Annotated in this window: 57 protein-coding genes, 2 pseudogenes and 1 other annotated feature (1 of these 60 only partly in view); of the genes and pseudogenes, 19 read left to right on the forward strand and 40 right to left on the reverse strand. The window is 52.9% G+C overall.

The features are described 5' to 3' along the window. Positions 1-165: 165 nt before the first annotated feature. Entirely contained in the window at positions 166-1,581 is a 1,416-nt protein-coding gene (gene pyk, locus DFQ01_RS22555; protein WP_110046185.1) for a pyruvate kinase, read from the reverse strand. A 123-nt stretch (positions 1,582-1,704) separates the two neighbouring features. Between pyk and DFQ01_RS22560 the strand changes: the two genes are divergently transcribed. Next, a complete protein-coding gene (locus DFQ01_RS22560; RefSeq protein WP_110046186.1) occupies positions 1,705-2,475 on the forward strand; it encodes a helix-turn-helix domain-containing protein in 771 nt (256 codons plus the stop codon). Positions 2,476-2,496: 21 nt separating this feature from the next. On the opposite strand, the gene DFQ01_RS22565 is transcribed toward DFQ01_RS22560, so the two are convergent. Further along, entirely contained in the window at positions 2,497-3,411 is a 915-nt protein-coding gene (locus DFQ01_RS22565) for an NAD(P)/FAD-dependent oxidoreductase (RefSeq protein ID WP_110046187.1), read from the reverse strand. 514 nt (positions 3,412-3,925) lie between these two features. Here DFQ01_RS22565 and DFQ01_RS22570 point away from each other — a divergent pair. Next, on the forward strand, positions 3,926-4,843 hold the full coding sequence (locus tag DFQ01_RS22570) for an aminoglycoside phosphotransferase family protein (RefSeq protein ID WP_110046188.1): 918 nt from the start codon (positions 3,926-3,928) through the stop codon (positions 4,841-4,843). A gap of 17 nt (positions 4,844-4,860) precedes the next feature. On the opposite strand, the pseudogene DFQ01_RS22575 reads toward DFQ01_RS22570, so the two are convergent. The 3 genes and pseudogenes from DFQ01_RS22575 to DFQ01_RS22585 all read right to left on the reverse strand — a co-directional run. Further along, positions 4,861-4,995, reverse strand: a pseudogene (locus tag DFQ01_RS22575) (iron chelate uptake ABC transporter family permease subunit); the annotation flags it as partial. A 31-nt stretch (positions 4,996-5,026) separates the two neighbouring features. Beyond that, positions 5,027-5,818, reverse strand: coding sequence for a class I SAM-dependent methyltransferase (locus tag DFQ01_RS22580; protein ID WP_110046190.1), 792 nt, complete (start codon positions 5,816-5,818; stop codon positions 5,027-5,029). Between the two features lie 43 nt (positions 5,819-5,861). Further along, a complete protein-coding gene (locus DFQ01_RS22585; RefSeq protein WP_174812857.1) occupies positions 5,862-6,275 on the reverse strand; it encodes a VOC family protein in 414 nt (137 codons plus the stop codon). An 89-nt stretch (positions 6,276-6,364) separates the two neighbouring features. On the opposite strand from DFQ01_RS22585, the gene DFQ01_RS22590 reads away from it, so the two are divergent. Next, positions 6,365-7,357, forward strand: coding sequence for a DUF1835 domain-containing protein (locus DFQ01_RS22590; RefSeq protein ID WP_110046192.1), 993 nt, complete (start codon positions 6,365-6,367; stop codon positions 7,355-7,357). Positions 7,358-7,449: 92 nt separating this feature from the next. Here the strand turns inward: DFQ01_RS22590 and DFQ01_RS22595 are convergent, their stop codons facing one another. From DFQ01_RS22595 to DFQ01_RS22660, 14 genes are all read right to left on the reverse strand, one after another. Then, positions 7,450-8,343: a creatininase family protein gene (locus DFQ01_RS22595; RefSeq protein WP_110046193.1), complete on the reverse strand. Its 894-nt coding sequence runs from the start codon at positions 8,341-8,343 to the stop codon at positions 7,450-7,452. Further along, a complete protein-coding gene (locus tag DFQ01_RS22600) occupies positions 8,321-9,307 on the reverse strand; it encodes an aldo/keto reductase (protein ID WP_110046194.1) in 987 nt (328 codons plus the stop codon). Before DFQ01_RS22600 ends, DFQ01_RS22595 begins: the two co-directional genes overlap by 23 nt. A 16-nt stretch (positions 9,308-9,323) precedes the next feature. Beyond that, complete coding sequence (locus DFQ01_RS22605; RefSeq protein WP_110046195.1) at positions 9,324-10,571, reverse strand: NAD(P)/FAD-dependent oxidoreductase; 1,248 nt, start codon at positions 10,569-10,571, stop codon at positions 9,324-9,326. A gap of 61 nt (positions 10,572-10,632) precedes the next feature. After that, complete coding sequence (locus DFQ01_RS22610) at positions 10,633-10,950, reverse strand: MocE family 2Fe-2S type ferredoxin (protein ID WP_110046196.1); 318 nt, start codon at positions 10,948-10,950, stop codon at positions 10,633-10,635. A 76-nt stretch (positions 10,951-11,026) separates the two neighbouring features. Beyond that, positions 11,027-12,130 carry a fatty acid desaturase family protein gene (locus DFQ01_RS22615; RefSeq protein ID WP_110046197.1) on the reverse strand — a complete coding sequence of 368 codons (1,104 nt, stop codon included), beginning with the start codon at positions 12,128-12,130 and terminating at the stop codon, positions 11,027-11,029. Between the two features lie 20 nt (positions 12,131-12,150). Further along, a complete protein-coding gene (locus DFQ01_RS22620) occupies positions 12,151-13,146 on the reverse strand; it encodes an aldose 1-epimerase (RefSeq protein WP_110046198.1) in 996 nt (331 codons plus the stop codon). A 90-nt stretch (positions 13,147-13,236) separates the two neighbouring features. After that, positions 13,237-14,079 carry an amidohydrolase family protein gene (locus tag DFQ01_RS22625; RefSeq protein WP_245946830.1) on the reverse strand — a complete coding sequence of 281 codons (843 nt, stop codon included), beginning with the start codon at positions 14,077-14,079 and terminating at the stop codon, positions 13,237-13,239. 53 nt (positions 14,080-14,132) lie between these two features. Beyond that, a complete protein-coding gene (locus DFQ01_RS22630) occupies positions 14,133-15,152 on the reverse strand; it encodes a zinc-dependent alcohol dehydrogenase (RefSeq protein ID WP_110046200.1) in 1,020 nt (339 codons plus the stop codon). Positions 15,153-15,175: 23 nt separating this feature from the next. Continuing rightward, the gene (locus DFQ01_RS22635; RefSeq protein ID WP_110046201.1) at positions 15,176-16,252 is read right to left on the reverse strand and encodes an enolase C-terminal domain-like protein; all 1,077 of its coding nucleotides are present in this window, start codon (positions 16,250-16,252) and stop codon (positions 15,176-15,178) included. Between the two features lie 42 nt (positions 16,253-16,294). Continuing rightward, on the reverse strand, positions 16,295-17,065 hold the full coding sequence (locus tag DFQ01_RS22640) for an SDR family NAD(P)-dependent oxidoreductase (protein WP_110046202.1): 771 nt from the start codon (positions 17,063-17,065) through the stop codon (positions 16,295-16,297). 6 nt (positions 17,066-17,071) lie between these two features. Continuing rightward, positions 17,072-17,413, reverse strand: a complete 342-nt coding sequence (locus DFQ01_RS22645) for an L-rhamnose mutarotase (RefSeq protein ID WP_110046203.1) — start codon at positions 17,411-17,413, stop codon at positions 17,072-17,074. A 141-nt stretch (positions 17,414-17,554) separates the two neighbouring features. Continuing rightward, positions 17,555-18,922, reverse strand: a complete 1,368-nt coding sequence (locus tag DFQ01_RS22650) for an ABC transporter substrate-binding protein (protein ID WP_110046204.1) — start codon at positions 18,920-18,922, stop codon at positions 17,555-17,557. A gap of 109 nt (positions 18,923-19,031) precedes the next feature. Then, positions 19,032-19,865 carry a carbohydrate ABC transporter permease gene (locus DFQ01_RS22655; RefSeq protein WP_245946831.1) on the reverse strand — a complete coding sequence of 278 codons (834 nt, stop codon included), beginning with the start codon at positions 19,863-19,865 and terminating at the stop codon, positions 19,032-19,034. Next, on the reverse strand, positions 19,862-20,734 hold the full coding sequence (locus DFQ01_RS22660; RefSeq protein ID WP_219993708.1) for a carbohydrate ABC transporter permease: 873 nt from the start codon (positions 20,732-20,734) through the stop codon (positions 19,862-19,864). Before DFQ01_RS22660 ends, DFQ01_RS22655 begins: the two co-directional genes overlap by 4 nt. A 154-nt stretch (positions 20,735-20,888) precedes the next feature. Between DFQ01_RS22660 and DFQ01_RS22665 the strand changes: the two genes are divergently transcribed. The 3 genes from DFQ01_RS22665 to DFQ01_RS22675 are packed head-to-tail and all read left to right on the forward strand — an operon-like array spanning position 20,889 to position 24,292. After that, positions 20,889-22,703 carry a sensor histidine kinase gene (locus DFQ01_RS22665; protein WP_110046205.1) on the forward strand — a complete coding sequence of 605 codons (1,815 nt, stop codon included), beginning with the start codon at positions 20,889-20,891 and terminating at the stop codon, positions 22,701-22,703. Between the two features lie 3 nt (positions 22,704-22,706). Then, positions 22,707-23,465, forward strand: coding sequence for a response regulator transcription factor (locus DFQ01_RS22670; protein ID WP_110046206.1), 759 nt, complete (start codon positions 22,707-22,709; stop codon positions 23,463-23,465). Between the two features lie 29 nt (positions 23,466-23,494). Continuing rightward, a complete protein-coding gene (locus DFQ01_RS22675; RefSeq protein WP_110046207.1) occupies positions 23,495-24,292 on the forward strand; it encodes an AraC family transcriptional regulator in 798 nt (265 codons plus the stop codon). An 8-nt stretch (positions 24,293-24,300) separates the two neighbouring features. On the opposite strand, the gene DFQ01_RS22680 is transcribed toward DFQ01_RS22675, so the two are convergent. Next, on the reverse strand, positions 24,301-25,470 hold the full coding sequence (locus DFQ01_RS22680; RefSeq protein WP_245946832.1) for a glycoside hydrolase family 27 protein: 1,170 nt from the start codon (positions 25,468-25,470) through the stop codon (positions 24,301-24,303). 569 nt (positions 25,471-26,039) lie between these two features. Here DFQ01_RS22680 and DFQ01_RS22685 point away from each other — a divergent pair. The 3 genes from DFQ01_RS22685 (at position 26,040) to DFQ01_RS22695 (ending at position 28,844) form a co-directional block, all read left to right on the forward strand. Next, on the forward strand, positions 26,040-27,542 hold the full coding sequence (locus DFQ01_RS22685; protein ID WP_110046209.1) for a malate:quinone oxidoreductase: 1,503 nt from the start codon (positions 26,040-26,042) through the stop codon (positions 27,540-27,542). Between the two features lie 316 nt (positions 27,543-27,858). Continuing rightward, positions 27,859-28,320, forward strand: a complete 462-nt coding sequence (locus DFQ01_RS22690) for a VOC family protein (protein WP_110046210.1) — start codon at positions 27,859-27,861, stop codon at positions 28,318-28,320. A 41-nt stretch (positions 28,321-28,361) separates the two neighbouring features. Beyond that, on the forward strand, positions 28,362-28,844 hold the full coding sequence (locus DFQ01_RS22695) for a GyrI-like domain-containing protein (protein WP_110046270.1): 483 nt from the start codon (positions 28,362-28,364) through the stop codon (positions 28,842-28,844). Between the two features lie 166 nt (positions 28,845-29,010). Here DFQ01_RS22695 and DFQ01_RS22700 read toward each other — a convergent pair whose 3' ends face one another. Next, entirely contained in the window at positions 29,011-29,751 is a 741-nt protein-coding gene (locus tag DFQ01_RS22700; protein ID WP_110046211.1) for an SDR family NAD(P)-dependent oxidoreductase, read from the reverse strand. 193 nt (positions 29,752-29,944) lie between these two features. Between DFQ01_RS22700 and hisG the strand changes: the two genes are divergently transcribed. Beyond that, on the forward strand, positions 29,945-30,628 hold the full coding sequence (gene hisG / locus DFQ01_RS22705; RefSeq protein ID WP_110046212.1) for an ATP phosphoribosyltransferase: 684 nt from the start codon (positions 29,945-29,947) through the stop codon (positions 30,626-30,628). On the opposite strand, the gene DFQ01_RS22710 is transcribed toward hisG, so the two are convergent. The 4 genes from DFQ01_RS22710 to DFQ01_RS22725 all read right to left on the reverse strand — a co-directional run bounded on the left by DFQ01_RS22710 (position 30,560) and on the right by DFQ01_RS22725 (position 33,414). Continuing rightward, entirely contained in the window at positions 30,560-31,012 is a 453-nt protein-coding gene (locus DFQ01_RS22710) for an NUDIX hydrolase (RefSeq protein ID WP_110046213.1), read from the reverse strand. The genes hisG and DFQ01_RS22710 overlap by 69 nt on opposite strands. A 176-nt stretch (positions 31,013-31,188) precedes the next feature. Continuing rightward, complete coding sequence (locus DFQ01_RS22715) at positions 31,189-31,392, reverse strand: zinc ribbon domain-containing protein (protein ID WP_245946833.1); 204 nt, start codon at positions 31,390-31,392, stop codon at positions 31,189-31,191. Between the two features lie 208 nt (positions 31,393-31,600). Next, positions 31,601-32,377 (reverse strand): MerR family transcriptional regulator, encoded by a 777-nt coding sequence (locus tag DFQ01_RS22720; RefSeq protein ID WP_110046215.1) that lies wholly within the window; start codon positions 32,375-32,377, stop codon positions 31,601-31,603. A 266-nt stretch (positions 32,378-32,643) separates the two neighbouring features. Then, the gene (locus tag DFQ01_RS22725) at positions 32,644-33,414 is read right to left on the reverse strand and encodes a dioxygenase family protein (RefSeq protein WP_110046216.1); all 771 of its coding nucleotides are present in this window, start codon (positions 33,412-33,414) and stop codon (positions 32,644-32,646) included. Between the two features lie 179 nt (positions 33,415-33,593). On the opposite strand from DFQ01_RS22725, the gene catR reads away from it, so the two are divergent. Continuing rightward, entirely contained in the window at positions 33,594-33,902 is a 309-nt protein-coding gene (gene catR, locus DFQ01_RS22730; RefSeq protein WP_110046217.1) for a catDE operon transcriptional regulator CatR, read from the forward strand. A 94-nt stretch (positions 33,903-33,996) separates the two neighbouring features. Here catR and DFQ01_RS22735 read toward each other — a convergent pair whose 3' ends face one another. The 4 genes from DFQ01_RS22735 to DFQ01_RS22755 all read right to left on the reverse strand — a co-directional run bounded on the left by DFQ01_RS22735 (position 33,997) and on the right by DFQ01_RS22755 (position 38,839). Further along, on the reverse strand, positions 33,997-34,623 hold the full coding sequence (locus DFQ01_RS22735) for an FMN-dependent NADH-azoreductase (protein ID WP_110046218.1): 627 nt from the start codon (positions 34,621-34,623) through the stop codon (positions 33,997-33,999). 194 nt (positions 34,624-34,817) lie between these two features. Beyond that, positions 34,818-35,450 carry a fumarylacetoacetate hydrolase family protein gene (locus DFQ01_RS22740; RefSeq protein WP_110046219.1) on the reverse strand — a complete coding sequence of 211 codons (633 nt, stop codon included), beginning with the start codon at positions 35,448-35,450 and terminating at the stop codon, positions 34,818-34,820. A gap of 80 nt (positions 35,451-35,530) precedes the next feature. Next, entirely contained in the window at positions 35,531-36,658 is a 1,128-nt protein-coding gene (locus DFQ01_RS22745; protein WP_174812858.1) for a metallophosphoesterase, read from the reverse strand. A 948-nt stretch (positions 36,659-37,606) separates the two neighbouring features. Continuing rightward, complete coding sequence (locus DFQ01_RS22755; RefSeq protein WP_110046221.1) at positions 37,607-38,839, reverse strand: MFS transporter; 1,233 nt, start codon at positions 38,837-38,839, stop codon at positions 37,607-37,609. Positions 38,840-39,461: 622 nt separating this feature from the next. Here DFQ01_RS22755 and DFQ01_RS30885 point away from each other — a divergent pair. Next, positions 39,462-40,244, forward strand: a complete 783-nt coding sequence (locus DFQ01_RS30885) for a hypothetical protein (protein ID WP_146216915.1) — start codon at positions 39,462-39,464, stop codon at positions 40,242-40,244. Between the two features lie 495 nt (positions 40,245-40,739). Here DFQ01_RS30885 and DFQ01_RS22765 read toward each other — a convergent pair whose 3' ends face one another. After that, the gene (locus DFQ01_RS22765; protein WP_110046222.1) at positions 40,740-41,294 is read right to left on the reverse strand and encodes a hypothetical protein; all 555 of its coding nucleotides are present in this window, start codon (positions 41,292-41,294) and stop codon (positions 40,740-40,742) included. 110 nt (positions 41,295-41,404) lie between these two features. Further along, positions 41,405-41,620 carry a YwbE family protein gene (locus tag DFQ01_RS22770; protein ID WP_110046223.1) on the reverse strand — a complete coding sequence of 72 codons (216 nt, stop codon included), beginning with the start codon at positions 41,618-41,620 and terminating at the stop codon, positions 41,405-41,407. Between the two features lie 617 nt (positions 41,621-42,237). On the opposite strand from DFQ01_RS22770, the gene DFQ01_RS22780 reads away from it, so the two are divergent. Both DFQ01_RS22780 and DFQ01_RS22785 read left to right on the forward strand, forming a co-directional pair. Further along, positions 42,238-42,924, forward strand: a complete 687-nt coding sequence (locus tag DFQ01_RS22780) for a response regulator transcription factor (protein WP_110046225.1) — start codon at positions 42,238-42,240, stop codon at positions 42,922-42,924. Then, complete coding sequence (locus DFQ01_RS22785; RefSeq protein ID WP_110046226.1) at positions 42,921-44,543, forward strand: sensor histidine kinase; 1,623 nt, start codon at positions 42,921-42,923, stop codon at positions 44,541-44,543. The genes DFQ01_RS22780 and DFQ01_RS22785 overlap by 4 nt, the downstream gene beginning before the upstream one ends. Before the next feature lie 26 nt (positions 44,544-44,569). Here DFQ01_RS22785 and DFQ01_RS22790 read toward each other — a convergent pair whose 3' ends face one another. Then, positions 44,570-45,610 (reverse strand): DUF2332 domain-containing protein, encoded by a 1,041-nt coding sequence (locus tag DFQ01_RS22790; RefSeq protein WP_245946834.1) that lies wholly within the window; start codon positions 45,608-45,610, stop codon positions 44,570-44,572. A gap of 196 nt (positions 45,611-45,806) precedes the next feature. On the opposite strand from DFQ01_RS22790, the gene DFQ01_RS22795 reads away from it, so the two are divergent. Continuing rightward, complete coding sequence (locus DFQ01_RS22795; RefSeq protein WP_110046228.1) at positions 45,807-46,526, forward strand: MerR family transcriptional regulator; 720 nt, start codon at positions 45,807-45,809, stop codon at positions 46,524-46,526. Positions 46,527-46,562: 36 nt separating this feature from the next. On the opposite strand, the gene DFQ01_RS22800 is transcribed toward DFQ01_RS22795, so the two are convergent. From DFQ01_RS22800 to DFQ01_RS22810, 3 genes are all read right to left on the reverse strand, one after another. After that, the gene (locus DFQ01_RS22800) at positions 46,563-46,943 is read right to left on the reverse strand and encodes a MerR family transcriptional regulator (protein ID WP_110046229.1); all 381 of its coding nucleotides are present in this window, start codon (positions 46,941-46,943) and stop codon (positions 46,563-46,565) included. Between the two features lie 72 nt (positions 46,944-47,015). Continuing rightward, the gene (locus DFQ01_RS22805) at positions 47,016-48,002 is read right to left on the reverse strand and encodes an aldo/keto reductase (protein ID WP_110046230.1); all 987 of its coding nucleotides are present in this window, start codon (positions 48,000-48,002) and stop codon (positions 47,016-47,018) included. Positions 48,003-48,140: 138 nt separating this feature from the next. Next, a complete protein-coding gene (locus tag DFQ01_RS22810) occupies positions 48,141-48,929 on the reverse strand; it encodes a GNAT family N-acetyltransferase (protein WP_110046231.1) in 789 nt (262 codons plus the stop codon). 243 nt (positions 48,930-49,172) lie between these two features. On the opposite strand from DFQ01_RS22810, the gene DFQ01_RS22815 reads away from it, so the two are divergent. Further along, entirely contained in the window at positions 49,173-49,589 is a 417-nt protein-coding gene (locus tag DFQ01_RS22815; protein WP_110046232.1) for a VOC family protein, read from the forward strand. A 90-nt stretch (positions 49,590-49,679) separates the two neighbouring features. Here DFQ01_RS22815 and DFQ01_RS22820 read toward each other — a convergent pair. Both DFQ01_RS22820 and DFQ01_RS22825 read right to left on the reverse strand, forming a co-directional pair. Then, positions 49,680-49,952, reverse strand: a pseudogene (locus DFQ01_RS22820) (PhzF family phenazine biosynthesis protein); the annotation flags it as partial. Positions 49,953-50,012: 60 nt separating this feature from the next. Further along, entirely contained in the window at positions 50,013-50,384 is a 372-nt protein-coding gene (locus tag DFQ01_RS22825; protein ID WP_110046234.1) for a winged helix-turn-helix transcriptional regulator, read from the reverse strand. A 135-nt stretch (positions 50,385-50,519) separates the two neighbouring features. On the opposite strand from DFQ01_RS22825, the gene DFQ01_RS22830 reads away from it, so the two are divergent. Next, positions 50,520-51,701 (forward strand): MFS transporter, encoded by a 1,182-nt coding sequence (locus DFQ01_RS22830; protein WP_174812859.1) that lies wholly within the window; start codon positions 50,520-50,522, stop codon positions 51,699-51,701. A gap of 234 nt (positions 51,702-51,935) precedes the next feature. Next, complete coding sequence (locus tag DFQ01_RS32250) at positions 51,936-52,019, forward strand: putative holin-like toxin (RefSeq protein WP_219993710.1); 84 nt, start codon at positions 51,936-51,938, stop codon at positions 52,017-52,019. 201 nt (positions 52,020-52,220) lie between these two features. Here DFQ01_RS32250 and leuA read toward each other — a convergent pair whose 3' ends face one another. Together leuA and DFQ01_RS22840 are read right to left on the reverse strand one after the other, a co-directional pair. Continuing rightward, positions 52,221-53,885, reverse strand: coding sequence for a 2-isopropylmalate synthase (gene leuA / locus DFQ01_RS22835; RefSeq protein WP_110046236.1), 1,665 nt, complete (start codon positions 53,883-53,885; stop codon positions 52,221-52,223). A gap of 77 nt (positions 53,886-53,962) precedes the next feature. Beyond that, positions 53,963-54,227: a binding site (T-box leader), on the reverse strand. A 45-nt stretch (positions 54,228-54,272) separates the two neighbouring features. Beyond that, on the reverse strand, positions 54,273-55,088 hold the full coding sequence (locus DFQ01_RS22840) for an AraC family transcriptional regulator (RefSeq protein WP_110046237.1): 816 nt from the start codon (positions 55,086-55,088) through the stop codon (positions 54,273-54,275). A 114-nt stretch (positions 55,089-55,202) separates the two neighbouring features. Between DFQ01_RS22840 and DFQ01_RS22845 the strand changes: the two genes are divergently transcribed. Beyond that, complete coding sequence (locus DFQ01_RS22845; RefSeq protein WP_110046238.1) at positions 55,203-56,429, forward strand: MFS transporter; 1,227 nt, start codon at positions 55,203-55,205, stop codon at positions 56,427-56,429. A gap of 34 nt (positions 56,430-56,463) precedes the next feature. Here the strand turns inward: DFQ01_RS22845 and DFQ01_RS22850 are convergent, their stop codons facing one another. Further along, positions 56,464-56,475: the 3' portion of a YEATS-associated helix-containing protein gene (locus tag DFQ01_RS22850; protein WP_110046239.1), read on the reverse strand. It continues 813 nt past the right edge of the window; the window shows 12 of its 825 coding nt (coding positions 814-825); its start codon lies beyond the right edge, outside the window; its stop codon occupies positions 56,464-56,466.

Below are 56,475 nucleotides of genomic sequence, written 5' to 3' on the forward strand. Positions count from 1 at the left end.
TGATCCGTTGCACTTTCCCCAATCCGATCCACTCCTCTTCCCTTGATTAAAACACAAATGACCCGTAAGAGGGTCACTTTTTTAAAAGTGTCCTTTTTACGGGTCATAGTTCAATTCGACTTATGGGGCTGCTCTTATTTATCCCGGTCAGCCCGGGATGATCCATTAAATTTGTGCGATCTTGATCAGGTTCGTTGCACCGGATTTGCCGATTGGAACGCCTGCCGTGATGACAACCGTATCGCCAGCTTCCAGGCTGCCCGACGCTTTGCCCGCTTCGAGCGAAGCTGCGAACAGATCGTCCGTCGTCGACACTTTGTCGCCCTTCACAGCCGTAACGCCCCATACGAGCGCCAGACGGCGTTGAATACGCTCATCGGACGTAATCGCGATGATTGGCGATTTCGGACGGTATTTCGACACCATACGAGCGGTAAAGCCGCTCTCCGTTGGCGTCAGAATGGCTTTCGCATCCAGCTCCAGCGACGAGCTTACAACCGATTTACTGATAACTTCCGTCACGCTGGACGACTTGCCGAAGCCTTGTTTGTACAGGTTGCTGCCGTATTCCATAATCTCTTCCGATTTGACAGCGATTGTCGCCATCGTACGGATCGATTCGACTGGATATTTACCTGCAGCCGTCTCGCCCGACAGCATGACCGCGTCCGTACCTTGCAGAACGGCATTCGCAACGTCCGTTACTTCTGCGCGTGTAGGGCGTGGGTTTACTTGCATCGAGTCGAGCATTTGCGTTGCCACGATTACTGGCTTGCCGGCAGCATTACATTTGTCGATCATAACCTTCTGGATGAGCGGCACGTCTTCAACCGGAATTTCTACGCCAAGGTCGCCGCGTGCAACCATGATGCCGTCGGATGCTTCGATGATTGCGTCGAGATTCTCAACGCCTTCTTGGTTTTCAATTTTCGACACGATTTGAATATGACCAGCGCCTGCTTCTTCAAGCAGACGACGAATTTCGATAACATCCTCTGCACGACGAACGAACGACGCCGCCACGATATCGACATTTTCTTTAATACCGAATTCGATATGCATCACGTCGCGTTCCGTAACGCCCGGGAGTGTCGTCTTAACGCCTGGCAGGTTAACGCCTTTACGAGGCTTAATTACGCCGCCGTTCACGACTGTGCAATAAATGTTCTTCTCGTCAACCGAGTTCACGCGCAGTTCGATCAGACCGTCGTCGAGCAAAATAACGCCGCCTGGCTCCATTACCTTCGGCATGTCCGCATAGTTCACCCACAGCTTCGCGCCGTCGCCGAGCTGCTCTTCCGTTACGAACGTCAGGTCTTGTCCGGCTTTCAGCTCGTAGGAAGCTTCTTTCAGCTTACCGATACGAATTTCAGGACCTTTGATGTCCATCAGAATCGACACGTTCGAACCCGTCTCCGCTGCAGCTTGTCGAATCGAAGCGATACGTGCGCTGTGATCCTCCAGTTCGCCGTGCGCCATGTTCAGACGCGCAACGCTCATGCCTGCTTTCATCATTTCCTTCAATACGTCAACCGACTCACACGCCGGACCCATTGTACAAACAATTTTCGTTCTCCGCATAGTTCGTTAATCCTCCTGTTGAATGCTTTATGGTCATATTTTAACGCTGAAACTATCGTTCGCATATGAAATATAGTATTCTTAATAGATTATAGTACGATTCAGAGTAAAGGAAGATTTGCCATGTTGAAATTACTTGACGTCACGCTCGATCGAAGCATGAATTGGTACGGTCATTCCGAAGGTGCCGATACGGATCAGAAGCATACACTCGTGCTCGTCAGCTATGGCAAGTGCGTCTACTGGATCGGTGCGGACAAGCTTATTCTAGAAAAAGGCGATCTGCTCCTCATTCCGCCCGGCACTGACTATTATGGCAAAACGGTGCCGACTGTCTTCCACGAGAAGCTCGTCGTTCGTTTCCATGCCGAGCAGCTGGCGAGCGAGCTTCCGCTGCTGCAGCAGCCAGTCGAAGTCCACGCCAGGCTCGGACGGTTCGAATGGATGCTCGATCGGCTTCGCTCTCTGCATACAGAATGGACGGACGGAACGCCCTATGCCAATATTCGTGGCGCGGCCATCATTGCAGAAATTGTCGCGTTGTGGAACCGCGAATTCGACCAAGGACCAATCGCGTCGAATACGCAGAAGCTTGTCGAACGAATGAAGCAGTATATCCAGCAATACCATCGGGAGAAAGTGACAAAAGACGAGCTTGGCGCGTATATCAACCGGACGCCGAACTATGCTGCCACGCTGTTCCGTAGAGCGACAGGCCAGACGATCAGCGAAGCGGTGCATACAGCGCGCATGAAGACGGCTATCTACATGCTGACGGACTCGCTGCTGACGGTGAACGAAATTTCCGATTACCTCGGCTATCGCGATGTTTCGTACTTCCAGCGAGTGTTCAAACGGACGACGGGCCGGACGCCTTCGTCGTACTCCAAGTAACGCCCCGGCTTCTCGATCGTTTTACCAATCTTCAATCGCCAAAGCATGATTGATCGCAACGCCTGCTTCGTAGCCTTCGCTCACGGCGCCGGCCACTCCGGTGAAGGCATGTTTAGCGTCCCCGATAATGTAGAGACCCGGAATACGCGTCAGCCCGTGATTGCCCGTCTCATAGACGCCGCGCCGCTCAAGCCCAACACCCAGAAGCCGTGGAATATCGGTCGCCTCATGAGCGCCGGTATCCGCTATGAAAGCGCCGCTTCGAGCAATACACAGCCCATCCTCAAGCGCAATGTGCGCGAGCTGACCATCACTGGACGCAAGTGCGGCAATAGGCTGCTCATACAGCGCAATGCCGCGTTCACGCAGCTGCCCACGTTCTTCGTCATTTAACGAAGCAGGACCATCCGTGCACACAACAAGATCGCGGCTCCATGTGCGAATGAGCTGAATGTGCCCCAGCAGGTTGTTATCGCAGTTGCCCAATAACGCAAGCGGCGCATCGCGCAGCTCCCAGCCGTCGCAATAAGGACATGGAAAGACAGAACGGCCGTACACGTCAGCGAGCCCCGGCCAGTCCGGCAAACGTTCCTTCATCCCCGTCGCAAAGACGAGCATTCGGCTCGTAAGCTTTAGCCCTTCCTTCGTATACGAGCGAAAATAACCTTCCGCCACACGTTCCACGGACACGATCGTGTCATGCCGCAGATCAACTGTTCCGTAGCGACGCAGCTCCTCTCTTCCCAACATGCGCAGCTGCTCAGGCTCTGTTCCATCACGCGTCAAGAAGCCATGCGATCGACGCGTGACGGCATTGCGCGGCTTGCCCTCGTCGATCAGCATGACACTTCGCAGCGAACGGCCGAGCACAAGCGCGGCGCTTAAGCCTGCTGGTCCGCCTCCTGCAATGACGACATCTATGACCTGTCCAGTCATCGTCCCGCCCCTTTCCTTCACTCCCATAGGATGAACAAAAAGCTTCGAGAATAAAGGTAGGCGCACCGCACAGGTTTGACCAGACCGCATCATGCGGCGTCCCGCTGCTTGACTTATTGCGACTATGGTTTGTGGTTTGTGGGTTGTGGATTCCGGTGTGGTTGATGCCCGTACCGCCCCACCGCGCGCTGGGAGCTGCGCGCGGTGCAGAAGACGCTGACGGTTGCATTGGAGCTTATTAGGGCTGGAATGTACGATTTCAAAGCGTAAGGGTTGTTATGGCGCTTATCGGCTTCTTATTGCTTAGGAACGGTCCGTTTTCTCACAATAGCCCCTCTGGCAACCGTTCATACGCTCAAACGCTTCGGTTGGCATGATTAGTCGCAATGGCAACCGCTAGACGATACGTATTCGACACATATGAATAATAGAAAAGGTGTACGGATTCACTCACCAAATGAGGTACTATAGTAATCAAATGAGTAACATTTCCAATAATGGAGGTAAGACGGCGATGAGCAGCCATTATCTTTTTCAAACCGAAGAAATAATGAACATCGTGAACCGATTCGGCCAACCGTTCTATGACAAAGTCGTGAAAGATATGGAGACGTATGTGGAGAAATGGGCATTAACGTCATTGCAGTTGATTCCATCCTACTCCGTCAACCTCGTCTTCCGCTGTCACTCCGCACAATACGGCGCAGCCGTGCTGAAGATCAGCAAGGTTGAATTCGGCGGCATTGAGAAGGAATGGCAAACGCTCAATCATTATGCAGGACGGCGCATGTGCCGCGTGTTCGAGGCAGACCTCGAAGCCGGTGTGTTGCTGGAGCAGGGCATGCTGCCAGGCACACCGCTGCGTGCGGTAGAGGATCTCGATAAGCGCCTCGATGTGTTCTGTTCGCTTTATCGGGACATGCATCTCCCACCTGCAGCAGCTGATTCGTATCCGACCTATGCCGGTTGGGTTAACCGAATAACCGACTATATGAGCACCCGCAACGACTGCATCGAATTGTACGAGCATATGCGCCGTGCACAGGAAATGCTCGCTGTCGTAACAGCCACCTACGCACAGTCCATGCTGCTGCACGGCGACTTCCACCACGATAACATCCTGCTTGGCGAGGACGGCGAATATCGGATCATCGACCCGAAAGGCGTCATCGGCGACCCTGTGTTCGATACACCAAGGTTCATCTTGAATGAATTCGGCGACGATATGACCCCTGAGGTTGGGGATAAAATCAACCACATCATCGCTGTCTTCGCGGAGCAGCTTCAAATTCCAAGCCAAGTCTTACGACAATGCCTCTATATCGAGACAACGATGGGCGTCTGCTGGTGCGCCGAAGACGGCGCAACGCCGGAGGAATACGCGAAGCTGCTTGCAACTGCAGCCTTCGCCGAGAGCCTGCTGCATGAATAAACGAAACGCGGCTTTTGCTAGGCCGCGTTTCGATTTCGGTATAACATATAAATGAAGAATGGCGCGCCAACCCCTGCGGTGAATACGCCGACCGGCAGTTCGCTTGGCTGCACGACGAAACGAGCCGCGATGTCGGCTGCCAGTACGAGAATGAAGGTTCAATGAGACTAGCTCGTGGGAGCCTTACTTCTTTCTAAATCGAAAAATGACAGCTGGCGGCAGCTCGTACCAATCGAATCGTGCTGTGCTGTCCGCATCGAGCTGGAAGCTTGGCTCCTCCCACCCATCCATGACGAAACCGGCGCCTAAAAACAAATTGATATAGTACGACAACGGTCGGTGGAACAGCAGATGCGGGACAGGCTGACCCCTGATGCCGATCGTCTCGAACGATTCCGGGGTGAGGTATTTCGATATCTGCACACTGTTGCGCGTAACGATCTGTCCGTTGATCTCTTCGGACTCGTGGATTTTGCGCGCGCTCGGTGATTGGAAGCTAGGATGTGGAATGGAGAACACGAATACGCCGTCCCGCTTCAGCAGTTGGCCCAGCGCACTCGTCAGCGGTCCAATATCCGCAATATCCATCAGTGCCATATTCGCAACTGCACAATCGTAACGTTCGGCTCCAAATGCGAGCAGCGCATCGTAATCGGTGGCATCCGCCACCTGATAGTCGATACGACCCTCGTAGGACGTTGACCGCTGCTTGGCACGCTCGATCATGACGGCGCTATAGTCCAGCGCCACGACCTGTGCGCCGAGATCCGCAAGTCGGCGCGAAAAGTTGCCATTGCCGCAAGCGATATCGAGCACCATGTCGCCTTCCTTCACTTCAAGCAGCCGCTCCGTTGACGGTCGAACGATCTCCCGATGGAATCGATTGCTGTGCTCGCCCATGTAGTCGTCCCAGAACCCCGCGACCTGATCCCATCTTTCGCGTGACTGATCGGTCAATGCTTTCCACTGGCTCACTGGTGAAATCCTCCCTTGATGAATACTCGCTATCTAATAGAACTTAGCCGTCTACGACGATGCGATTGCCTGCCGGGTCTTTCATTTGAAAACTCCTGCCGCATACACCACGGTCGACGATCTCCGTTACTTCTACTCCCTGCTGAACCAAGAATGAGCGGTAGCGATCGATATCGGCCGATCCGACCATGAACACTGCATTGGAGTCGCCGCCTCGATTGAATTGAATCGGGTGGCTTGTGCTGCCGATTTCTACTAAAATAAGCTTCAAATACCTTTCGCGCTCCAGCGTGTATACATCGCCACGATGCGTTACCTGATATCCGACGTATCGTTCATACCATGCCGCAGACTCGTCCAGCTGATAGGCCGGAAGATAAGCCACAACGACACCTTGCAACTCACTTGGAGCGTTCACATCAAAAGCTTGATTCGAATCCGTAATGATCGCTGTCACAGCTGCCGCCTCCTTCACATTCAATCTTAATTATCGTTATATCACATTCCAGTATTTTCCGATATTCAAAAAAAACGAGAGGTGATCCCATGCTTCACATTGTGAATGGCGATTCTGTCGGGAATAAACTTCGTAAGAGCCGAATTAATGGAGACATTCTTGTCTGGCGGGAAATCTACTCGTTCGGACCTGTATTTCCGGAGATGGACGACCCCGAGCTATTGATGCGGGCACAGCACCTCGAACGGACGCTCGGCATCCCTGCAGAAGAGTTCATGGCAGGTTCCAGGCAGCAAGAAGAACAGCTTCGAGGCGTCCATCAACACGACGATGTCGTGCTCTGGTTCGAGCATGATCTGTTTGACCAGGCGATGCTCGGCTACTTGCTGCACCAGCTCAGTAAACAGCCGCTTGGCCAGACTCGGCTCCATCTGCTCTGCATCGGTGAATTTCCCGGCATCGAGCCCTTCCACGGTTTAGGCCAATTAAGCGTCGAGCAGTTGGAGACATTGGAAGGAACATGGCGGCGGATTGGAGAGGAAGAACTCGCGCTGGGCACTGCGATTTGGAGGGCATACGCCTCACAGGATATCAACGATCACATCGCTATTGTACAAAAGGATACCTCGGCACTCCCTTACGCCCATGCTGCATTCACCCGCCACCTCGACCGCTTCCCATCTGCCTACAACGGACTTGGCATCATGGAGCAAACCGCCTTGGAGCTTGTGAGAGACGGCGTCACCTCACCGATCGAACTGTTCAGACAAACCGGGGACCAGCTGCACGAGCTTGGCATGGGCGACGTAGAGTTCGGTTATTGGCTCAGACGAATGCTGCGTCAGCCGCATGCGCTGCTCGAGCTGCAAGGTGCCGCCTCTCTGCCTGAACCCTCACTAGAAGCACCGCTGCCTTCGAGTCAGAGCTCCATTGTCATTACGGAGTTAGGACATAAGGTTCTTGCCGGCGAACAGAACTGGGTCGCATTCGCAGGTATCGATGAATGGTATGGGGGCTTGCACCTGCAAGGACCGATCGATTGGCGATGGGATCGAAGCAAAGGACAGCTGCGCATGCTGTAACACCGCATAACAATTCGTAACAATGAGTACCAACGCGTAACAAAAAGGTTCTTCTCGCCGCAATAGCCGAGAAGAACCTTTTTTGTTGTCTATTAACTTTCATTGCGATCAGGCGCGTACCGCTCATACGGCTTCCACCTCGATTGCGACGACACTGCCGCCTGCCCTGGCCATGGCTGAGCCGTCACCCACTCGTTAGCCGATTGAAGCAGCTCTGACATGATAGACTCAATCACACTGTAGGAGATAGGATTGATGGTTTCGTTCGACTGCAGCCGCTTCATCCGATCAGCTTCGATGCACAGCCGATCTAGACAAGCTTCCATAATAAGTTTGCCATGCTCCGGCGAAGCTTCATCCGCATCTGAACCAAGCGCTAGCCTGCCGCCGGAGCCTGGCTCGCTCTCGAATGCCCTTGCGCTCATGTCGATCAAATCAGGACGAAGATACATTTGCTGCGAGATTTCGTACTTTCCCGCGTGATCGCCTTCGAACTGTCCTTCCACAAGCTCGGGATCGCTGCGTACCCAGACTCGAACCGGGATTCGCTGCATGAACAGATCCGCCGCCCGCCGCAGATCGATCTGATTGCCTCCGCTGTGACCGGAGACGACGATGATCGTACGGAAGCCTGCATTCACGAACGCTCGCAGCTGGTACAAGAACAGATGAAGCATAATCGCTGGCGGAATGCCGGTCATACACGGATTGTGATCGCCTACTTCGTCCTCCAGCCAACGTGCATGATAGCCCGATTCATGGATGTGATAACCCATCGACGGTGCGACAATGCCGCCTATTCGAAGCGCTGCCCGCTCGCACAGCCACTCGGCTTTGATCGTATCCAGCCCGAACGCGCTGACCTGCCCATGCGGCTCGCACAAACCAAGCGGCAGGTAAACCGTCGAGTTGTCCTTCAACCGACTGTGGAACTCGTGAGGCAGCAGCTCCGACCATAACGCCTTAGACCCAGTACTTGGTCTCATAGAAGTTTCTCACCCACCGATAATGGCGGCGGATTTCCTCGAACACTTCAACCGGCAAAGGCTCTTTGCCCGCCGCTCGGATATTCTCGTCCGCATATTGCGTCACATGCATAGAGCTAATGGCCGTCGTAACACCCGGATGATGCAGCACGAACTTAATCGCCAGCTCCGCCAGGCTGTCCGCATAGCGGGGGACGAAAGCTTCCTTCAATTTATTGACGCGCTCGATGTAAATCTCGCGAGGCAAATATTCGAAATACGATTGGCGGAAGTCGCCTTCCTCGAACGCTGTATCTTCCTTCAAGAAGCCCGTTAACCCGCCCTCGTCTAGAATGCAGCGTGCGATGATCGCCACATTGTTCTCCTGCGCAATCGGGATGAGACAGTCCAATGCCAGCGGATCGAAAATATGAAACACCGTCTGCACCGAATCGATACGCCCGCTTTGTACGAGCGACAACACGATATCGTGGCGTTGGTCCGGCACGGACACGCCGATGCCGCGGATCTTGCCCTCCTGCTTCAGCTGCAGCAGTTCGTCCATCCAATAGTCGACGCGGTCCCACTGCGGCCAATATTGATGGAGCTGCATGAGGTCGATCGTCTCGACGCCAAGCAGCCGAAGCGACGTCTCGGTGCTCTCCCGCAGCCAGCCTTTGGGGAATGCGGTCTCAACCGGAATCGGCTGACCCCAGCCGAGGTTGCCCGGGCCTTTGGATTGGATTTTGGAAGCGATGAACGGCTTCTCTCCCTTCCATTCCATGAGCGCCAGCCCGAGAATGCGCTCCGACTCGCCATAGTTGCGCGCTGTATCCATGAAATTAACGCCTTGATCAAGGCTGTGAAGGACAGAATGAATGAGCTCCTTATCTGAATACGTGCCGAACGAGCCGCCAAGCCCCATCGCGCCGAAGCCGAGACGAGACACGCGGTCGCCCAGCTTGCCGAATGCGTTATATTGCATGATGTCGAATCCTCCTCTAATCGAATTCCCGAAGCAGCGTCTTCAGCTTTACTGACGGATCAGCCAACAACGCTGCATCAGGCCGTGCTTGCTTCTCGGCCAGCATTTCGGCCAGCCGCATTTCTTTGGAGAAGGCGCCTGCAGGCCCCATACCGCTGACCGACAACAAACGGCCATCCTCCGCGAGATGGAAGAACAGCTTCCCGGCCTCGTTCAAATCCCGCTCGATCGTCGTACTCGCTCCATCCGCAAGGCCCGCTACTTGGAGCGTCTGATCGTACTGATCCGACCAGAACCATGGCAGCGCAGCATAAGGGGCAGGTTCGACCCCAAGCATATTAACGGCTGCCTGCGTTCCTTGATCCTGCGCATTGCGCCATGCTTCCAGCCGAATTCGGCGGTTGTCGAACATCGGATGCGGGAACGAACAGCAGTCGCCTGCTGCATAAATATCAGGATCGCTCGTCATCAAATATTCATTGACCTGTATGCCATTCTCGATGGCAAGTCCGCAGTCCTGTGCAAGCGTCGTTTCGGGAACCGCGCCAATGCCTGCGATAATCAAGTCGCAGCCGATGAAGGAACCGTCAGCCAGCTTAACCCAATAACCGTCTTGATCGCGGTCGATTCGTTCAATCATGACGCCGATGGCGAATCGAACGCCTGCCTGTCGATGACGCGCTTCAACCATCTCGGCGATCTGCGGCGGCACGCCGCGCATCAGAATGCGCGGACCGACCTCGATGAGCGTAACGTCACATTCGCGGGCAGTTGCGCTGGCCGCTGTTTCAAGGCCGATGAAGCCGCCGCCGATAACAGCGACGCGAGCGCCCGGCTTCATCCTGTCGCGAATGGCGAGTGCATCGCCGAACTTGCGCAGATAGTGCAGCTCGCCCGCTGCATTTCCTTGCACCGTCAGCCGTCTAGGGTTCGCGCCCGTTGCGAGCAGCAGCTTCGTATAAGGCACTTCCCTGCCGCTCGCCAATTGAACGATATGCCGGCTGCGATCGATGCGCGATGCAGCGTCGCCAGATAGAAGCTGGATCTGAAGATCATCCAGCTTCTCCTTCGTAAGAATGAAAGCTGGTGCCGGCTCTTCGACATCGCACAACTGCCCCTTAGAGAGCGGCGGGCGCTCATAGGGCAGATGCGGCTCGTCGCCGATCAACGTGATCGGTCCGTCAAAGCCCTGCGCACGAAGCTCAGCCGCAGCGCGTGCGCCTGCTTCTCCCGCTCCGACGATCACCATTTCGTTGTCTGTCATGCTCATATGCTCCTTCGTCGTATGGTCGTATCAACACGCGCGTATTGGATCAATCGTTCCGCTAGATTTGAATAAACACCTTATCGTTCTCGATCTTCACCGGATACGTCCGAAGGTCAACGCACACCGGCGTCCGCTTCGCTGCGCCCGTCTTAATATCGAACCGACCGTTGTGCTTCGGGCATTCGATGGTGCTGCCCATGACCAGACCGTTCGACAGATGGAATTTCTCATGCGTGCAATAGCCGTCCGAGGCGAAGAACTCGCCTTTATCCGTACGATAGATCGCGAAGGTACGGTCTTCGTGGTCGAAGCGAATAACATCCTCTTCTTCTACGTCGTCAACTTCGCAAGCTTCAATCCATTGTGGGTTCGTCATGGTGAACAGCTCCTTTTTGATAGGTATAAATAGAACGAATAGTCCTCGAATGTCGCACTCTACTGCCAACTAACGTTTAAGCCTGCTTCTGCATCCACTTCTCGAAATCAAGCTCGTGAGCGATGCCGTCCATATACGGGCGAGCGGTCGCTGGCAGCGGCTTGACGACGACATAAGCCGGGTCATGCTTTTGCTGGCGCAGCGCATGGAACACTTCCTTGAGCGCTGCCCACAAGCTAGGCCGTGCAGCCGGGCAGTCGTCCTTCATCGCCGCATGAAGCTTCGGCAGCGCGTGATACGGCACCATCGGAAACATGTGATGCTCCGTATGGTAGTTCATGTTCCAGTACAAAAATCGAAACAGCGGATTCATGTAGATCGTGCGGGAGTTGAGGCGATGATCCAATACGTCCTCGTACAGCCCAAGATGCTGCGTAATTCCGAACGTAATAACGACGAATGCGCCATAGAACGATGGCAGGAAGATGAACATCGCAGGCATAACCGTTCCCGCCCAGAAGCACGCGGCGACAACGCCAAGGATGATCAGCATATAAGCGCGCGCTTCCCAGAACACCTTCTTGAACTGCGACTGCGGAATATACTCCTTCTCCTGCGCTTCCATCCTGCCGAACGCGTGAAGAACGAATCGTTTGATCTCGATCGGTCCGCCGTACAGGTGGAAAATTTGCAGCAGCAGGACCTTCCAGATCGGCGGCCGCTCTGTAATAATCTCAGGATCACGTCCGACGATGATCGTATCGGTATGATGGCGTGCATGGCTCCAGCGCCATGGCGTTGCGGAACGCAGCACCATGAACGACGCGATCTGGTACATGACCTCGTTCATCCAAGGCGTCTTAAACGCCGTACCGTGGCCGCATTCATGCCAGCGGGAATCGCCTGGCGTCGCATACAGAATGCCGTATGCGAGAAAAGCAGGAATCGCCCACCATGTTCCCCAGGACAAGTACGCGAGATAGCCGAGTATGACCAGCCCTCCGAACCAAATGATCGTGTCGCGGATCGCTGGACCATTCCTGCGTTTCATTAACTCTTTCATTTCCTTGCGCGGAATCGGACTGGCGTACCAATCCGCAGACGCTAGTCCCCGATCCTGCGCACGCTTGCTCTCGGGACCAATGATGCTGTAATCCCGTTTCTTCGGTTGTGCAGCCATTGATCAACGCCTCGCTTTCTTCATTCGAATAGTGAATGCTGCTCCACCCACATCGCGGTATGCAGTCGAATCGTCTCTCCCGCTCCGATGCCCCGCACGCCAGTCAAGTCCGGCTCATACGGCAGATTGAAAGCATCCGTGACATACGTATACGGTTCAAGCGAATAAGCCTGCGCCCAGTCCGGGCGAAACAGCAGCATATATGGCAATTGCTCGCACAATCGATAGGCAATCGTATAGTTTCGCGATTTCATCGAGATTCGGCATACCGAATCCCCTTCGGCAAGCGTCAGCATCGTACAGCCGAGCGGCCGATAGTCGGAGATATTCAGTCCTTCATTAACGCGCTCGACCAGTTCCGTTGCACGAGGCAGTCCCGTGACGAACGACAAATTCGTAATCGGCCATTCCTCCACCGCAGGCACGGTCAGGACGAGGTCCTCACCGGAGTCGAACGGCACTGCAAAATACGGATGAAACCCAAACGCAAACGGCGCCTCATGCTCACCTGCATTCCGAATGGATGCATTCACATGCAGAACACCTTCAACCAATCGATACGTCATCGTAAACTCCATCTCATGCGGCCAATATTGGAGCACATCGGGGTGAGCACTGTACTGAAACCGAGTCGATACGAATGCGCCCTCCTGATCGTTCGCTCCCAGCTCGACCACTTCCCAAGGACGGCTGCATAGCTCGCCATGCAGATGGTAATCCGGCGGTTCGTTGAGCGGCAGCTCATAGTCCCTGCCAGCGTAAGTGAACCTGCCCTCCTTCACGCGGTTTGGCGGAAACAGAATCGGCGTTCCGTATCGGAACACAGCGGAATCGCTTGTCTTGAGCGATGTCAGACGGTCCGGCGATACGATGACGCGCTGACCGCGGCTGTCGAACCGGTACAGGTTGCTGCCGATGTCCGGCACGAGCTCAGCAACGGAACCCGTCGCCGCATCGTGAAGCTCAATGACGGTGAAACCTTCTTTTATCACGCTTCGAGCCGCATATTGGAACATCGTATGAACACCTCGTTTTGTACGTATAATCCGTGTTCAAAAAGTCCGGTTTTCAGCACCAAGAAGGTACTTACTTTTTGAACTTCATCTCTATAGCTTGTAAAATGCCTTCGCCGTGCCGCCCAGCACCGCTGCTCGTTCCCGCTCCGATAACCCCGCAAGCACTTCATTCGTCGCTTCCCATACCCGCTCGTACCCGCCAGCCAGATTGGCAACCGGCCAATCGCTGCCAAACATGAGCCGCTCCGCGCCGAACGCGCGCATCGCGACCTCAACGCTCGCCCGCCAATCGTCCGAACTCCAATCGTTCCAATCGCAGGCTGTGTTCAGTCCGGACAGCTTCCCATGCACGTTCGGATGAGAAGCCGCCGCTTCGAGCTGCGCTGCCCATTCCTCCATCCCAACACCCAAGGCAATCGGCGGCTTCGCCAAATGATCGAGCACCATCCGAAGGCCCGGCACCTGCTGCGCCACATCCGGCACATGCCTAAGATGGTTGGGGAATACGGCAACAACATCGAACGTCTTCCCATAAGCAGCCAGTACGCGAAGTCCTTCCAGCACTTCCGGTCGCACGAGCCAGTCCGGATCGTTCTCGCAATGAATGAGATGGCGAACGCCTTTGAAATACCGATTGCCCGCATGCTTCTCCAATTGCCGTCTCGCTTCATCGGGCCGATCAATCGGTACCCAGCCGACGACGCCTAGGATATACTCATGCTGCTTCGCCTGCTCTAGCAAATAGTCCGTTTCTTCTGCATGGTCAGCCGCCTGCACAAGCACTGTTCCGTTAATGCCTGCCGCTCCTAACAGCGGCTTCAATTCGACAGGTTCGATGTTACGATACAGATCAGCATCGTCCGGCGTTGGCCATGCATAGCGGACCTTGTCAATATTCCAAATATGAACGTGCGAATCGATGATCACTCTCACGCACCTCTTCCTATTAGTTCGTGATCAAAGGCGAACTTTTTGAACAACCTCTATTAAACGCCGCAGTTTAACAAAATCTTCATCGCATTGCCGCCGCTCTCCATTTTGCGGAAGCCATCCTCCACCTGTTCAAGCGGCAGCACGTCGGTAATCAGCTCGCCAAGCGGCAGTCGGCCTTCATCCGCCAGCTTAATCGCGGAGGCGAAATCCTCCGTCTCGTACACGCGTGCGCCGTACAGCTGCAGCTCCCGGAAGAAGAAGCGATGCAAATCGACCGCAGGCGGCTTGTTGAAAATACCGACGACGACGATCCGTCCGCGTGTCTTCGCCGCCTTCGTCATCAGCTCGGCGCCTGCCTGCGTCGACGTCACTTCGAATACGACGTCCGCACCTTTGCCTGCGGTGAGACCATTCACAAGCTCAAGAACGTCCCTATCGAGCGGATTGACTGTTTCGAAACCTAACCGGCCCAGCAGCTCCAGCCGGTACGGGTTGATTTCCGAGACGAGCACTCTCGCCCCGTTCTCACGCGCCGCCATCGCGATGAGCGCACCGATCGGCCCGCCGCCGATCACAAGGACGAAGTCTCCCTTCTCCACGCTGCCCATGCGTACGTCATGGCACGCAACCGCAAGTGGTTCCACCATCGCCGCAAGCTTCAAATCGAGCGATTCAGGAAGCTTGTGAACCGTGAAAGCCGGCACCGTCCAGTACGTTTGGAATGCGCCTGGCGTCTCGATGCCTAGAAACTTCAGCTTGTGGCAAATATGACTGTGTCCTGCTTCGCATGCCGGGCACTGACCGCAAGAATGAAGCGGCATAACCGTCACCTTGTCTCCTTCTTGCAGCCCTTCGACGCCTTCGCCAACATTCTCGATAACGCCCGACATCTCGTGGCCCATCACCTGCGGCATCGTCACTCTATCATCCATATGACCGTGATAGATATGAAGATCGGTGCCGCAGATGCCCGCATAAGCGACGCGAATGCGGACATCTCCCGGACCGGGCAACGCCTCCGCCGCCGGAGCGCTGACCAGCTTCTTGCTGCCCTCGTAATAGATTGCTTTCATCGCAAGTCTCACCCCCTCGCTCGTTACGCCTTCGCGTATGCTTTGCGCTCGATCTCTTCCCAGTCGAAGGAATAGCCGATGCCCGGTCCTTGGGGCGCCGTAATGAATCCGTCCGATTCCACCGGATAACCGAAGCCGATCGGTCCTGTACCCCAAACCAGCACCTCAAAAAATGTATTGTTATTAATGCCGCAAGCCAGCTGTACGTTCGCTTGGTCGCCGCCGTGAATTTCCGCTTTCATCCCGAAGCAGTCTGCCATATGCGCGATGCGAAGCGAGCCGGTAATGCCGCCCTTGAGCACCGTTCCGGTACGGATAATGTCGCATGCGCCATGGACGATGAAGTCCGCCGCATTGTAATGACAGCCATCGGATGTCTCCGCCGCGAGCACCGGAATCGTCAGCTCGTCGCACAGCTTCTTGTAGTTCCAGATGCTGAACTCTCGCATCGGCTCCTCGTACCAGTGATAGCCCGCCTGCTCCAGCGCTTTGCCGAGATAGATCGATTCCTGCAAATTGAAGCCCGCAGAGCCGTCATACATCAGAATGACGTCGTCGCCGACATGCTTGCGCAGATCGGCACACAGCTTCGCGTCTGCTTTCATATCGCCCCATGCGTGCAGCTTGATCGCTTTGTACCCTTGCTCTAAGCAGTAATCCGCCACCCGGCAATATTCCTCTGTCGTGTTATAAGTAACGGTAGAAGCATAAGCTTGCACGCGATTGCGTGAACCGCCGAGCAGCTGGTAGAGCGGCATGCCCGCTTTCTTCGCCGTGATGTCCCACAGCGCCGTATCTGCCAGCCCCATGTAATAGATTTGAAACTCTTCCGCACGATCAAGCTCCCAAATTTCGTGCCACAGCTGCTCCTTGAGCAGCGGATTTTTGCCGATCAGCATTTCTTTGAGCCTGCGCTCTGTATAATCAACCGTCATGAGCCCGCGTTGCGCGACGGCTATGCCCTCGATTCCTTCGTCCGTGATAATGCGAAGAATGCCCATCTCATTCAGATGCGCCCCTTCGGGAAGCCCTTTGCGCCATTTGAACGGAATGTCGACCTGCTGCTTCACGGCGTATGCCTTGACGTCTACAATTCTCATTACTTACCCGCTCCTTAGAGGTAGTTCAAAAAGTCCTCGTACTTAAATTCCAATGTTATAGCCGCCGTCGATCGGAATGACCGCGCCGTTGATCCAAGACGATCCGCCGCCGCATAGATAGACGACCGCATCCGCGATCTGCTCGGGCAGTCCCATGAACGGCTTCGCCTTCTCCGCATCTGCCAGCCGCTGCGCTTCTGCCTTATCCTCGTACATCTGATGGAACCACTGATCGATAAGCGGCGTTGCGACACCGCCCGGCATAAGCGTGTTCACCCGAATGCCCCGGTCACGTAGATCCAGCGCGAGGCCGCGCGTCATATGATTCAAGCTTGCTTTGATCGAATCGTAGATGAAGTTGTTTGGCTTGTTGATCGTCCCATTGATTGAGCCCACGTTAACAACCGCACCCTTGCTCGCTTCCAGCCAAGGGAGAGCTGTCTGGACGAGGAAGAACGGCGTCTTCAAGTTCACCTGCAGCAGCCGGTCCCAATCGCCTTGCTCCACTTCCTCGATCGGCTTGTTGCATACGAGCGCCGCATTGTTGACGATATAATCGATGCGTCCCCACAGCCGAACCGCCTCGCTAACCAGCTTCGCCGGCGCGTCCGGATCGAGCAAATCCGCTTGGATGAACAGCGCCTCGCCGCCCGCATCGCGAATGGCCCGCGCGACTTGCTCCCCCGCTTCCTTATTGCGTCCATGTACGATGACACGCACGCCCTGCTCCGCCAGCTTCTCGGCAACCGACTGGCCAATTCCACTCGTCGATCCAGTCACGATTGCGGCCGCGCCCTTCATTCCTCTATTCATCCTTCGTCACTCCTCTAGTGCGTCATTCAAGCCTGTCGTTTTATATGAATGATCCGTTAAGCGGTAAATAAGCGGCACCCGTGTCCACCCTTCCGCGAAACAATCGCCTGTCAGCCGATCCCATTCCCGTTCCGCATGCTCCCGCACGATTCGGTCCGGTATGATTCGGTCCGGATCAATCTCCCATGTCATGAACACCGCGAGTCCCGACCGGTAAATATTCAAGTTCACAAACCCTTTATCGTGAAGCTGTGCGGCAATCGCCGCGGGCTGCTCGTTATGCAGCCGTTCATACCGCTCGACTTGATCAGGCTTCAATACTGCCTTCCATAACGACCGTTCGACCATGCGATCGACCTCATTTCCTGCCTAATGACCGTTTCAGTCCCTGTTTTTGGGTAAAGAAAAACCGGCAGTGCCGTATGGCAGCCCACACTACCGGTTTCTCCTCTCTACCTCTCATGATGGATTGCACCTAGCGCGCATGCTTTACTGCCAAGCCGAATCCTTCGCAGCCTTCGCCTGCTCTTCGCGGCGTTTATCCATGTTTTTGAGAATATCCTTCGGCTCCATTGCACCGCTGATCATGGCACTCATGTCTTTGCCGATATCCATCCATTGCGGATTCACATATTTCGCAGTCATCTGCAAGCCCGAGCCCTGCTTCGCGCCGTACGTATCGAAGAACTTCTGCTGCTCCGGCGTGAAGTGGCCGTTGATGCCTTCGAAGTCAAGCGACAGGAAACGCGGTTCATTGTCCAGGAAATATTGCAGATTCTCTTGCTGCGTCAGGAATTGGAAGTATTTCTTCGCCTCCTCGATATGCTTCGAGCCGGAGTAAATGAACTTGCTTGGCGCGGCCGGCGCGATGTTCATCAGTTGGTTGTCGACGAGCGGAATCGGGAAGTAACCGAATTGATCCGCCTTCGTATCAGGGAATGCTGCTTCGATCGTTTGCGGCAGACCGAGGTTATGCACCGTCATTGCGAACTTGCCGCTGGCCATATTTTTCTCCGTGTCTGCGAACGTGTTGGAGAAGTAGCTTTCGCCCATGTAGCCCTTCTTCACCAATTCGTTGAACTGCGTCAGCGCCTGCTCCATAATCGGAACGTCAGCTACTTTGAGCTCGTTGTTGTTCAGCTTATCGACAAGGCCAGGGTTCGCTTCTTCGAATTTCGGTCCGATCGACGGGAACCAGAGCACGTGATGCCAGCCGTCCGATACCGGCTCGTAGATCGGCGTCACGCCGGATTGCTTGATTGCTTCGCACACGGCGAGGAATTCGCTATAGGTCGTCGGCACCTTGAGGCCGAGCTTATCGAAAATCTGTTTGTTATACACCACATAGTAGTCGTACGTTGGATCCCAAACCGTCAGCGCATACACCTTGTCGTTCCAAGTCGCTTGCTCGAGGAACAGCTTATTCTCTCTCTTCGTCCATTCCTCGGCCGTCAGGTCAACCGCATTCTTCTCCACGTCATACAGCGGACCAAGGTCGAACTTGCCGTCCTGACCGCCGAAGATGTCCGGCGCCTCCTTCGAGTTCAGCTTCACCTTCAGCAGGTTCTGATACTGGTCGGCCGGAACGATCTGGAAGTCGATATGGATACCCGTCTGCTCTTCGAACTTCTTCGCGAGCTGCATCTCCGAGTCTTTAATCCAATCCTGGCTGGCCATGTACGTTAGCGTCACATTCTGCTTCGTCGTACCCGACGTCTGCGTGTTGTCCGTCTTCGTCGTGCCCGTGCCGGACGATGCTGGTTCCTTCGAGGATGATTCGTTCGAGCTGCTTCCGCAGCCTGCGAGCAAACCAAGGGTCAAGCCGACTGCCGCTAAGATGCCAACCGCTTTTCTCATCGAATGATACCCCTTTAAGTTCGATTTTGTTTACGCTTACATTGTATAATTGAGCCGTTTGTGCTTGAAATGCACTAATCCGATTTCATGCCTGCACTTTTTTAACCGGTTACCCCTTCACCGAACCGGCCGTCATGCCGGCGATAATGAACCGCTGCCCCAGCAAGTATACGATAACGACAGGCAGACTTGTGAGCACAATGTCCGCGCTGACGAGGTTCCACTGCATCTGGAACTGCCCGAAGAAATTGTATACCGACAGCGTCATCGGCCACTGCGACGCAGAGTTCAAGAAGTACAGCGGCAGCAGAAACTCGTTCCACGAATTGAGAAAAGCCAAGATGAATACGGTAACGGCAGCCGGCTTGAGCAATGGGAAAATAATGTCGAAAAAGAGCCGGATCGGCCCGCAGCCGTCAATAATGCCCGCTTCGTCCAGTTCCTTCGGAACACCGCCGACGAAGCCGTATAGAATAAAGACGCTAAGCGGAATTTGAACCGCTGCGTACAAGATGATGATGCCAAGCTGCGAATTGACGAGATGAAGCAGCTGCATCATTTTCATCAGCGTAAAATAGTTCAGCGGCATCGCCAGCCCCAGCAGCATAAACAGATAGCTGAATCGGTTCAGCCGGCTCTTTCTTCTCGCATACACATAGGCGGCCATGGACGCCAGCAGCACACAAAGGATCGTCGATACGCCCGCGTACAGCACGCTGTTCCAGAGCGAACCGGCCAGCTTACCCTGTTCGAAGACGGTCTTGAAGTTACTGAAGTGCAGCGAAGTCGGCAGATCCATTCCCATCGAGCTCGCTTGCGCGCTGTCCTTGAGCGAATTAATGACAATGAGAATAAGCGGCGCGATCGTAATCAGACTGATAATCCATACAAGTACATTTTTGCCCCAGGGCATATACGTGCGAAGTCGTCTATTCGTGCTCAATGCGAGTCCTCCTCTCGGCTCATCACTTTCACGACGAAGTAACCGATGATCGTCATGAAGACGAACAGGACAGTCGACAGCGCCGTGCCAAGGCCATAACGACCCATCGAGAATTCTTTGAATACGCCCGTGAACAGCACCTCTGTTGCATAACCCGGCCCGCCGTTCGTCAACACGTACACGGTATCGAACACTTTGAGCCCATACAGCATGTTAAGGACGAGCGTGACCGTCAGCGCAGGCATGAGCAGCGGAATCGTAATGTTCCAGATGCGGCGCCAGTAACCGGCACCATCAATCTCTGCGGCCTCGTCGTAATCCTTCGGTATCGACTGCAGGCCCGCGAGCAGAATGACCATGATATAGCCGGCGCCCTTCCAGACGTCGACGCCGATGATCGATTTGAACGCGAAGTTCAGATCCGTCAGCCAATGCTGAGCGAGAAACCCGAGCCCGATCGTAAGAAGAAACTCGTTGAGAAGCCCCGTGTCCGGGTGAAGGACCGATTTGAAAATAAGACCGACGATCAGCATCGGCACGACAGCCGGCATGAACATGACCGCGCGGTGAAAATTACGGAAACGCACGCCTTTGTTTACAAGAAGGGCTAGGAAGAAACCGATAACCGTCTTGAGCACGATTGTTGCAATGGTAAAAATAAGCGTATTTTTGATAAATGAAACATACATATTCTCTCCAGAGAACACTTTCCTAAAATTGTCTAACCCGATAAAATGGACGGCGGAGTCGTAGCTGTTCCAGTCGGTGAAGGCATAAGCGATGCCCGCGACACCAGGAATGACGAGCAGCAGCACGTAGAGCAGCATCGCCCCAAGCGAGAAATAATACGGATACGTCTTGTTGTTCAAGCTCCTATCACTCCAATCCAGTGCTTTGTATGCGCTTTCTTTTTGCTATGATTCATTATAGAATTACAGATAATCAATCGACCATGCAGAAAACAGACTAGTGAGATGCACAAATTTTACCCGCTGCCTTACGCTCTAGGAGGTGCCTGCTGCTATGCTGCGCCAGCGATCGATTCGTTCCGTTCTGTTCCTCACGTACTCGGTCATTATTGCACTGATTCTGCTTATTTCGCTGCTGCTGTTCTATCTCTGGTCATCCGACACGCTGCACGAGCAAGCGGCTGATACGATCTCCGGCACTTCGCTGTCCGTCAGAGATAAGCTTGATCTCGAAGTGCAGAAGATGGACACGGTGTCGCAAAACATTCTGTACTCCAACCTCGTCAAGGAGCGTTTTCTCGTCTACACGGGCAAGGCTGACGATACCGATGCCGAAGATGCAGCCGGACGCATCCGCAATGCCAAGGAGCTCGCCGACATTCTGGTCGCGGCGAACGGTCCCGCGTTTCCGGTTCAACAGGTGAACCTGTATGATTTTGAAGGCAATCTGTTCGCCTCCGGCTTCGATAACCGCCGGATGCAGCTGGAGCTCAGCGCGAAATCGTGGTATGCGGACGTCATGTCGGGCGAATACGGGAAGGTGCTGACGACGCCGGAACTCGATGAGCAAATGCGCTCCGTCGTTACGACTCGCAAGGACGCCTATTCGATCTCCCTGCTGCGTGTTTTCACGGATAAGTACAACACGCCGGAAGGCATCGTCGAAGTGAAAAAGACGGCCGATGAGCTGTTCAAGTCCGTTGTCTCCTCGCAGGGCGATGGCATCATCGTCTATAACGACGAAGGCGAGCTGATCTATCCGACCGGCACCGGGCATGAGGCGGAACTAGCGTATGTTCAGCAGTTTCTCCAGCATCCCGGCGAAGGCAAGACCATGAACTCCGTTACGGGCGACCGAGAGTTGTACGCGATTACGCATTCCGACTATACAGGCTGGAACTCGGCGATCATTCTATCGGAGAAGTCATTGATGGCGCCGCTCCGTACGTTTACGAAAGCATTCATGGTACTGGCTATTGCCGTCCTGCTGCTTGCCGTTGCATTAACTTACATGGCTGCGCAGCGCATAACGAAGCCAATTGCGCGTATGCATAAGCTGATCAAGTCGACCGATCTGGAGAAGATCACGACGATGGGACCGATTGAACCGACGAGCGGCTTGAATGAGCTGGACCGACTGCAGCTGGCATTCGGCAAGATGGGCGAGCGGCTGAAATATTCGATGGAAGAGCTCATGACCGCCCAGCATCAGGAGATGCAGGCGAAGATGCTGGCGCTTCAATCGCAGATCAATCCGCATTTTCTGTACAATACGCTCGCGACGATCAGCGTCATGGCAGAAGAGCAAATGAATGACGAGATCGTTGGCATGATCGACAATCTATCCGACTTGCTGCGCTATATTTCATCGGATGACGGGTCTGATGTAGACCTGGATACGGAGCTTGCGCACACGGAGAAGTTTCTCCGCTGCATCGGCTTCCGATACGGCAGCCGGTTAACGTATTCAATCGATATCGATCCCGCGCTGCGCACCATTCAAGTGCCGAAGCTCATTATTCAGCCTCTCGTCGAGAACGCCGTCAAATATGGCACAAAGGTCGCGCCGCCTTGGCATATCGCGGTCCGCGTCTACTCAGAAGGCGCGTTGTGGTTCGCCGAGGTGCAGGATAACGGGCCGGGCTTCCGTACAGAAGGTCGTGAACGGATTCAGCAGGCGATCGAGGAGATGAATCGGACAGGCAAAGCACCAAGCTTGAGTGTTGATGGGATGGGGTTATTGAACGTGTATATCCGGCTGAAGATGCTGTACAACAATCATCGGATGACGTTTCGGATTTCCGACGCGCCTTCCGGGGGCGCCGTCGTTACGATCGGTGGCGTTCAATCACGAGCGGAGGAGGTGTAACTTATGGCGATTCGCACCATTGTAGCGGAGGACGAGGAGCTTATTCTACGCAATCTAGTTAAGAAAATACAAGCCGTCGACCCGATATTCGAGATCGTTGATACCGCGACGGATGGAGCCACAGCGCTTCGGCTGCTCGAGAGCTCGCCGATCGATCTGCTGATCACCGACATCCACATGCCGGTCATCGATGGCTTGGAGCTCATTCGGCAGGCGCATTTGAAGTTCCCGAACATTCATAAGGTCATCATCAGCGGCTACAACGATTTCGAGTATGCGCGTCATGCGCTGAAGCACGAGGTTGTCGATTATTTGCTAAAGCCGGTTAAGCCGAGCGAACTGGAGCTGGTGCTTGGGACAATCAAGATCAAAATGAGCCAGGAGCAGGAAGCCCGCGGCGCGGCGAAGGCGGCCAAACTGGACAATCACACCTATACGCCGGATGAGATCGTTCAGTCGGTTCAGCTGTTTCTGAAGAACAATTACGCGAAGGAATTGAATCTGGAGGAAATCGCGCGGGCGTATAACTTCAACTCGTCTTATCTGACGAAAATCTTCATCAAGCACGCTGGCGAGCCCCCGTCCAAATATTTGATTCGGCTGCGCATCAGCGAAGCCAAACGGCTGCTCGACCAAGAGAAATCGTGGTCCATCAAGGAAATCGGCGAGCGCGTAGGCTACGCCGATCCGTACTATTTCAGCCGCATGTTCAAGCAGGCCACGGGCATGACGCCAAGCGAGTATCGGGGGAAGAGCGGTTAGCCTCACCATTTTATTACGGAAGGAACTCGATGCCGCATATGAAGCCTATTCATCATCCACTCATTTGCATCGGCAACGGCCATAAGCCCCCTAATCTGCATAAGTGGGGGCCTGGTGTGCGCGATCTCTATGCTTTGCATTATATCGTCAGCGGAAGCGGCATTCTAGAGACTCGCGGCTCGATCCTTCATCTGAAGGCGGGGGACAGCTTCATCATCTATCCGGACACCGAGGTGTTCTATTACCCTGATCCGCGCGACCCTTGGGCGTATGTATGGCTGGAGTTTACGGGCGACGAGGTCCCGGATCTGTTGTCCATGACGCAGTTTACTAGGGATCAGCCCATCGTAGCAGAAGCTCCTCGCGAATTGGCATCGTTGTATCCAGTCGCTCCGAATGCCGATGCAAGGCCGTTCGAACGCACACGCGCCGAGGCGCAGCTGCGTCTGCTCTTGTCATACTATCTTGAGTATTATCCGAATGAAACGAAGATTCCTGCTGCCGACTATGCCGTATTGGCTAAACAATTCATTGAACATCACTACTGGAAAGCGAACCTGACTGTCGCCGATATCGTGAACGCGGTCCAGCTTGAACGCAGCTACCTATTCCGCTTATTCAAGATTGCGACCGGCAGGTCGCTCTTAAGTTATTTAACCGATTATCGCATCCAACGTGCCTGCGAGCTGCTTCGAACCTCGGACTTGTCCATCAAGTCGATTGCTTATTCAGTCGGGTACAAGGACCAGCTATATTTCTCTCGTGTATTTAAAAAAGCAACGTCCCATACCCCATCGGAGTATATGACGCTGCATCGTGAGCAATAATTCATTCGTTATTTGACAAGCTTAGCTCGCACAATTACGCAGTCATGCGCCGGCACATGAGGCGCGAAGCGCTCTTGGAACACGCCGAGCTCCTTGTGCTCCCAACAGTCATACAGCGACAACGACATCCCTGCGGCATTCGGAATGCCAACGTCCCAGAATAGCAGCGGCACCTCACGTTGATGATCGCTTAAATTGAAGAAGCCGAAAGCCAGATCGCCGTCGCTGAGCACCTTCACGAGCATAAAGACGTCATTGCCGTGGAACCAATTCGGCTCCGGCTTGATCCGATAAGCGCCGCGGCCTTCGGCATCCTGATTGATGGCGATGATGTCGCGGTTCAGCAAAATGTCCTTCGTCGCTTGGTTAGCGGAGCGAACATCACAGCCGATCATTAATGGCGATCCCATCATTGCCCATAACGAGAAATGCGTCTTATACTGCGTATCGGTACAGCCTCCATTGCCTTTGCCGATAAATCCGTCATTGCTGCCGCCATACATGCCGACAACGAGCATGTCCATATCGTTGTGGCAGAACGAGCCCGTATAGCAACCCTTGTCCAACTGCGACAGAGCTAGACTCTTGATGGAATCCCACTTATCTTGAATATCCCCAGTCGAGCGATACATATGCGCCCCTGACTCGCGAATCCACTGATATACGTTATCTTCTCCCCAGTTGCAGGCGGAGAACAGAATATCTCTTCCGCTGTTCTTGAGCGCCAGGCTCATCCGCTTATACAGCAGTTCACCCGACATCTGCCGCGGCTTGAAGCAGTAATCGAATTTGAGGAAATCGACGCCCCATTCCGCCAACTTCTTCGCATCTTGGAATTCATGCTCGAAGCTGCCCGGATAACCCGCGCAAGTATTCGTTCCTACGCACGAGTACATGCCGAACTTGAGGCCCTTCGAGTGAATATAATCCGCGAGCGCTTTCATTCCGCTCGGGAATTTAACAGGGTCTACTACCCAATTGCCCTCCATGTCCCGTTGCTTCAAGCTCCAGCAGTCATCGATGACGATGTATTCGTAACCCGCATCCTTATAACCTTCTGATACGAATAGATCCGCGACGTCTCGAATCAATTGTTCATTAATATCCCACGTGAACGTGTTCCATGAATTCCATCCCATCGGCGGGGTCAGACCAAGCGGTTTCGAATAGTCCATCATTAGCGCCTCCTATGTTCCCGTGCTGCGGGAATCAACTATTGTCCATTCCATTGTCGAATTGCTAATGGAATTAAATCATAAGAACCTCTCCTCAGCCTATGGCTTGACGTTGCTTCTATATGGACAGTTGTTGCTTAGGATGACTGCGAAAAATTTTTCCGATTAAATCGATAAATTAATTGTATACGTAACATGTTCCGTTCAACTGGCACATGCAAGCATATCGTCGTATCATAAAAGACAGTTGGTTTGCAGCGGAATGCTGTACATATGCGGAGGATAAACAACACAAAGAAAGGAGATGTTGAACGATGGCGGGTGATCCTGCATCCAAATCCGATATGACAAAACGCATCATGTGCGCATCCGATTGGTGAGGATATTGGGTTTTTCTGCATGGATTAGGGTTTTGTATACGGTTCGGTGATCTTGCTTTCAAATAGCATTTATCTATCTTATAATAGTTAATATCATAATCTAATTTATTAGTGAAACAGGCAATGATCGATTGACTAAAGGTGTGTGAAGAAGTTCACACCCTGAATAATAGTACGTAAGGACGGTAAATCATGAGTAACAGACAAACGACAGACGTTATTTTAATTGGTGCCGGAATCATGAGTGCGACGCTTGGGGCGCTGCTGAAAGAACTGATGCCATCGTGGAAAATTTCCGTGTTCGAGAAGCTCGGAAGCGCTGGCGAAGAAAGCTCCAACGAGTGGAACAACGCGGGCACTGGCCACTCTGCACTGTGCGAGCTGAACTACACGAATGAGAAGCCGGACGGCTCCATCGACATTAACAAGGCAATTAAGGTTAATGAAGAATTCCAAGTATCCAGACAATTCTGGTCTTACCTGGTGAACAGCAACCTGATCCGCAATCCACGGGACTTTATCGTATCCGTACCCCATATGAGCTTCGTGCAAGGCGACAAGGATGTTAATTTCCTTCGCAAACGGTTCGCAGCACTGTCTGCCAACCCACTGTTCGATGGCATGGAGTTTTCCGACAGCCCAGAGAAGCTGAAGGAATGGATTCCGCTCATGATGCAAAACCGCACCTTGGACAAACCGATCGCGGCAACGAGAAGCGAAGCCGGAACGGACGTCAACTTCGGCGCGCTGACGCGCATCTTGTTCAAGCATCTGCAGAAGCAGAACGTAAACTTGGAATACAAGCGCAGCGTTGAAGACATCAAACGCACGAGCGATGGCCTGTGGGAAATGAAGGTTCGCAACCTCGATACGGGCAGCGTTGAGCGCCATGCAGCGCCATTCGTGTTCATCGGCGGCGGCGGCGGAAGCCTCCATCTGCTGCAAAAAACCGGAATTAAAGAAGGCAAAGGCGTTGGCGGTTTCCCTGTAAGCGGCCTGTTCATGGTGTGCAAAAACCCAGAGGTCGTAGCGAAGCACCGCGCCAAAGTATACGGTCAAGCGCCAGTAGGCGCGCCTCCAATGTCCGTGCCTCACTTGGATACGCGTATGATCGACGGCAAGGAATCGCTGCTGTTCGGACCGTTCGCCGGCTTCTCGCCGAAGTTCCTGAAGACGGGCTCGATGTTCGACCTGATCACGTCGGTTAAACCGCACAACCTGTTAACGATGCTCGCAGCTGGCGTGAAGAGCGCTTCGCTGACGATGTACTTGATCAAGCAGGTAATGCTGTCCAAAGAACAACGCATGAACGATCTGCGTCAGTTCGTTCCGGATGCGAATAGCAATGACTGGGATCTGCTCGTTGCAGGTCAACGCGTACAGATCATTAAGGATACGCCTACGGGCGGCAAAGGCACCCTGCAATTCGGTACAGAAGTCATCAGCGCTGCTGACGGCTCGGTCGCTGCCCTGCTCGGCGCATCCCCAGGCGCATCGACGGCTGTGTCCGTTATGCTCGAAGTAATCAACAAGTGCTTCCCGCAGCATATCAAAGCTTGGGAACCTAAGATCAAAGAAATGATCCCTTCGTACGGCGTGAAGCTGATGGAGAACCCAGAGCTTGTCCGCGAGATTCAAGCGACGACGGGTCGTGCACTAGGACTGAAAAGCGAACTGCAAGCTGCAGTTAAATAAATATCCACACACGAAGCGGCCTTCATCCCGATTGCGGGGCAAAGGCCGCTTTTTTGTGTAGGCTACGAACCGTAGTGACGAGAAGGAGCGGATCTCGTAATGGGAAGCAGCGCGCTAATAACGAATCTTGAGTTGAAGATCAATGATAACACAGATAAAGCCGTACGCTTCGCACGATTAAGAGCCTAATTACATTCAAGTCTTATCGTTTGATTTAGGCTGTAAATATTTTTTCTAGAACCTGTTTGGTTTCGTGGCCGGGTATCGTTTCTTGACTGAAGAATGAGATTGAACAACACTTGAGGAGATGATCAGGATGGCAGGAATATTAGGCAATGCGTTAAAAACGGTGTGTTCGAACTATGTGCCCGTGAGAAACCCGCTCAAATCGGCGGAATGGTGGCAGCGGAATTTTGGACTCGAGTATGCAGTACCTTACAATGCGGCAGAAGCACAGGCGATCTTGAAGCTGTCGGATGGACAATGGCTGCACCTCGTAGAAACAGATGGCCCGATCGATAACCAATTTCCTAATAAGGCGGGATACGAAATGTTTCGGCTAACGTTCGAGGTTCGGCAAATCGAAGTGCTGTATGATCACTTGCGGGAAAACGGCGTGAAGACGGCTGAGCTGGAGGACCGCGATAGCTGCGGCATTAACTTCGTCTTCTACGATCTGGACGGCAACAAGTTCGATGTAAACGAATGCGTGAATGTGCATCGGACGCCGGAAGCGGTTGAACGACTGAAGGGTCATTTGTTCGGTTTGGTGAGATAAGATAGTAGCTGTTGCTGCGAACATGGGAGCGTGAATTCAGCGTGAGAGTCGAGATTGTGGAAACGAATCAACTATCAGCCTATATCGGCGTTCGTGCATGTGCGGCTTTTTCGGACCTAGGCGTTGCAGTTAATCGGGCCTTCGACGAATTGATCAGCAGACGGGATGAAATCAAGACTATCAAGAACCCGGATGTTACGTATGGCATTACTCCACCGAACTATAAAGGCAATGCCGGGGTTGTCGATTTCTACAGCTGCTTTGAGGTCGAGCCGCTCGAAGGCCTGCCGCATGGGATGGTGCATCTCCATCTGCTGCCTCGCTTGTATGCCGTAACGTACTACCGAGGGCCTGCCAGTCAGACCGTTACGGCCTACGACTTCACCAGTCAGTGGCTGAAGGACAACGGATATGATTATGACGATGTCGCTTATTATTTGGAGCGTTACGATGAGAAGACCATCGCCGCTTCCGATGATGAACGGAATGAGATTCAAATTTGGACGCCTGTTAAGAAACGTTAAAGCTACGGCGGAGTGAGAAAAGGGCTGTCGCGAAAGCACGTATGGTGCTCTTGCGACAGCCCTTGTACGTTCATCGTGTACCGCGTAGGCAGCGGACCATGCTGGCTGAAACGTGTTAAAGCTGCACAGTGTGCATGCATTTCGGCTCGAAATAGTCGTCGCCCACTTAAAGCGTCTGCCCGCTATCCACCGTAATAATTTGACCCGTCAACGCTTCCTGTTCCAGCGTCGAGCAGATCATGGAGGCGATATCCTCTGGTGTGGAGATGCTCTGCAGCAGCAGTCTTGGCGCCAGCTTCTTCATCTGCTCTTCGCGGCCTGCCCACCATCTCGTCTCTACAGCGCCTGGCGCGATGCAGTTGACCCGAATAGTCGGAGCGAGTGCGCGTGCGAGCGACTTCGTTAGGCCGTGAACGGCCGATTTGGATACCGCATAAGGGAGCGATGAACCGGAACCCGTCGAACCGGCAATGCTGCCGACGTTGACGATGGCGCCTGCGGCGTTATTTTTCATAAAAGAAGATACGGCTCTTGCGCAGTAGAACATGCCCTTCACATTCACATCGAAAAGCTCGTCCCATACGTCGTCCGTAGCAGCCTCTAGATCATTCAGCGGGATATGCCGAGTAATGCTCGCATTGTTCACAAGCACGTCGATCGTCCCGAACTGCTCCGCGATGGAGCTGACCATGCTGCGTACTTCTTGGTCCTTGGACACATCCGCTTGTACCGCTATCGCTCGTCCGCCCTCGGCGATAATCTGCTGCACCGTTTCCTCAGCATCCGCTTGAGAACGAGAATAGTTCACCGCCACGATCGCCCCGCGCTTCGCGAGCGCCAAGCTTGTCGCCCGTCCGATTCCCGTACCGCCGCCCGTCACGACAGCTACCTTGTTCTTCAATTCCATGTTCATCCACTCCTTTACCTGTACAAGTGCGTCTATTGTAAGATTCTAGTGGGGGTTTGTCTAGCGTTGGTAGAGCTAGTTCTCACAAATAATAAATGTAAATTAGACCTTGTGCTAGCTTATTTACCTTTGTATACTTTATTATATTAAAGCATTACCATAATAAAGCATACAGAAAGGAAGGTATTTAACCATGCGGACCGAACTTCGTATCGCAATACCAAAAGGACAAACAACCGTCACGCAAATATTCAAACAAGCCGGTTATTCAATATCTGATGAATTAGAGGTCTCGCGTAAATATATCATTCCTATTCCTTACTTTGGCTTGTCGTTCATCCTTGCGAAGGCAATCGATATCCCAACCTACGTGGCATATGGCGCAGCTGATATAGGCATTGTTGGAAAAGAGGTTCTACTGGAGAATCAGAGAGATGTTTATGAACTGCTCGATCTTGGCATTACGCCAAATACACTAGCTGTGTTCGGTAAATTGGGACAGATACAGACGAATCCCAAAGTGGCAACCGCCTATCCAAACATTGCATCGGCCTATTATCGGGATAAAGGTCAACAAGCTGAAATCATCCCTTTGAACGGATCCCTAGAGCTTGCTACAGAATCAGGTCTGGCGGATTGCATCGTTGACGTCGTTGGTTCTATCAATGTCGATAGGAGTAAGCTCTCCGTGCTGGACACCATCCAACACATTTCTAGCCGCCTAATCGCGAATCGTGCAAGTTACATGCTGAATAACGATCAAATTAATCAGCTGTGTGATCGTTTAAGTGCTGCCATTGCTATTCATTCACAAGCTGCGCAATCGCGCACGACCCCGAACATTGTGCTCGAAGAACGCTCTCGCCTCGGGGAATAGAAGCTCTGCAAGTTCGTCCCTACTAAACCATCGGACCTCGTCGATCTCGTCGTCCTGCGGGGCTAGATCCGTGCCATCTCCGATATATTCAACAAGAAACATCGTCGTCTCTTGCCGTTCCGAACCAAGCTTCTCACGTGCGACAGAATCAAATTCAAAGCAAATCTTCTGTTCGAATTGGCGGTGGATAACGAACTGCTCCGAGCCAGTCTCTTCCCTCAACTCCCTGCGCAGCGCATGCTCGAAGTCCACGTCGCCCTGTTCCATACCGCCCTTGGGAAAATCCCATTTGCCCGCTATCTTGCCTTGCGCACCTTTCACCTTGTGGACTAACAGAACTTTGTCGCCATTCAGAATGACGCCGCCTACTGCTTTACGAATCATACCGCATCCTCCAGTCCTATCATTTGGAAAATAACACTAGGTTTATTATAAAAGCATCTCTCTACGAGATAAACAGGTGCCGTCACCGCGAATAACCAACTAACCCCAAACAAAACAAAAACGCGCCTGCCCCAGCAGACGCGTTCTCGTCACAACTAACTTATCCTCAAGCTCATTCAATCGCCTAGTCTTTTATGAATCCCCGTGTGGAAAAATTCGCTGTGTCCACAGTTCGGACAGACGTATACGTTGAAGGTCAAATGCTCTTCTACGTCGAACAGCGCTCCGAAAATCCCCCGGTTATTGTCCCGCGAGTCAAACCGGTATTCCTTCAGAAACTGCATATCGCCGCTGCACCGCAAGCAATCTAAGCCTTCCACCAGTCCATCTCCCCTCGTGCTAATTTACCATTATTAACGAGTTAGCACGAAATAGGTTGCAGTTGGAACTAGGTATTTTTATTCAGATTCCATCCACATGTGACTGTGTGGATATTGTGGATAAGCTGTGACTTATGTTTATAACTTGAAGCGCTTTCTTTACCAATGCAGCGTGGAAAACGATTGTCCACAACGCACACCACTACTATTATTCATTCTCCGCTTCAACCCGGTCGCAGTGCAGGAGCATCGCATCGCGCATAAACGCCGCAAGTCCTTCCTTATACTTATCGATATTCGCCGTAAAACGTGGGTCGCCTACGTACATTTCCCCGAGCCCGCGATAAATCTCAGTCGAGCAATTGTAGAAGTTGTCCGTAATATGCTGCCGATGCTCGGCAATAATGCGCTGCACTTCCTCATCCGCCGGCCCGAACGGCATTCGTTCAATCAAACCGCGATACACCTCATCGTTGAACGCCTTGATCTGACGCCAATCTTCCTCCGTATATTCGGCTGTCCGACGTGCCGATTCCTTATAAGCGTCCGTGCTGCCCCACCGTTGTTCCGCTTCCTTGCCGTACTTCCGCTGGTGCTCCTCGATACCCTTCATATCAAATGGCTCAAACATGTCCTGCTTGCTCATCGAATATCCTCCTTCAATCGACTGAAGCGTCCGCTCCACCGACTGGATAATGTGCTCGAGGCGACGCTTCTTCTTCAGCAGCAGCTCCTTGTGGATACGCAGCATTCGCTGCCGGTCATACGCCGGATCGTCCAGAATGAGGCGAACCTCCTGCAGTGGAAGCTCCATCTCCTTGAAGAAAAGCACCTGCTGCAGCCGCTCCAAATCCTGCTCGCTGTACAGCCTGTAGCCGTTATCCCCAATCTCGGACGGCTTGAGCAGTCCGATCTCGTCGTAATGGTGCAGTGTGCGCACACTGACCCCCGCCAGCTGAGCCACTTCCTTCACTTTGTAATACATGTCGCATCACCTCTTACTTGTATCGTAAAGGATCACGTAACGTGAGAGTCAACATTTATATAAGCCCATGTTATACAGAATTTATCCCCAGTGCAAAATGTGAATAATGTGGATAAACCTATGGATAACCGCATCGCTATGCGTAATACTATTCCTTATTTATCCACATGTGCACGAAGTCCTAGACAGCACAACGAGGCTTACCTAATGGCAAGCCTCGTTACTTATAGTACGTGTTGTGAATTACCTCTCCTAGCCTATTCGGCTTAGAACTTCATGCAAATATAGCTGAGCGTTCCCATCTCGTAGCTGCGGTGGATCACTTCCGGCTTGTTCTGCGGGTCCCCATTACCGAAAGCAATGTACAGTGGGACAAAATGCTCCGGACGCGGCACAGCCTTCCGTGCGTTCGGCGCAAGCTCCTCATAGCGGAACAACGAATCGAGATCGCGTTCGTTCATTCGATCGACCAGCCAATCGTCGAAATCGATCGCCCATTGCTCCGGCTCGCCGCCGCCCCAGCGCATCTGCTGGAAGTTGTGCACAGTCGCGCCGCTGCCGATGACCAGAATATCTTCCGCGCCGAGTCCGCGCAATGCTTCGCCGACACGATATTGATATTCATTCGTCTGAAATGGTTGAACAGAAATTTGTACAAGTGGAATATCCGCATCTGGGTACAGACGTGACAGCACGACCCATGTTCCGTGGTCGAGTCCACGTCTGTTATCATATTGAACAGGAATGCCCTGCTCGCTAAGCCGCTTCCCGACTTGTTCGGCCAGCCCGACTGAGCCTGGTGCAGGATATCTCATATCGAACAGCGGCTGTGGAAACCCGCCGAAATCATGAATCGTGGTGTAGCGGCCCTCCACTGCGGAAATCGTCAGCACTTCCGTCTCCCAGTGGGCAGTGAATAAAACAATGGCCTTTGGCTTGCCGATCACCTTACCGTAGTTAGAAAGAAATACACCGCACTCGTTATCTTCAATCGCCATCATCGGCGATCCGTGTCCTATGAATAAAGCTGGCATCATAATAGAAGCCCCCTTCTTGTCGCTGTAGTTATATATAATAAGTAACCTAATTACTTTATGTAAGTAAGTTTATCGAATATCCTACCGTAAGTCAATCCTTTCTCACATGGTATTGCCCAACTACTAACTATATTTTTTTTAGTGCACTTGCGATATAATAATTGCATTGAGGTGATAAGATGAACGAGACGGCGATATGTCCTCGTTTCGAGAAAGCGGTCGGTATGCTGAGCAAACGCTGGGTTTCGCTCATCGTATTCCAGCTGTTGAACGGTCCGAGCAGATTTTGCGCCTTGGAAGATTCCCTCCCGAACATTAGCGGCAGGCTGCTGTCAGAGCGGCTGAAGGAGCTTGAGCAGGAAGGGATCGTACGAAGAGAAGTATACCCTGAGATGCCGGTTCGTATTGAATACTCATTGACGGACAAAGGACGCGCGCTAGCGCCTATTCTTGCTGAGATTGGCACATGGTCGTCGAACTGGCTGTAACCTTACAGCCAGTTTCACGCATGCCTACAACACAAAGCCCTGCGTAGAAGACGTAATCGTCTTCCGCGCAGGGCTATTTTCGTCAGGACCGTTCTTATACAGCAGCTGCGATTGCAGCAGCTTTCTCAAGACCTTCACCGATGATCGATGCTGCTTGGTCTGGAAGTTGGTTGTGGCCTTCGATGATAACCGATTCGATATCCGTAATACCAAAGAAGCGCAGTTGGTTCGCAACGAGGTTGTAAGACATTTCTGCTGCCGCCGCTGGACCTTCGGAATAAATGCCGCCGCGTGCGTTAAGCAGAACGACTTTTTTGCCGCCCAACAGACCAACAGGACCTTCTGGCGTATATTTGAACGATTTGCCCGCTTGGCTCAGGTAGTCGATGTACGTGTGCAATGGCGCTGGCACTGTCATGTTCCAGAGCGGGAATGCCAATACGACGAGATCCGCTGCGATGAACTGATCCAGGTAACGGCCAGCGATAGCTGCGGCTTGCGCCTCTTCAGCCGTCGCGTCGATGCCGCGTGCTGTCTTGAACAGCCCCGTAATCATCGTGTTGTTCAGGTATGGAAGCTCCTCTTGGTACAGATCCAGCTCTGTTACTTGCGTGTCTGGATGTGCTTTCTTGTAGCTATCTACATATGCGTTGTACAGCTGTACGCTTACTGCTTGATCAGCTGGACGGTCATTTGCTTTAACGAAAAGTACGTTTGTCATGATGGTTCCTCCTCCAAATTGGTGTTGCTCTATTTTTGTAAGTTGCTTTTGTTTATTGCTATGAGCTTATTGTACATAGATTTGCACCTCCCACGCGTCGGTGAATGGTCTTAAGGCAATCTACTGCTTTGGGCTAAGAAAATGAAACAAGCGTCTACGACTAAAGTCGTAGACGCTTGTTGTTGGGTATGACATTACATGCGGACGTGCAGCGGTCCGAACCGCTCTCCGTCCAGCACGAGAATGAGTTCGTCGCCGTCCTTTACAGGACCGACGCCAGCAGGCGTACCGGTGAAGATTACATCGCCTTCGGCAAGGCCGAAGTGCTCGCCGATGTACGACACAAGCTTCTCCAGCGGGAAAATCATGTCCCGCGGGCTGCCTTCCTGCGCCGTCTCGCCATTGTGCAGCAGACTGAATTGCAGCGTCTCGAACGCTTCGAGGCCAGGGAATGAGCGGAATGGCGACAGCACGGCTGCGTTCTTGAACCCTTTGGCGAGAAGCCACGGATGGCGCTTCTCCTTCAGCACATTTTGCACATCACGTGCGGTCCAGTCGATTCCGATCCCCAGTCCATCTACCAGCTGCTCAACCGGAACACCTGGCTCATACGTACGGCCAATGCGCACAACAAGCTCCGTCTCATAATGGATGGAGCCTGTACCAGAAGGAAGCTTGAGCTCCCCTTCGACCGGATGCAGAGCATGCGTCGGCTTGGAGAAAATCATCGGCTCCTCCGGCACCTCATTGCCCAGCTCCTTCGCATGCAGCGCATAGTTGCGGCCGACACAGTATACATTACGGATAGATGCGAATTCATTCGCCATCGTGAACCGACTCCTTCGGATATAGATTAACGGAGCGTGCGTGCTCCTGTGTTAACTGCATTTTGACCAGTCGATGTAACTTAAGATTTGAGCTGCAGCTTGATGTCAATCAGCTCCGAGCGGCTTGCGAGCCGAATCGGCGGTCCCCAAGTGCCAAAGCCGGAGGATACGATGACGTGCATGAGGCCTTTGCGCATGTAGCCCCAATCAAGCTCGAACAGTCGGCGAGTGATAAAATGGTTCGGGAACATTTGGCCGCGATGCGTGTGTCCGCATACGAGCAGGTCGACTCCCGCTTCCGCCGCTTGCGCGAATCCGTACGGCTGATGGTCCATCGCCAAGAGCGGGAGTGACGGATCAAGCTTCGCTACGAGCTCTTTCATCGAAAGTCTGCCTTCTCTTGCTTCCGCCGTCTTGTCCTTACGACCCACAACGTGGAACAGTCCGTCCACCGTTACCGTCTCGTCACGCAGCACCTTGATGCCGATCCCCTGCATGACCTGTACATATTGTTCAATATGGCCGCCATAATATTCATGATTGCCAAGCACCGCATAGATGCCATGCTTCGCCTTCAACTGCTTGAGCGTATCTGCCATCTGATTGCGAAGGAACGGTTCAATAACATCATCCAACACGTCGCCAGCGAGCAGGATAACGTCCGGATTCATGGCGTTCATCTGTTTCACAAGCTTGCGCAGATGGCGATTACCTACCGTATTGCCCAAATGGAGGTCCGAGGCTGCCGCTACGCGAAGCGTACGTTTATTGGTTGACGGAGCTTGCTTGTCCACCGACAGCTGATGCGCACGAACGATCGGCGACCACGCGTTGTACGAGCCGCGCAGCATCAAGATCAGCAGAATGCCTACTACGATAATAGACAGCACTTGAATCGTGTTATCGCTCGTCATCCCCGACTGAACCATAATCCAGCCTGCCAAATCCGCGAATGGAAGAAGCAGAACAGCGAACTCGAAGATTGCGAGAAACACAGCGCCAATGACTTTCCATAGCCGCCCTATTGCACCAAGCGCCTTGACGAGCCTGCCCCATAAATAACCGAGAGCGACAACAGCATACAGTACCCAATAAAGAACCGACGGTACATCCGCTCCCGCATGCTCCAGTGCGAGTTCTCCATGCCAGCCGACATAGAAGTTCAGGAGCAGGAACAGACCTAACATAATAATGAGACGAATGATCAATGCAATCTCTCCTATTATTCAACCAGAATACGAATCTATTAAAAATGTACCACAGTCTACGTGAGGTATCAAAAAGGGAGAGGGGCGCTGCCCCTATTGACCCCGTTATTATTGATTTCTTAAAAAATTTCTACCACCTAAATCGACTGGACTCTACCCACCTAAATCGAACGGACTCTACCCACCTAAATCCTCCCTGCTAGGGAGGACCCCATGGGACTCCCGTCCCCTGGACCCCGGAAGGAGAAACGTGGGATGAGCACAGGCGCGGATAAGCTGATGCGGAATAGGAGTCGCGTGCCCCTTTGGGGCAAAGCTTACTTTTGGCGTACGATAGATTTGTAGGTGCATTTTGCACCTATGGCGGGCGGCTTGGCGGGGCTCGTGGTTTGTAGGTGCAGTTTTGCACCTATGGCGGGCAGTTTGACGGGGCTCGTGATTTGTAGGTGCAGTTTTGCACCTATGGCGGGCGGTTTGACGGGGTTTGTGATTTGTAGGTGCAGTTTTGCACCTATGGCGGGCGGTTTGACGGGGTTCGTGGTTTGTAGGTGCAGTTTTGCACCTACGGCGGGCGGTTTGACGGGGTTTGTGATTTGTAGGTGCATTTTTGCACCTATGGCGGGCGGCTTGGCGGGGCTCGTGGTTTGTAGGTGCAGTTTTGCACCTATGGCGGGCAGTTTGACGGGGCTCGTGATTTGTAGGTGCAGTTTTGCACCTATGGCGGGCGGTTTGACGGGGTTTGTGATTTGTAGGTGCAGTTTTGCACCTATGGCGGGCGGTTTGACGGGGCTCGTGATTTGTAGGTGCAGTTTTGCACCTATGGCGGGCGGTTTGACGGGGTTCGTGGTTTGTAGGTGCAGTTTTGCACCTATGGCGGGAACGATAGGTTATATGCATAAAACCTCCATTCCTGCATGTATGCAGAAAAATGGAGGTTCTAAGACTGCGCTATTGCGCTGTTCGTTCGGAGTTCGATTGGACGGATGCTGTGCGCTCTGTGAAGGAGCGCAGGGCGACGGTGGCGCCAGCGGCGACGAGCAAAGTGCCTGTCATGACGAACAGCCACTCGATGCCGACGAACTTGCCTAATCCCCCGCCGATAAGCGGGCCAAGCAGGGAGCCTGTCTGGTTGGCGCTCGTCGTTAGTCCGAAGGAGCGGCCACGGAACGTCTGGTCGGTGCTCCTTACGACGAGCGTGTTTACAACCGGTACGATGCCTGCAAGGAATAGCCCGAACACGAACTGTACAACCGTGAACAGCCACAGTGAGTGGACAAAATACTGCAAGCTGATGACACAGCCCGATGCGATCAAGCACACGATCAACACCCGCAAATGTCCGCGCTGCTCGCCGAGCTTACCCCACTGCGGCGAAGCGAGGATTCCAGCGATACCGACCAGCGATAGAACGAAGCCCGCTGTCGCTGCGACGTCTTGTACGCCGCCTTGCAGGTCTGCGATATGAAGGGTAAGCAGCGGCTGTACCATGTTATACGACAGCTGGAACAACAGCAAAAGCAGCAGCAAATTGAGCAGCTGGCGGTTGTGCAGTACCGACCAGTAGTCGCTGCGTGCTGTCTTCTTGGGCGTTGACGCTGCAACCTCCTTCGGCGGTGCTTTGCCTTCGCTGACGAAGAAGACAACCGCAAGCGTGGCGAGCAGAATGAAGCTGCCTGCGACGACGAACGACAGTCGCTGACCGAAAGCATTCGACAGCAAGCCGCCGATGAGTGGACCCATAATGCCGCCGCTCATGGAAGCGGCCTGCATCGTTCCGAGGCTCCAGCCCAAACGCTCCTCTGGCGCGATCGATGCGACAATCGCCATTGAAGCCGGAACGAATCCGCCGACAAGGCCGTGCAGCAGTCGGATGCCAACAAGCTCCCACGGATTGTGGACGAGCGAAATCATGGCGTAAACGACCGCGAGACTGAGTCCGGCTCGAATGATCATTTTGCGCTTACCGTACTTATCCGCCATTGCGCCCCATAAAGGGGCCATAACCGCCCCGACTAGAAAAGCCGAAGATTGGACGACGCCCGCCCACCAGTACAACGAACTATCCGAGACACCGAGCTCTGGAAGGAACAGCGGAAGCAGCGGAATAACCATCGTATAGCTGGAGCTGCAGAGCAGAACGCCTGCCCACAGAATCCACATTTGACGCTGCCAGGATGCCATTTCCCTCACTTCCAATCATTAATTTGGATACCGAACCATTGCTTTACCGTTACTATACGCCTACCACTCCTATCGTTCAAAAGCCATCCGCTAAAGCATACCGTCGCATTCCGCCGAGGATACTCGTTTACACGTCCTTAATGAACCGATATCGCCCGAAACGGGGTAAGATGGCCCCATAAGCGCATTCATGTCCTTCCTGCAAAGAAAGTCAAAGAAAAACAAAAAAGACCACCCTCCTCATGCGAGAGAGTCTGGTCCGGACGCGGGCTAACGGCGATTGAAGAAGGTATAAAAAAGTGTGCTATTCGATCATCACGCGCGCTGACGGGTGGTTAAGGTAAGGTACTTAAATGTTCTCTATTCACTCATTATGCGGCCTGTCAGGCAGTTAAGATACTTCATTGTTCGTTATGCGCTCGTTGCGCGGAGTGGCAGGCAGTTAGGATACTTAATTGTGCTCTAAATGCTCATTATGAGGACCGGCGGACAGTTAAGATACTTAAAAGTAGTCTATTCACTCATTATGAACGAATTCAATCATAGGACTCCCACACGCACCTTTAGGCATTTGCCGCATACGATGTTAGCGCCAATCAATTGGGAAAGGGTGTTTCCCCTAATGCCATGCTCTTGCAACCAACCGAAAGTTCAACAAACAGTCTACTATGACCCGCGCTCGCTTCAAATGCCTATGCCGGGTCAGGGCGGCATGATGCCCATGCCGATGCCGGGTCAAGGCGGCATGATGCCTATGCCGATGCCGGGTCAAGGCGGCATGATGCCCATGCCGATGCCAGGTCAGGGCGGCATGATGCCTATGCCGATGCCGGGTCAAGGCGGCATGATGCCTATGCCGATGCCAGGTCAAGGCGGCATGATGCCTATGCCGATGCCGGGTCAAGGCGGCATGACTCCTATGCCGATGCCAGGTCAAGGCGGCGTGGCTCCTTTGCCATTCCCGGTTCCAGGCCAAGGAGGCCCTGTGCCTTTCTCCGTACCTGGTCAAGGTGCTGTACCTGCACAGCTGTCGCAGGCGAATCTCCCGAACGTGCTCGCTCAATATCCACGGCCAGTAGGCCAGCCGCCAGCCGATATGCTGTTCCTGTTCAACACGCTGCGCCGCAATCCGCAAATGCTGCAGACCTTCATCCGTCAGCGTCCGCAGACGCTTCAGCAAGGCGTTCAATTCGCTCAAACGGGAGCAATGGGTCCTCGCGACGCTGAAGATGACGTACGTCTGCTGCCAGGCTTTTGCTACAATCGCTGGTCGCTAATCTTTACCTCCAACAACGTCTTTCTGATGTTCCCGGTTGCGAACATCCTTGGCTTCGTCATTGGCTGGTGCCACCCGCTGTCACCTTGCCTCATCCCGAACTTTACAATCCTGTTCGCGTTCTGCTAATCCGAATAGACAATAGAACAATAAAGGGACTGTTCCTAATCGAACAATCCCTTTATTGCTTTGCCAGCAACACGGATGAGTACACCGGCCATTTCGCCAATAAACTCGGCCCAAAATTCCCACTCCAGCCAATTGCGTTTCCTGCGTTCCATTTTGATTTTCGGCTCGTTCTGTTCGGACGAAGTCAGATGCGACAACCCCTCTCATCTACATAGATCTACTATATACATAGGTAGAAAATAATGTAAACCAAATTAAAGGCACGAAAGCTGCGAACGCATGTGTAAACAAGCCTTCGCACCTTACCTGAACAGCGGATTTTAGAATGAGACTTTACTATTGCCGACATAGTTCACTTTCAAATTCGTCAATGTCGTATTCATCGTCTTCACTAGAACAGCAAAAAGCCTCCTGCTCGCTGCATGGCAGCCAATGCGGAGGCTTGGTACATAAGCCTTAAGACGCGCTAATTCGGTTCGGTTCGGTTCGGTTCGGTTAGGTGCGATCTAGCTTAACTGTGGAAGCACTGACTGGTGTACGACCGATCCTCGGGCGCATCACCTCGCGGAAAACAAAAGCAGCTGCGTTGTTGTAGTTGCCGTAATAATCGGACAGGTCGTCATTGCCGAACTGAATGATTCGCGCTTTGAAAACCGGGTACACAATCTCTAGTCCGAAAAACTTGCGTGTCGCAGCAAATCGGAACAACGCATTCGTGCGGAAAGCCGTTTGGCACAGCTTCACGATCCCGCTAGGCGTGAACGCGCGTCGGAGCGGCTTCACCAGCGTCCCCTGCATCGTCCTAACTTGAACCTTCAATTGGACCGTACCGATCGCCTTCTTCGGCAAAAGCAATGCTGCAAGTGCTCTCGCCTTACGTAAGCCGCGCACGCGCAATGTGATAAGAAAATCGCCGCTGGGCAATTGCTCAAGCGGTTCCACCATAACAAGTGGGTCCTTGCCGACTGAGTACTTTATGAGGTTGAAATAGGTAAACTGTGGCGGCACCAGCTGGACCTGCGCTTTTGATCTTAAAGCAGTAACAACCATCGTACTCCCCCTTGCGATTGGTCGCTTTCCATATCTATGGAAGGGTTAATGCCCTTCATTGTATGGTGCAATGCAATCGATTGAAAGGGACACCTACCCTGCTCTTACGTTTACCCCTCGCTGGCAGGCAGTATGATTTGTTTCACTCGTCCGACTTGGCCGTCAGTCAGACGAACTTTGATACCATGGGGATGCTGAGGAGAGTTGGTTAACAGGTCTTTGACAATGCCACGTGTGGTACGGCCTGTACGTTGGTCCTGCTTCAACACGATGTCTACCTGTATACCTGGCTTGATGTTTGCTCGAATGGTTCCATTAGTGCTCATCTATATGTTCATTCCTCTCGTGCGACACTTTGTCCCGCAAATATCTTTTCATTGTACAAGCAATAACTCGCGTATTGCTACCGTGCATTATTCACTAACTCGTTCGCAAATAACATGTATGCACAATTTCGAGAAGCACAGCATAATCGGCATAACACCACAGCCTTCCGCTAGCTGCACTGCAGCAACAGCGGAAGCTGCGGTCGTGAAAGGATGATGTACTGGAAGATGTGTGATATAAAAGAAGAGGCTTTCGCGAATCGTCTCATCAAGCATCAAATGATAATCGTCCAACCTGTCCACGAGTCTCGGACGATACGAATCGGGACGTTTGCTTCGGAATCCATCTTCGCGACAGGAGAGCGCGATCGGCGGAGATACAATTACACAGGCGAATTATTCCCAGAAGTACGGCCGATATTACCCTTATTGATCCACACCATGGGGTGGATGGCAATGACCTTATTACGATTAAGCCGAAGCTCAGTACGCATTCAGCAAACGTTCAGCTTTAGGCCTGATAATACTAATTATAATAATAACAAGTAAATTGATAGACAAGAACGCTATCGCATTTTCCATATACGATTGTATTCGCATACCAAGGAGGAACCAATATGAAACCAATTCCCGGCATCCGCATTCTGCTGGTCGATGATGAACCACATATTCTTCAATTTCTCGAGCTTGGCCTTGTGAACGAAGGCTTCGAAATTCGCACCGCGCCAGACGGCATGACTGCGATTACGCTCGCCCAGCAATTCAATCCTCATATTGTCATTCTCGACGTCATGATGCCGGGTATGGACGGATTTGAGGTGTGCCGCATGCTCAAGAAGAGCGGCAGCGAGGTCGCCGTCATTATGCTGACTGCAAAGGATGAGGTGGACGATCGCGTGAAAGGTCTGACGATTGGCGCGGACGACTATCTCGTGAAGCCTTTCAGCTTCGATGAGCTGCTCGCACGCATTCGTGCACGGCTTCGCAACCAATTCCCGATGATGTTCGGCGAGGTAGCGATTGGACCGTTCAAAATCGACGATCGACGCAAGGAGATCATCTACAACGGGCAAGTACTGGAGCTGTCTCCAACGGAATATGAGCTGCTGAAATATATGGTAACCAACCATGGCATCGTGCTAAGCAAAGCGACGATTCTGGACAAGGTATGGGGCTATGATTTTGGCGGCGAGGAAAATATCGTCGAGGTATACGTCCGCTCCCTGCGAGACAAGCTCGGTGACAAAGAGCATCAACTGATCCGAACGCTGCGCGGCGCTGGCTATCGGATTGATCTATCATGAGTGCGCTGGGCGGGCTTCATAAGCTGAAGCATCGCTTAACGACGAAGTCGCTCCGATCGCAGCTGCTGGCCCGATCATTGATCATCCTAGCCGCGCTGTTCATCCTGATTGGCGGCTTGCAATATGTCATTATGCGTGATTTTCTATACCGCAATCAGGCCGAGGCGATGATGTCCGAGCTTCGCAACATGCCACGAGATCTGTTCGGTGGCGGTTGGACGGGTGATTTACCGAGCAAAGCCCGCAAGGGTGACATGAACAATGCGGACAAATCAGCACAAGAGGGTGCTTCTGGTTCTGGTTCTGACTCTGGTTCTGGTTCTGATTCTGACTCTGAGGCTGAACCGCAAATGCCAAGCAATGCACCGAACTACGATGGGAACACTAGCCGTCCTAACAATCCTGTGTTCTATATGCTCGACAAGTCGATGGCGATCATCGATACGGACGGTACTTACACGGATGTTACAGCAAGTCGAGGTATCGCCTCTCCCCGCCTGTCCGATACGCAGTATGACGATGTACGCGAGCAGATGGTTCATGAACGAAAGGTACAGTATCGAGTTGCTACCTCAGAGGATGGTACGGAGCAGCTTCTCGTATTCACGAACACGAACCCGGGATCCGATGCCATTCTGCAATTGGGGCAAAAGACCGCTCCGCTCAAGGACGTGCTGATCCGTCAGGTGTCGATTTTCGCTGGCCTGTCGATTCTCGCACTTATCGGTGGCGTCTTGTTCTTCCTTCCCGTACTGCGGCGAACGCTGCGGCCGCTCAATCGGATGGTTGAGACAGTAGCCCGCACGGATGCCGGCAGCCTGAATGAACGATTCCCTGCTAATCAAGGTCAGCTTGAAATCGACCGGCTTGCCGAGTCGTTCAACGACATGCTGGAGCGGTTGGAGCATTCCTTCGAAGCGGAGCGAGAAGCGAAAGAACAAATGCGGCGCTTCATCGCCGATGCATCACATGAGCTGAGGACGCCGCTCACCTCCATTCACGGCTTCATCGAGGTGCTGCTGCGTGGTGCAGCAGATCGACGCGAGCAGTTGTACCCGGCGCTGAACAGTATGCACGGCGAATCGACGCGAATAAAAAAACTCGTGGAAGATCTACTCACGCTTGCCAAGCTAGACCGCGCGCCACAGCTTCAAATGACAGAGGTGCGGCTGGATCGGCTGATGGAAGAGATGGAGCCTCATCTGCATATGCTTGCAGGCGAACGTGAAGTCCGCTTCAGCTTAGAGTCCCCCATTCTTGTGAAATGCGATGCGGACAAAATCAAGCAGGTGGTGCTGAACCTGTTCCACAACGCTGTTCAGCATACCGATGCAGCCAATGGTGTCATCGAAGTTACGATTCAAGCGAAGAACGGAAACGCGATTGGCTCCGTTCGAGATAACGGCGCAGGCATTGCAGAAGAGCATGTCGTGCATGTGTTCGATCGCTTCTATCGCAGCGACACGTCACGTACACGCAAGCACGGAGGCGCCGGTCTCGGCCTTGCGATCTCGCAGTCGCTCATCGAAGCGCACGAGGGTACGATTTCCGTTAAGAGTAAGCTAGGCGCAGGATCGACTTTTACGTTTACACTACCGCTCCTAGACAAGAAAAGTTAAATAACAAGAAAGGGACTGACTTCGCGTCAGTCCCTTTCTTTGTGTACTGGCTGCAGCCACCGGAACCATCGACCATGCCCATCGGTCTGAGCAAGCGTCAATCGGTGCTCCTTCCCATCGACATAGTAGTCGAGATGAAGACTCCTGTCCGACATATTGTTGTAGAGATGGTATACATCCCGCTCCTTGCCCAGCCTCTGAATATGGGCTTCCAGCTCGGCTTTGTCCTGCTGGCTGAATTGATTCGCAGCATGGATGTGGAATATACAGAGAGCCGAATTCTGGCTAATGCTTGTGGCGAGTTCCGGCAGCAGCGCTACGCCATTGCCCTCAATGAACGTTGGTGGCTGCCGTTTGCTATATGCCGCTGCTTGCTCGAAACGTTTGATTCGATCCGTGTTTTCCGGCCAAATGAGCGCTCTCAGCCATTGATAATCGTCTGCTTCACTCAAGTTGTTTACATGCAAATCGATACCGATACGGGTTGTGACCGGTGGACTATGCTCCAGCAAGAAAGGAGCGTTATCTCCTCGAACTTCAGCCGTGATCACTAAATCTGACTGCTTATTTCCGTATATGTGATTGTCATCGTAGCAGTAGCCATATTGGTCCCACAATAGCTGTAATCCGGCACTTGTGCCGATCTCAATTAGCGCCAGCGGCTTACGTGCAATAGCGTAAATCACGCAAAAGCTTGGATACAAATAGGCACTGCGTCTGACTTCATTCGTCTGAACCAATCGACTGGTCAGAATGGCTATAATCTCCTGCTCGTACTGCTTACAGAAGGTTGCAAATTCATAAATCGCACGTGTAGGGTCCAGTGCATTCTCGGCGGCAATGCTCGGATAATAGTCCGCTAATGGATGGTCAATTCCGCTTAACAGCAAGTAGTGGACCGCGCCCAGCAGCATATTGGGTACGGGCTGCCCAGGTCTAACATGCGCCGCTAGTTGTAATAGCTCCGGATTGTCCGCAATGCCCACTGCAAGGTACCCGTATAATTCGCTTGAGCCACGGCATTCTCTAGCGGCGAATAGCCGAAACTGCTTCGCTAATAACTCCAAGTGCTCACCCCAAATCCGATCAGTTGCTTCAAGCATAGTACGAACTGACCATAAATAAAAACTTAACGTTTTTATTAGTGTGATTACTAATTTTTATGTTATAGCCGTCTCAGGGCTTGATTACCGCGATAAAATGGTCGACAATATTGATGCAGCACTTGAAGGTTTTACTTGAAGGTATGGAGCGATAACATAAATGAGTGATCATTACACCCCGATACAGATTGCGCAGCAGCTGATGATCAGCACAACAACACTGCGGAGATATGAGGAGCAAGGACTAATTCCGGATGTGCCGAGGTCGGCGAGCAATCATAGAAATTATACGGCTGTACATATGCAAGCTTTTGCCACGATAAACGCACTTCTGCGAGCTTACGAAATTCCGGTGGCGTACGAGGTTATGCGAAAGGTGAATAACGAAGAGCTGTCGGATGCGCTGTGGCTGGTGAACCAGCGGCAATATAAGATGCAGGAGGAGAAGCTGCGCGTTGAGGAGATGCTGCGCATGCTCCGTGACGCACACTGGGCAGCATTCGAAGGGATATCGGCAGACGATGCGATGACAATTGGAGAAGTGGCGCGAATTGCACAGGTCAATGCGTCGGCCATTCGGCATTGGGAGCAAGAGGGGCTTATTGCATCGAAACGCAACGAGGATAATGGTTACCGCATCTTCACACTGACCGAGCTGCGCAAAATCCTTCTCATCAGCAGCCTGCGGAAGACGGTGTATGACATCGACAATATGAAGCAGCTGCTTCAAGAGCTGGATACCCGGCATTATGAGCAGGTGGAGCAATCCGTTCAGCTCGCCTTGCAGAAGCTGAACGGTCAATTAAGCTATCAGTTCGCGGCCATCGCGGAACTGATGAAGTATGTGGACTTGCGCAGCAAGACCGCCGCGGCGGAATAGCCGCATGGCCTCATCGCATCGCAGCTGCGTTCGCTGCTACGATCGATTGAGCGTGCGCTCCCGCCTGCCGATCGTCTGATCGTAGCGAGCGATTTTATCATCCAATCGGTTCAGCACGGCATTCATCTCTTCCATTCTGGCCGCAAGTGTCTCTCGCTGCTCTTGCAGGATCTGCTGTCTCGCCTCCACCGTATCGTCACCTTGCTGGAACAGCTTCACATACTCGATCAAGGATTCGATCGGCAGACCGACGCCGCGCATGCATTTGATAAATTCAACCCAGCGACAATCTTCCTCGTTGTAATCCCGAATCCCGCTCTTATTGCGATTCACGCGTGGAATAAGTCCAACTCGTTCGTAGTAGCGCAGCGTATCTTGGGTCAAGTCGTAGCGCTCGCTTACTTCTGCAATTAACATTCCTACGTCACCTGCCAGCTATGGATTGAAATAAAGAACGCCCTATCGTGCATGTTAGGGCGTTCTTGCTGCTTATTCGGACAACGCACCGACGACTGGATGCGGAACGTATAGTTCCTCCAGCAATGCGATTTCTTCTGCAGTCAGCTTAACAGAAAGTGCCTCTACCGCATCGTCGAGATGCGACATTTTGGAAACGCCGATGATTGGAGATGTTACCGGCTGCTTCTGCAGCAGCCATGCCAGCGCGATCTGCGCACGAGGGATGTTACGCTGCTCGGCAATCGCTGCAAGCCGCTCCACGATCGGACGGTCGGCCTCCATCATCGCATCGTATTTCATATGCTGTGCCTGATCCGTCTCGAACCGATGGGTCGTCTCCGACCAATCGCGCGCCAAACGACCTGAAGCAAGTGGGCTGTAAGGAATGACGCCGATCTTCTCCGATCTGCACAGCGGCATCATCTCCCGCTCCTCTTCCCGGTAGATGAGGTTCATATGGTTCTGCATCGCGACGAACTTCGTCCAGCCGTTCTTCTCCGCCACATGCAGCGCCTTCTGGAACTGCCACGCATACATCGCGGAAGCGCCTATGTATCTCGCCTTGCCGGCCTTGACCACATCGTGCAGCGCCTCCATCGTTTCTTCGATCGGCGTGTTGTAGTCCCAGCGGTGAATTTGATACAGATCCACATAATCCGTTCCTAGACGCTTAAGGCTGTTATCGATCTCGCTCATAATCGCTTTGCGGGACAATCCCGCGCCGTTAGGGCCTTCCGCCGTCCGGAAGAACACCTTCGTAGCGATGACGACTTCATCCCGATTCGCATAATCTTTGAGCGCTCGTCCCGTGATCTCCTCACTCGTTCCGCCACCGTAGACGTTTGCCGTATCAAAAAAGTTAATGCCAAGCTCCAGCGCTCTGCGAATAATCGGCCGGCTGTCTTCTTCGTTCAGCACCCAAGGATGCGTCCAGCGCTCGGCAACGCCGAAGCTCATCATGCCTAAACAAATGCGGGATACATCCAGACCTGTGTTGCCAAGCTTTACATATTCCATTCGATTACTCCTCGCTCCCTGTAACTGGTACGGTTTTGTCCTAACAAGAGCATTCTACCCTCTGGAGTTCACTCCAAGTCAAGTTGCGAATCGGTAAAGTAGAGTCATTTACTATATCCTCGATTCAGCCGGAGCTTGTCACTGCGTCTGATCATGCGGCGTTACGTCGATGTGCAGCAGTCTCGTTCTCGTGACCATGCCGCCGCTCTCAAGCGTTTTCTTTGATTCATCGTTATAGTACCAGCAGCCTGCTAGCGGCAGCAACCCTTGTTCCTTGCACCATCGCCGCAGCTGCATAATGATAGTCTTCCCGATCCCCTGCCTGCGATAGGCAACATTAGTGAACATGCCGATGCTCGCATGTCGCTCGAGCATTCGAGATTTCTCGAGCAGCCCAATACCAAGCAGATCTTGATCGCGGTAATAAACAAGCATTTCACCTTTGTTGATCCAGTGACTGTAATCTTCGAGGAAGCCCCCACATACTTGCTCAATGACAGGCAGATCATTAGGAACCGCAGCCCGAACAATCTCACCGTCTCGAAGGACAAGCTCCGGTTGATCTACACCGCTGTCTTGGAAGAAATACGCTTGCTTGTTGATCTTGAAGCCTTGATCTATTGTTAGGCTAAGCAATAACTCATCGCAGGTCGGAACGAATAGGGATCGCACCGAATAGCGCTCAAGCACTTGAAGGAACAACGGCTGTGCATGCTTTAGATAAGCACGGCGGATGTAAAACTGCGTAAGCCGATCGTGGTTATGGACAGCGAAATAACCCACCTCAGTGTCATCCTTTTGAATCAAATAAAAGGTAGATGATAGGATGTGCTCTTCAAGAAAGGAATCAAACGGCGAGGACAATCCTTCTAAATACTCGTTCACGAGATGCTGAATGTCAGTAATTGAACGCTCATCGATAACCATGCTATTCCCCCTTTCCTAATGCACCCTAATAAATGGAACCTCTCTCCATTGTAGCGTTCTTGAATGAGCAGTACCAGGCATCCTATCAGCTCGTCTACAAATTCGGCGACAGTTCAATGGAACCCGTTTCGAGGCAGCGGCGCTACCAATCAACCTATGTAATTTATTTTTCGGGCCCGTTTCCTTTGCCGTTTCTCTTCCGTTCATATAGTGAAAGCAATTGACAAGAAGGAGTGCTCATTCATGCCAACACAAACCAAAGGATTGGCTGTTGTCCAATGGCCGGTCAGAGACCTGGAACGGTCCTTAGCTTGGTATCAAAACATGCTGGGTGTTTCGCTCACCTTTCCATACACACCGGGTGACGATGCCGCATGGCTAAATCTAGGCAATGTAGGTTTCGGACTTGTCCAGACTGCCGCTGTTCCACAACTGGATTATCAGGATATTCACGGTGCCTGGCGGCCGCTTGTTCAATTCCAAGTGGACAATATCCACGATGTTCATCAATCGCTTCGCGACCAAGGCATTGAAACAAGTAATATGAGTTACGTCCGCGGCGGCGGTCACAGCTTCACGATTATCGATCCGGATGGCAATAAGGTAAGCCTTTGGGGCGGCTGGCCGTCTGAGGAGGACGAGAACGAGGAGCATCGATAGAAGCGTTGATCCGGACAAGCCGCTTCATAACAAGGGCGACCAGAGACGGAATCCGTCCGGTCGCCTTTGTGTATTTTACAAAGAAAGCTGCTAGATCTGCACCTCGAACTCCGCGACATACACCGCTGTACCTGTAATCGCCACCTCGCTGCCGTTCATTACGGCAACCTCGACTCGGCCATTCCGGCCAATCTCCTGCCCCTGCTCAACGACCAAATTCAGCACAGGCTCGGACCGGATGTACTTCGCGTAGTCCGCACCCATTACACCCGAAGCCGTTCCCGTCACCGGGTCCTCCATTGTACCTGAGAACGGCGAGGAGAAATGTCGCGCATGCATACGCCCGCAGGATTGCCCTGATTCGGAATGGTGCTGAATGCATCATAATGATAGACGTTAATGGCTGTCATAAACGAAGTCTCCTCACAAGTTATCCTGGTTCTTCGGCTTCCACTTCTCTACCCACTGCTCCATCTCATCAATCACGCGGCGAAAATCATGTCCCTTCCTCGTCAGCGAATACTCGACCGTCACCGGAATCGTCGGAAACACCTCGCGCCGCACGACACCCGTCGCCTCCAGATGGCGCAGCGTATCGGTCAGCGACTGCGTCTTCACGACCTTCACGTTGCGCAGCAGCTGCTTGAACCGCTGCGGGCCGCCGCTCAGCTGAGCGATAACCATAAAGCTCCACTTGGCTCCCAAAATGCTGAGTGCTTCGCAAATGTTCGGTATCGCTGTATTTTCGCCCGGGTCTGGATAATCCCCATGTGCTGGATGCTGTTCCAATGTCATCAAGACACACTCCTTCACTTACCGATCGGTAAGTTGGTCAGAATAACTGGATTAGGTCAAAACCGTTTGCCTTCTTACTATATTTTAGTCAATTACTTATAATCATTTCCATAGTCAATTGGAAGGATGATGGAGATGAACAAAGTATATCTTATCGCGCTTGCCGCTTTCTTCGCCGCAACGGCCGAACTCGTCATTTCGGGCATTCTGAGCATGCTCGCAGCAAGTGTCGGAATCTCGATTGCACAAGCCGGAATGCTCGTTACAGCCTATTCAATCGGATTTGCAGTCGGAACGCCAATGGTTATTGCACTGACGTCTCGAATGAGCCGCAAACGTCTGATGCTGATCTCACTGCTCGCCTTTTCCATTAGCAGCTTGGCATTCGCACTCGGCAGCCATTACGTCATCCTCATGGCGATACGCGTTATTGTAGGCGCTAGTGCGGGCGTGTTCTGCGTCATTGCACTCGGTTCCGTTGCGAAGCTTGTAAAGGCGAATCAGCTTGGCAATGCGATGGGAACGATCGCGCTTGCCTTCAGCTTCTCGATGGTGCTGGGCGTACCGATCGGTGCAGTCATGTCGAAGCTGTGGGGATGGGAATCGATTTTCTACGCGCTGGCAATTGGAGGCTTGCTCGTTATCCTACCACTTCATCTGAGGCTCCCGGATCTTGCAGCGGATAAGCCTGAGCCATTCCTCCAGCAGTTCACAGTATTGAAGAACGTGTCAGTAGCCGGTCCTCTGCTGCTCTCTATGCTGCTTGGCGCAGGCAATTCGGTTATGCTGACGTACATCGCGCCATTCGTCGAGCACGCACTGAAGCTGTCATCGGATGCACCAAGCGCAGTTCTGCTGGCTGTAGGCGTGATCGGCATCGCTGGCTCCAAGTTGGGCGGAATCGGCATTGACCGCTACGGAAGCGTGCGAGTCATGCTCATTAGTCTTGCTGTGACATTCCTATCCTTAGCAGCCATGCCGTTATTCGCTGACATTGCCCCGGCGATCAGCTTAGCGCTTATCGGCGTATGGGGCTTCTCGATATTCAGCGCGGTTCCCGCCATTAATGCCTTCATCGTCCGTACTGCGCCAAGCTCGGTCAGCTTCATATTGAGCATGAACACGTCTGTCACCCACCTCGGTCTTGCGCTAGGCGCAAGCACTGGCGGCTGGCTTATTCGCTGGAAGGATCAAGCGTTGTACCATCCTTGGCTTGCGGCACTGTTCGTTCTGCTTGCCTTTACGATCGCGGCACTGTCTATTCAATACCAGAGAGCGAGCATTCGGCTGATGCAGCAGCGATCGACGAGCCAATAGTAAATAGGCAGCCCTCTAATTGCTCACTCTGCTCAGTGAACAAATCCGCCAATTCGAATTTTTCGGATAGGCGGTTTTCTTTCTTTTATTCCTACTAGAATCATATTTACTATTATCTCTTTTAAAAATAAAAATCTACCATTTCTGGTAGACTCATAGTTTGATATAATATTTCAAGGTACATATACGGCTGCAAGGGCGGTCGGCACAACCTCTCGGAAGGGAGGTGATGCCATGGAAGTATACCAAGCATTGATGCTAATGATTTCATTCGCTTCATTGGTTGTGGCTATGCTTTCATTCCATAAACGGAAATAGACCGCCCCCTGCAAGGTAACGGTCTATTTCCTATGACTATTCCGATTGCCGACCGCCTTTGAAGCGGAAGTGTACCAGGGCGTCGATGTTCCAGCATCGACGTCCTTTTTCTATTCTCATCATAATACGTATGCTGCAAACACGCAATATAATCACGTGATTCAAAAATCACGAAATACTAACTCGTCTACTGAATCCCTATTAACGCACCATCTGGTTCACAGCGCTGAACAATGCTTTGACCGACGACGTCATGATGTCCGCGTCGATGCCGCAGCCCCAGTAGACGGTGCCGCTGGCTGCCGTAATGCCGATATACGAAGCGGCTTGCGATTTCGAACCGATCTCGAGCGCATGCTCTTTGTACACCAGATCGGAGTAGTCGATGCCCAGATGGGTCTGCAGTGCGTTGTTGATTGCATCCAGTCGGCCGTTGCCCGAGCCTGCAATTTCCTTCGCAGCGCCATCCGTGCGAATCGTAACGATCGTCTGGAAGTCCTGCTCATCCTCTTCCGTGAAGCGGCATTTCACCAGCTCGATCGGCGCTTTCAGGTTCACATACTGGTTCTTGAAGATGTCGTAGATTTCTTCCGGCATCAGCTCTTTCTGCTGCTGGTCGGATACGTTCTTCACGCAGTAGCCGAAGTGCTCGCGCATCTTCGCAGGCAGGTCAAGACCGTATTTCAGCTGTAAAATATAGCCGATGCCGCCCTTGCCGGACTGGCTGTTGATGCGGATAATGTCGCCTTCATACTCACGGCCGATATCCTTCGGATCGATTGGCAGGTAAGGAACCGACCACTTGTCGCTCGACTTCTCCTCGCGGAAGGACATGCCCTTCGCGATCGCGTCTTGGTGCGAGCCCGAGAATGCCGTGAACACGAGCTCGCCGCCGTAAGGCTGACGCTCGCCGACTTTCATCTTCGTCAGACGCTCATACACCGCGATAATGCTCGGGATGTTGTCGAAGTTCAGCTTCGGATCAACACCATGCGAGTACATGTTCAGTGCCAGCGTAACGACGTCAACGTTACCCGTACGCTCGCCGTTGCCGAACAACGTGCCTTCAACGCGCTGCGCGCCGGCCAGTACACCGAGCTCGGCGTCCGCTACGCCCGTACCTCTGTCGTTGTGCGGATGCACCGACAGAATAACGCCATCGCGATAGCTCAGGTTCTCGCTCATATATTCAATTTGGCTTGCATAAACGTGCGGCATCGACATCTGTACCGTTGCCGGCAGATTGATAATGGCTGGGTTCGCCGAAGTTGGCTGCCATACGTCGAGTACACGATTGCAAATCTCAAGCGCAAATTCGATCTCCGTGCCCGTGAAGCTCTCTGGCGAATACTCGAACTGGAAGTTGCCTTCCGTCTCTTCCGCGCATTGCTTCAGCAGCTTCGCGCCTGTGAGAGCGATCTCGATGATCTCTTCCTTCGACTTGCGGAATACTTGCTCGCGTTGTGCGACGGACGTCGAATTGTACAGATGGACAACCGCTTTTTTCGCGCCAGCGAGCGATTGGAATGTTTTGCGAATAATGTGTTCGCGCGATTGGGTCAGTACTTGAATCGTCACGTCATCTGGAATCAGATTCTGTTCGATCAGCGTACGCAGGAACGTGAATTCCGTCTCCGATGCTGCCGGGAAGCCAACCTCAATCTCCTTGAAGCCGATATCGACGAGCATTTGGAAGTACTCCAGCTTCTCTTCCAGGTTCATCGGTACGACCAATGCTTGGTTGCCGTCGCGCAGGTCGACGCTGCACCAAGTCGGCGCTTCGGTGATATATTCTTTTTGCGTCCATTTCAAGCTAGTCACCGGCGGCATGAAATATCCTCTAGTGTATTTGTCAACATTCTTCATGGCGATCCACCCTCTCATTCGTATCTGCAAGTTGGCACGTTTATTGTTAACAACAAAAAAAGCCTTCCATCTCCATTAACAGAGACGAAAGACTGTGTCTTACGCGGTACCACTCCGAATTCACGCCCTCAGGCATGCACTCTACGGATAGGGGTCTGCAGCATCATTCGCATACACACGAGCTATCCTCCTGCTGATAACGGTCAGGTTCCGGCTCCGCTTACTTAACGTTCAGCGAGCAACTCCAAGGTGAGTTCGGATTTTCTTCACGGCTGTTTCGCACCAACCAACAGCTCTCTGAGCGCTTAGAACAATCGTACTAGCCCTTATCAACGTTCTTGAATATTTAGATCAAATTATATACCACCAAAGCCCCGAAATCAACCATCAAACCCGTCGATCCATCCGATAGTGCTCCGGCGTCACGCCGACCGACTTCACGAAAGCCCGGTAGAAGGCGCTGCCGCTGGAGAAGCCGAGCCGCATGGCAATATCTGTAATGGAGCGGTCCGAGATCGTCAGCAGCCGTTTCGCCTCGTCGATCCGCAGCCGCAGCACATATTGATACGGGGTCACGCCGAAGGACGATTTGAAGCTTCGGATAAAATGAAATCGGCTCTGCTTCGCAATCGAGGCCAGTTCCTCGATCGTGATGGCATCCGTGTAATGAGCATGCATGAATTCCAGTACCTGCGACATATAAGCATCCATGCCGAAGGCGGCAATATGTGCCTGCGCAGCAGCACGGCTGCTGGATGTGTGGCTGCCGGACAAGGCGCCGCACAGGTAGCTGAACACCTGCTCCTCCGTCTCATCCTGTGCCATCCGATTGTTCGGATCGCCCGTCATCAGCGCGCTAACCCACTGGTGGAATTGTCCGGCAAGCTTCGTCCGATCGAACTGCTGCCGGAGGTCGAGCTCCAGCGACTCGCTGCGCGCGAACGTCTCCAGACCCGCCTGCCGGACTTTGAAAATAACGACGCCTGACTGCTCGCCGATCTCGAACACATGCCGTTCATTCGGATGCTGGACGAGTCCGCTGCCGTCGGCCAGCCGATAGTTGCGATTCTCTTGTATAAAATCACATGTCCCGTATATCGGCACTGTGATCTGGAAGTCTTCTTCATGAAAATGCGGAACGTTCGAGAACGGTCCGTCGATGCGCCATAATTCCATTCGCGGCGTTGTGATTTGAACGATCATCTCTCTTCACCCGAATTCATTATAGCAATAATTGCGCATCCGCCAAGCAATTATCGTAAAGACGGGTTCTCCTGATTTCGTTACGATAGGAAAAAAACGAAAAAGGTGATCGCAATGTCTCAACCCGCCGTGGCCGTAACGACTAGACAAACGGCCAATCTCGTCTTACTTGGCGTCAGCATGGCGCATTTGCTTAATGATGCCATGCAGAACGCAGTCCCTGCCGTGTTTCCTATTTTTCAACAATCGCTCCACCTCAGCTACGCCCAGATCGGCTGGGTCGCCTTCACGCTGAACATTACCGCGTCGATCCTTCAGCCGCTCATCGGGTATTACACCGACCGTAAGCCAATGCCGGGACTGCTGCCAGTTGGCATGGTATTCACGCTGCTCGGCATGATTGGACTTGCGATCTCCCCAGGTCTTGGGATGCTGATCCTGTCTGCCGCCCTCATCGGTATTGGTTCCTCTGTGCTTCACCCCGAATCGTCACGCGTTGCGCATCTCGTCGCGGGCAGCGGCAAAGGGCTGGCACAGTCCGTGTTTCAAGTCGGCGGCAACACCGGTCAAGCGCTCGCGCCGCTCATGGTCGCCTTCATCATTACACCGCAAGGGCAGCATGGCTTCCTGTGGTTCACACTGCTAGCCGTCCTCGGCATTATGATTCAATGGTATATCGGCAGATGGTACGGTGATCATATGCAGCTGCGGGCAGTGACGGGCAAGAAAACCGTAACCGTATCGAGCAATGATCGCCGCTTCTCCCGCGGTTTCGTCGTATTCGTGCTTGGGATTCTAGTCTTGCTGCTGTTCTCCAAATTCGTCTATATAGCCAGCATGACGGGATATTATTCATTCTACTTCATGGAGAAATACGGCTTATCGCTGGAACGCGCGCAAGTATCGTTATTCGCCCTGCAATTCGCAGGCATGATCGGCACGCTGCTGGGCGGGCCGCTCGCGGACCGGTTCGGTCGAAAAAGAATCATTTGGTTCTCGATCGCCGGTACGGCACCGTTCTCGCTCTTGCTTCCTTACGCCAGCCCGATCGGCTCGATTCTGCTCTGCTTCGCGATTGGTGCGATTCTGATGTCCGGCTTCTCGGTCATCATCGTCTATGCGCAGGAGATGCTGCCCGGCCAGGTCGGCATGATCTCCGGTCTGTTCTTTGGCCTATCGTTCGGCATGGGCGGTCTCGGTTCGGTCCTTCTCGGCTCCATCATGGACCACACCGGCGTCGCACCGATGATCAAGGTATGTGCGTTTCTCCCGCTGCTCGGCGTACTCGCGTTCCTACTGCCGAAGGATTCCAAAATGATGGGACGAAGCCAAGAAGCGTAAGTTACAATTTGATGCCACATCGATCAGTAATCCATTAACCAGTGTA

The sequence above is a fragment of the Paenibacillus cellulosilyticus genome (genome assembly GCF_003182255.1).
GTDB lineage: Bacteria > Bacillota > Bacilli > Paenibacillales > Paenibacillaceae > Paenibacillus_T > Paenibacillus_T cellulosilyticus.

What these genes read in the sequence shown, in the direction of transcription:
- DFQ01_RS22840 (WP_110046237.1), bottom strand. Translation starts at nt 55,088, where the DNA reads ATGATCGTTCAAATCACAACGCCGCGAATGGAATTATGGCGCATCGAC.
- pyk (WP_110046185.1), bottom strand. Translation starts at nt 1,581, where the DNA reads ATGCGGAGAACGAAAATTGTTTGTACAATGGGTCCGGCGTGTGAGTCG.
- DFQ01_RS22665 (WP_110046205.1), top strand. Translation starts at nt 20,889, where the DNA reads ATGCTGCGCCAGCGATCGATTCGTTCCGTTCTGTTCCTCACGTACTCG.
- DFQ01_RS22770 (WP_110046223.1), bottom strand. Translation starts at nt 41,620, where the DNA reads ATGAGCACTAATGGAACCATTCGAGCAAACATCAAGCCAGGTATACAG.
- DFQ01_RS22805 (WP_110046230.1), bottom strand. Translation starts at nt 48,002, where the DNA reads ATGGAATATGTAAAGCTTGGCAACACAGGTCTGGATGTATCCCGCATT.
- DFQ01_RS22680 (WP_245946832.1), bottom strand. Translation starts at nt 25,470, where the DNA reads ATGATGGACTATTCGAAACCGCTTGGTCTGACCCCGCCGATGGGATGG.
- DFQ01_RS22780 (WP_110046225.1), top strand. Translation starts at nt 42,238, where the DNA reads ATGAAACCAATTCCCGGCATCCGCATTCTGCTGGTCGATGATGAACCA.
- DFQ01_RS32250 (WP_219993710.1), top strand. Translation starts at nt 51,936, where the DNA reads ATGGAAGTATACCAAGCATTGATGCTAATGATTTCATTCGCTTCATTG.
- DFQ01_RS22685 (WP_110046209.1), top strand. Translation starts at nt 26,040, where the DNA reads ATGAGTAACAGACAAACGACAGACGTTATTTTAATTGGTGCCGGAATC.
- DFQ01_RS22560 (WP_110046186.1), top strand. Translation starts at nt 1,705, where the DNA reads ATGTTGAAATTACTTGACGTCACGCTCGATCGAAGCATGAATTGGTAC.
- DFQ01_RS22710 (WP_110046213.1), bottom strand. Translation starts at nt 31,012, where the DNA reads ATGATTCGTAAAGCAGTAGGCGGCGTCATTCTGAATGGCGACAAAGTT.
- DFQ01_RS22800 (WP_110046229.1), bottom strand. Translation starts at nt 46,943, where the DNA reads ATGTTAATTGCAGAAGTAAGCGAGCGCTACGACTTGACCCAAGATACG.
- DFQ01_RS22630 (WP_110046200.1), bottom strand. Translation starts at nt 15,152, where the DNA reads ATGAAAGCAATCTATTACGAGGGCAGCAAGAAGCTGGTCAGCGCTCCG.
- DFQ01_RS22640 (WP_110046202.1), bottom strand. Translation starts at nt 17,065, where the DNA reads ATGAATAGAGGAATGAAGGGCGCGGCCGCAATCGTGACTGGATCGACG.
- DFQ01_RS22810 (WP_110046231.1), bottom strand. Translation starts at nt 48,929, where the DNA reads ATGGTTATCGATGAGCGTTCAATTACTGACATTCAGCATCTCGTGAAC.
- DFQ01_RS22815 (WP_110046232.1), top strand. Translation starts at nt 49,173, where the DNA reads ATGCCAACACAAACCAAAGGATTGGCTGTTGTCCAATGGCCGGTCAGA.
- DFQ01_RS22785 (WP_110046226.1), top strand. Translation starts at nt 42,921, where the DNA reads ATGAGTGCGCTGGGCGGGCTTCATAAGCTGAAGCATCGCTTAACGACG.
- DFQ01_RS22675 (WP_110046207.1), top strand. Translation starts at nt 23,495, where the DNA reads ATGCCGCATATGAAGCCTATTCATCATCCACTCATTTGCATCGGCAAC.
- DFQ01_RS22735 (WP_110046218.1), bottom strand. Translation starts at nt 34,623, where the DNA reads ATGACAAACGTACTTTTCGTTAAAGCAAATGACCGTCCAGCTGATCAA.
- DFQ01_RS22725 (WP_110046216.1), bottom strand. Translation starts at nt 33,414, where the DNA reads ATGATGCCAGCTTTATTCATAGGACACGGATCGCCGATGATGGCGATT.
- DFQ01_RS22720 (WP_110046215.1), bottom strand. Translation starts at nt 32,377, where the DNA reads ATGTATTACAAAGTGAAGGAAGTGGCTCAGCTGGCGGGGGTCAGTGTG.
- DFQ01_RS22600 (WP_110046194.1), bottom strand. Translation starts at nt 9,307, where the DNA reads ATGCAATATAACGCATTCGGCAAGCTGGGCGACCGCGTGTCTCGTCTC.
- DFQ01_RS22825 (WP_110046234.1), bottom strand. Translation starts at nt 50,384, where the DNA reads ATGACATTGGAACAGCATCCAGCACATGGGGATTATCCAGACCCGGGC.
- DFQ01_RS22610 (WP_110046196.1), bottom strand. Translation starts at nt 10,950, where the DNA reads ATGACGAACCCACAATGGATTGAAGCTTGCGAAGTTGACGACGTAGAA.
- DFQ01_RS30885 (WP_146216915.1), top strand. Translation starts at nt 39,462, where the DNA reads ATGCCATGCTCTTGCAACCAACCGAAAGTTCAACAAACAGTCTACTAT.
- DFQ01_RS22845 (WP_110046238.1), top strand. Translation starts at nt 55,203, where the DNA reads ATGTCTCAACCCGCCGTGGCCGTAACGACTAGACAAACGGCCAATCTC.
- DFQ01_RS22670 (WP_110046206.1), top strand. Translation starts at nt 22,707, where the DNA reads ATGGCGATTCGCACCATTGTAGCGGAGGACGAGGAGCTTATTCTACGC.
- DFQ01_RS22740 (WP_110046219.1), bottom strand. Translation starts at nt 35,450, where the DNA reads ATGGCGAATGAATTCGCATCTATCCGTAATGTATACTGTGTCGGCCGC.
- DFQ01_RS22590 (WP_110046192.1), top strand. Translation starts at nt 6,365, where the DNA reads ATGCTTCACATTGTGAATGGCGATTCTGTCGGGAATAAACTTCGTAAG.
- DFQ01_RS22650 (WP_110046204.1), bottom strand. Translation starts at nt 18,922, where the DNA reads ATGAGAAAAGCGGTTGGCATCTTAGCGGCAGTCGGCTTGACCCTTGGT.
- DFQ01_RS22690 (WP_110046210.1), top strand. Translation starts at nt 27,859, where the DNA reads ATGGCAGGAATATTAGGCAATGCGTTAAAAACGGTGTGTTCGAACTAT.
- DFQ01_RS22620 (WP_110046198.1), bottom strand. Translation starts at nt 13,146, where the DNA reads ATGTTCCAATATGCGGCTCGAAGCGTGATAAAAGAAGGTTTCACCGTC.
- DFQ01_RS22605 (WP_110046195.1), bottom strand. Translation starts at nt 10,571, where the DNA reads ATGACAGACAACGAAATGGTGATCGTCGGAGCGGGAGAAGCAGGCGCA.
- DFQ01_RS22700 (WP_110046211.1), bottom strand. Translation starts at nt 29,751, where the DNA reads ATGGAATTGAAGAACAAGGTAGCTGTCGTGACGGGCGGCGGTACGGGA.
- DFQ01_RS22615 (WP_110046197.1), bottom strand. Translation starts at nt 12,130, where the DNA reads ATGGCTGCACAACCGAAGAAACGGGATTACAGCATCATTGGTCCCGAG.
- DFQ01_RS22635 (WP_110046201.1), bottom strand. Translation starts at nt 16,252, where the DNA reads ATGAGAATTGTAGACGTCAAGGCATACGCCGTGAAGCAGCAGGTCGAC.
- catR (WP_110046217.1), top strand. Translation starts at nt 33,594, where the DNA reads ATGAACGAGACGGCGATATGTCCTCGTTTCGAGAAAGCGGTCGGTATG.
- DFQ01_RS22565 (WP_110046187.1), bottom strand. Translation starts at nt 3,411, where the DNA reads ATGACTGGACAGGTCATAGATGTCGTCATTGCAGGAGGCGGACCAGCA.
- hisG (WP_110046212.1), top strand. Translation starts at nt 29,945, where the DNA reads ATGCGGACCGAACTTCGTATCGCAATACCAAAAGGACAAACAACCGTC.
- DFQ01_RS22795 (WP_110046228.1), top strand. Translation starts at nt 45,807, where the DNA reads ATGAGTGATCATTACACCCCGATACAGATTGCGCAGCAGCTGATGATC.
- leuA (WP_110046236.1), bottom strand. Translation starts at nt 53,885, where the DNA reads ATGAAGAATGTTGACAAATACACTAGAGGATATTTCATGCCGCCGGTG.
- DFQ01_RS22595 (WP_110046193.1), bottom strand. Translation starts at nt 8,343, where the DNA reads ATGAGACCAAGTACTGGGTCTAAGGCGTTATGGTCGGAGCTGCTGCCT.
- DFQ01_RS22755 (WP_110046221.1), bottom strand. Translation starts at nt 38,839, where the DNA reads ATGGCATCCTGGCAGCGTCAAATGTGGATTCTGTGGGCAGGCGTTCTG.
- DFQ01_RS22570 (WP_110046188.1), top strand. Translation starts at nt 3,926, where the DNA reads ATGAGCAGCCATTATCTTTTTCAAACCGAAGAAATAATGAACATCGTG.
- DFQ01_RS22830 (WP_174812859.1), top strand. Translation starts at nt 50,520, where the DNA reads ATGAACAAAGTATATCTTATCGCGCTTGCCGCTTTCTTCGCCGCAACG.
- DFQ01_RS22765 (WP_110046222.1), bottom strand. Translation starts at nt 41,294, where the DNA reads ATGGTTGTTACTGCTTTAAGATCAAAAGCGCAGGTCCAGCTGGTGCCG.
- DFQ01_RS22645 (WP_110046203.1), bottom strand. Translation starts at nt 17,413, where the DNA reads ATGGTCGAACGGTCGTTATGGAAGGCAGTATTGAAGCCTGATCAAGTC.